The sequence below is a fragment of the Neorhizobium descurainiae genome (assembly GCF_051400715.1).
Lineage (GTDB): Bacteria > Pseudomonadota > Alphaproteobacteria > Rhizobiales > Rhizobiaceae > Neorhizobium.
Map to the genome: position 1 here is coordinate 508121 of NZ_JBLFFK010000001.1, position 54219 is coordinate 562339.

The 54219-nt window shown below is 62.8% G+C and carries 57 protein-coding genes (1 of these 57 running past the window's edge); 31 read left to right on the top strand and 26 right to left on the bottom strand.

The genetic code is table 11. The features are described from left to right. Nucleotides 1-162 precede the first annotated feature (162 nt). The 4 genes from ACMGE0_RS02365 to ACMGE0_RS02380 all read left to right on the top strand — a co-directional run bounded on the left by ACMGE0_RS02365 (nt 163) and on the right by ACMGE0_RS02380 (nt 4408). On the top strand, nt 163-1536 hold the full coding sequence (locus ACMGE0_RS02365) for a GH1 family beta-glucosidase (protein ID WP_436814248.1): 1374 nt from the start codon (nt 163-165) through the stop codon (nt 1534-1536). A gap of 264 nt (nt 1537-1800) precedes the next feature. Next, entirely contained in the window at nt 1801-2898 is a 1098-nt protein-coding gene (locus ACMGE0_RS02370; protein WP_436814249.1) for a methionine ABC transporter ATP-binding protein, read from the top strand. Then, nucleotides 2888-3556 carry a methionine ABC transporter permease gene (locus ACMGE0_RS02375; protein ID WP_289669430.1) on the top strand — a complete coding sequence of 223 codons (669 nt, stop codon included), beginning with the start codon at nt 2888-2890 and terminating at the stop codon, nt 3554-3556. Before ACMGE0_RS02370 ends, ACMGE0_RS02375 begins: the two co-directional genes overlap by 11 nt. Before the next feature lie 75 nt (nt 3557-3631). Then, the gene (locus ACMGE0_RS02380) at nt 3632-4408 is read left to right on the top strand and encodes a MetQ/NlpA family ABC transporter substrate-binding protein (RefSeq protein WP_436814250.1); all 777 of its coding nucleotides are present in this window, start codon (nt 3632-3634) and stop codon (nt 4406-4408) included. A 204-nt stretch (nt 4409-4612) separates the two neighbouring features. Here ACMGE0_RS02380 and trhO read toward each other — a convergent pair whose 3' ends face one another. The 3 genes from trhO to ACMGE0_RS02395 are packed head-to-tail and all read right to left on the bottom strand — an operon-like array spanning nt 4613 to nt 7036. Further along, the gene (gene trhO, locus ACMGE0_RS02385; protein ID WP_436814251.1) at nt 4613-5557 is read right to left on the bottom strand and encodes an oxygen-dependent tRNA uridine(34) hydroxylase TrhO; all 945 of its coding nucleotides are present in this window, start codon (nt 5555-5557) and stop codon (nt 4613-4615) included. Nucleotides 5558-5580: 23 nt separating this feature from the next. Continuing rightward, nucleotides 5581-6564 carry a CHAD domain-containing protein gene (locus ACMGE0_RS02390; protein WP_436814252.1) on the bottom strand — a complete coding sequence of 328 codons (984 nt, stop codon included), beginning with the start codon at nt 6562-6564 and terminating at the stop codon, nt 5581-5583. After that, the gene (locus ACMGE0_RS02395) at nt 6539-7036 is read right to left on the bottom strand and encodes a CYTH domain-containing protein (protein ID WP_436814253.1); all 498 of its coding nucleotides are present in this window, start codon (nt 7034-7036) and stop codon (nt 6539-6541) included. Before ACMGE0_RS02395 ends, ACMGE0_RS02390 begins: the two co-directional genes overlap by 26 nt. Nucleotides 7037-7202: 166 nt before the next feature. Between ACMGE0_RS02395 and ACMGE0_RS02400 the strand changes: the two genes are divergently transcribed. From ACMGE0_RS02400 to ACMGE0_RS02415, 4 genes are all read left to right on the top strand, one after another. Further along, nucleotides 7203-7841, top strand: a complete 639-nt coding sequence (locus ACMGE0_RS02400; protein ID WP_436814254.1) for a 2-dehydro-3-deoxy-phosphogluconate aldolase — start codon at nt 7203-7205, stop codon at nt 7839-7841. A gap of 90 nt (nt 7842-7931) precedes the next feature. Further along, nucleotides 7932-8645: a tellurite resistance TerB family protein gene (locus ACMGE0_RS02405; RefSeq protein WP_436814255.1), complete on the top strand. Its 714-nt coding sequence runs from the start codon at nt 7932-7934 to the stop codon at nt 8643-8645. 244 nt (nt 8646-8889) lie between these two features. After that, nucleotides 8890-9600 carry a GNAT family N-acetyltransferase gene (locus tag ACMGE0_RS02410; RefSeq protein WP_436814256.1) on the top strand — a complete coding sequence of 237 codons (711 nt, stop codon included), beginning with the start codon at nt 8890-8892 and terminating at the stop codon, nt 9598-9600. Next, a complete protein-coding gene (locus tag ACMGE0_RS02415) occupies nt 9597-9797 on the top strand; it encodes a hypothetical protein (RefSeq protein WP_436814257.1) in 201 nt (66 codons plus the stop codon). Before ACMGE0_RS02410 ends, ACMGE0_RS02415 begins: the two co-directional genes overlap by 4 nt. Before the next feature lie 4 nt (nt 9798-9801). Here the strand turns inward: ACMGE0_RS02415 and ACMGE0_RS02420 are convergent, their stop codons facing one another. The 5 genes from ACMGE0_RS02420 to ACMGE0_RS02440 form a co-directional block, all read right to left on the bottom strand. Then, nucleotides 9802-10872: a nickel/cobalt transporter gene (locus ACMGE0_RS02420; RefSeq protein ID WP_436814258.1), complete on the bottom strand. Its 1071-nt coding sequence runs from the start codon at nt 10870-10872 to the stop codon at nt 9802-9804. Continuing rightward, complete coding sequence (locus ACMGE0_RS02425) at nt 10866-11513, bottom strand: DUF1007 family protein (RefSeq protein ID WP_436814259.1); 648 nt, start codon at nt 11511-11513, stop codon at nt 10866-10868. Before ACMGE0_RS02425 ends, ACMGE0_RS02420 begins: the two co-directional genes overlap by 7 nt. A gap of 90 nt (nt 11514-11603) precedes the next feature. After that, nucleotides 11604-12500: a LysR family transcriptional regulator gene (locus tag ACMGE0_RS02430; RefSeq protein ID WP_436814260.1), complete on the bottom strand. Its 897-nt coding sequence runs from the start codon at nt 12498-12500 to the stop codon at nt 11604-11606. A 25-nt stretch (nt 12501-12525) separates the two neighbouring features. Continuing rightward, nucleotides 12526-12855, bottom strand: coding sequence for a type II toxin-antitoxin system PemK/MazF family toxin (locus ACMGE0_RS02435; RefSeq protein ID WP_436814261.1), 330 nt, complete (start codon nt 12853-12855; stop codon nt 12526-12528). Next, nucleotides 12852-13067 (bottom strand): hypothetical protein, encoded by a 216-nt coding sequence (locus tag ACMGE0_RS02440; RefSeq protein ID WP_085420262.1) that lies wholly within the window; start codon nt 13065-13067, stop codon nt 12852-12854. Before ACMGE0_RS02440 ends, ACMGE0_RS02435 begins: the two co-directional genes overlap by 4 nt. Nucleotides 13068-13640: 573 nt before the next feature. On the opposite strand from ACMGE0_RS02440, the gene odc2 reads away from it, so the two are divergent. The 3 genes from odc2 to ACMGE0_RS02455 all read left to right on the top strand — a co-directional run bounded on the left by odc2 (nt 13641) and on the right by ACMGE0_RS02455 (nt 16670). Further along, entirely contained in the window at nt 13641-14774 is a 1134-nt protein-coding gene (gene odc2, locus ACMGE0_RS02445) for an ornithine/lysine decarboxylase (RefSeq protein WP_436814262.1), read from the top strand. Nucleotides 14775-14861: 87 nt separating this feature from the next. Continuing rightward, a complete protein-coding gene (locus ACMGE0_RS02450) occupies nt 14862-15431 on the top strand; it encodes a GNAT family N-acetyltransferase (RefSeq protein ID WP_436814263.1) in 570 nt (189 codons plus the stop codon). Between the two features lie 165 nt (nt 15432-15596). After that, on the top strand, nt 15597-16670 hold the full coding sequence (locus ACMGE0_RS02455; protein WP_436814264.1) for an NAD(P)/FAD-dependent oxidoreductase: 1074 nt from the start codon (nt 15597-15599) through the stop codon (nt 16668-16670). A gap of 149 nt (nt 16671-16819) precedes the next feature. Here the strand turns inward: ACMGE0_RS02455 and ACMGE0_RS02460 are convergent, their stop codons facing one another. Further along, nucleotides 16820-17038 carry a tautomerase family protein gene (locus ACMGE0_RS02460; protein ID WP_436814265.1) on the bottom strand — a complete coding sequence of 73 codons (219 nt, stop codon included), beginning with the start codon at nt 17036-17038 and terminating at the stop codon, nt 16820-16822. A 26-nt stretch (nt 17039-17064) separates the two neighbouring features. Beyond that, complete coding sequence (locus ACMGE0_RS02465) at nt 17065-17805, bottom strand: SDR family oxidoreductase (protein ID WP_436814266.1); 741 nt, start codon at nt 17803-17805, stop codon at nt 17065-17067. 102 nt (nt 17806-17907) lie between these two features. Between ACMGE0_RS02465 and ACMGE0_RS02470 the strand changes: the two genes are divergently transcribed. The 3 genes from ACMGE0_RS02470 to ACMGE0_RS02480 all read left to right on the top strand — a co-directional run bounded on the left by ACMGE0_RS02470 (nt 17908) and on the right by ACMGE0_RS02480 (nt 21272). Continuing rightward, nucleotides 17908-18801, top strand: a complete 894-nt coding sequence (locus tag ACMGE0_RS02470; RefSeq protein WP_436814267.1) for a LysR family transcriptional regulator — start codon at nt 17908-17910, stop codon at nt 18799-18801. Nucleotides 18802-18974: 173 nt separating this feature from the next. Continuing rightward, entirely contained in the window at nt 18975-20021 is a 1047-nt protein-coding gene (locus tag ACMGE0_RS02475; protein ID WP_436814268.1) for a serine hydrolase domain-containing protein, read from the top strand. Between the two features lie 87 nt (nt 20022-20108). Continuing rightward, on the top strand, nt 20109-21272 hold the full coding sequence (locus ACMGE0_RS02480) for a GGDEF domain-containing protein (protein ID WP_436814269.1): 1164 nt from the start codon (nt 20109-20111) through the stop codon (nt 21270-21272). A 388-nt stretch (nt 21273-21660) separates the two neighbouring features. Here ACMGE0_RS02480 and ACMGE0_RS02485 read toward each other — a convergent pair whose 3' ends face one another. Beyond that, nucleotides 21661-22827 carry a hypothetical protein gene (locus ACMGE0_RS02485; protein WP_436814270.1) on the bottom strand — a complete coding sequence of 389 codons (1167 nt, stop codon included), beginning with the start codon at nt 22825-22827 and terminating at the stop codon, nt 21661-21663. A gap of 259 nt (nt 22828-23086) precedes the next feature. Here ACMGE0_RS02485 and ACMGE0_RS02490 point away from each other — a divergent pair, with 259 nt between their 5' ends. Then, a complete protein-coding gene (locus ACMGE0_RS02490; protein WP_436814271.1) occupies nt 23087-23404 on the top strand; it encodes a hypothetical protein in 318 nt (105 codons plus the stop codon). Between the two features lie 172 nt (nt 23405-23576). Here the strand turns inward: ACMGE0_RS02490 and ACMGE0_RS02495 are convergent, their stop codons facing one another. The 5 genes from ACMGE0_RS02495 to ACMGE0_RS02515 form a co-directional block, all read right to left on the bottom strand. Next, entirely contained in the window at nt 23577-24563 is a 987-nt protein-coding gene (locus ACMGE0_RS02495; RefSeq protein WP_436814272.1) for a WD40 repeat domain-containing protein, read from the bottom strand. 58 nt (nt 24564-24621) lie between these two features. Further along, complete coding sequence (locus ACMGE0_RS02500) at nt 24622-25725, bottom strand: CobW family GTP-binding protein (protein WP_436814273.1); 1104 nt, start codon at nt 25723-25725, stop codon at nt 24622-24624. A gap of 167 nt (nt 25726-25892) precedes the next feature. After that, on the bottom strand, nt 25893-26297 hold the full coding sequence (locus tag ACMGE0_RS02505) for a type II toxin-antitoxin system VapC family toxin (protein ID WP_436814274.1): 405 nt from the start codon (nt 26295-26297) through the stop codon (nt 25893-25895). Then, nucleotides 26297-26575 (bottom strand): type II toxin-antitoxin system VapB family antitoxin, encoded by a 279-nt coding sequence (locus ACMGE0_RS02510; RefSeq protein ID WP_436814275.1) that lies wholly within the window; start codon nt 26573-26575, stop codon nt 26297-26299. The genes ACMGE0_RS02505 and ACMGE0_RS02510 overlap by 1 nt, the downstream gene beginning before the upstream one ends. Before the next feature lie 24 nt (nt 26576-26599). Further along, entirely contained in the window at nt 26600-27391 is a 792-nt protein-coding gene (locus ACMGE0_RS02515) for a creatininase family protein (RefSeq protein WP_436814276.1), read from the bottom strand. Between the two features lie 83 nt (nt 27392-27474). Here ACMGE0_RS02515 and ACMGE0_RS02520 point away from each other — a divergent pair, with 83 nt between their 5' ends. Both ACMGE0_RS02520 and ACMGE0_RS02525 read left to right on the top strand, forming a co-directional pair. Beyond that, a complete protein-coding gene (locus ACMGE0_RS02520; protein WP_436814277.1) occupies nt 27475-27975 on the top strand; it encodes a MarR family winged helix-turn-helix transcriptional regulator in 501 nt (166 codons plus the stop codon). A 122-nt stretch (nt 27976-28097) separates the two neighbouring features. Next, nucleotides 28098-29120 carry a LacI family DNA-binding transcriptional regulator gene (locus ACMGE0_RS02525; RefSeq protein ID WP_436814278.1) on the top strand — a complete coding sequence of 341 codons (1023 nt, stop codon included), beginning with the start codon at nt 28098-28100 and terminating at the stop codon, nt 29118-29120. Between the two features lie 6 nt (nt 29121-29126). On the opposite strand, the gene ACMGE0_RS02530 is transcribed toward ACMGE0_RS02525, so the two are convergent. Next, nucleotides 29127-29900, bottom strand: a complete 774-nt coding sequence (locus ACMGE0_RS02530; RefSeq protein ID WP_436814279.1) for a gamma-glutamyl-gamma-aminobutyrate hydrolase family protein — start codon at nt 29898-29900, stop codon at nt 29127-29129. 309 nt (nt 29901-30209) lie between these two features. Here ACMGE0_RS02530 and ACMGE0_RS02535 point away from each other — a divergent pair, with 309 nt between their 5' ends. Next, nucleotides 30210-31316 (top strand): TRAP transporter substrate-binding protein, encoded by a 1107-nt coding sequence (locus tag ACMGE0_RS02535; RefSeq protein ID WP_436814280.1) that lies wholly within the window; start codon nt 30210-30212, stop codon nt 31314-31316. Between the two features lie 752 nt (nt 31317-32068). Here the strand turns inward: ACMGE0_RS02535 and ACMGE0_RS02540 are convergent. Both ACMGE0_RS02540 and ACMGE0_RS02545 read right to left on the bottom strand, forming a co-directional pair. After that, complete coding sequence (locus tag ACMGE0_RS02540) at nt 32069-33571, bottom strand: TRAP transporter large permease (protein WP_436814281.1); 1503 nt, start codon at nt 33569-33571, stop codon at nt 32069-32071. Between the two features lie 27 nt (nt 33572-33598). Next, nucleotides 33599-34138, bottom strand: coding sequence for a TRAP transporter small permease subunit (locus tag ACMGE0_RS02545; RefSeq protein WP_436814282.1), 540 nt, complete (start codon nt 34136-34138; stop codon nt 33599-33601). A 322-nt stretch (nt 34139-34460) separates the two neighbouring features. On the opposite strand from ACMGE0_RS02545, the gene ACMGE0_RS02550 reads away from it, so the two are divergent. The 8 genes from ACMGE0_RS02550 to ACMGE0_RS02585 all read left to right on the top strand — a co-directional run bounded on the left by ACMGE0_RS02550 (nt 34461) and on the right by ACMGE0_RS02585 (nt 42318). After that, nucleotides 34461-36776, top strand: a complete 2316-nt coding sequence (locus tag ACMGE0_RS02550) for a putative bifunctional diguanylate cyclase/phosphodiesterase (protein WP_436814283.1) — start codon at nt 34461-34463, stop codon at nt 36774-36776. Between the two features lie 168 nt (nt 36777-36944). Continuing rightward, on the top strand, nt 36945-37703 hold the full coding sequence (locus ACMGE0_RS02555; protein WP_436814284.1) for an N-acyl amino acid synthase FeeM domain-containing protein: 759 nt from the start codon (nt 36945-36947) through the stop codon (nt 37701-37703). 185 nt (nt 37704-37888) lie between these two features. Beyond that, entirely contained in the window at nt 37889-38113 is a 225-nt protein-coding gene (locus ACMGE0_RS02560) for an aa3-type cytochrome c oxidase subunit IV (RefSeq protein WP_436814285.1), read from the top strand. An 84-nt stretch (nt 38114-38197) separates the two neighbouring features. Then, nucleotides 38198-39586, top strand: a complete 1389-nt coding sequence (locus tag ACMGE0_RS02565; protein ID WP_436814286.1) for a Re/Si-specific NAD(P)(+) transhydrogenase subunit alpha — start codon at nt 38198-38200, stop codon at nt 39584-39586. Next, on the top strand, nt 39586-39996 hold the full coding sequence (locus ACMGE0_RS02570) for a proton-translocating transhydrogenase family protein (protein ID WP_436814287.1): 411 nt from the start codon (nt 39586-39588) through the stop codon (nt 39994-39996). The genes ACMGE0_RS02565 and ACMGE0_RS02570 overlap by 1 nt, the downstream gene beginning before the upstream one ends. A gap of 19 nt (nt 39997-40015) precedes the next feature. After that, the gene (locus tag ACMGE0_RS02575; RefSeq protein WP_436814288.1) at nt 40016-41416 is read left to right on the top strand and encodes an NAD(P)(+) transhydrogenase (Re/Si-specific) subunit beta; all 1401 of its coding nucleotides are present in this window, start codon (nt 40016-40018) and stop codon (nt 41414-41416) included. A 277-nt stretch (nt 41417-41693) separates the two neighbouring features. Next, a complete protein-coding gene (locus ACMGE0_RS02580) occupies nt 41694-41924 on the top strand; it encodes an AbrB/MazE/SpoVT family DNA-binding domain-containing protein (RefSeq protein ID WP_436814289.1) in 231 nt (76 codons plus the stop codon). After that, nucleotides 41914-42318, top strand: coding sequence for a PIN domain-containing protein (locus tag ACMGE0_RS02585; RefSeq protein ID WP_436814290.1), 405 nt, complete (start codon nt 41914-41916; stop codon nt 42316-42318). Before ACMGE0_RS02580 ends, ACMGE0_RS02585 begins: the two co-directional genes overlap by 11 nt. A 57-nt stretch (nt 42319-42375) precedes the next feature. On the opposite strand, the gene ACMGE0_RS02590 is transcribed toward ACMGE0_RS02585, so the two are convergent. The 3 genes from ACMGE0_RS02590 to rpsU all read right to left on the bottom strand — a co-directional run bounded on the left by ACMGE0_RS02590 (nt 42376) and on the right by rpsU (nt 45102). After that, the gene (locus ACMGE0_RS02590; protein ID WP_436814291.1) at nt 42376-43659 is read right to left on the bottom strand and encodes a TadE/TadG family type IV pilus assembly protein; all 1284 of its coding nucleotides are present in this window, start codon (nt 43657-43659) and stop codon (nt 42376-42378) included. Between the two features lie 151 nt (nt 43660-43810). Then, nucleotides 43811-44698 (bottom strand): tetratricopeptide repeat protein, encoded by an 888-nt coding sequence (locus tag ACMGE0_RS02595; protein WP_436814292.1) that lies wholly within the window; start codon nt 44696-44698, stop codon nt 43811-43813. Nucleotides 44699-44874: 176 nt separating this feature from the next. Further along, nucleotides 44875-45102, bottom strand: coding sequence for a 30S ribosomal protein S21 (gene rpsU / locus ACMGE0_RS02600; RefSeq protein WP_436814293.1), 228 nt, complete (start codon nt 45100-45102; stop codon nt 44875-44877). A 297-nt stretch (nt 45103-45399) separates the two neighbouring features. Here rpsU and ACMGE0_RS02605 point away from each other — a divergent pair, with 297 nt between their 5' ends. From ACMGE0_RS02605 to ACMGE0_RS02625, 5 genes are all read left to right on the top strand, one after another. Beyond that, on the top strand, nt 45400-46653 hold the full coding sequence (locus tag ACMGE0_RS02605) for a sarcosine oxidase subunit beta family protein (protein WP_436814294.1): 1254 nt from the start codon (nt 45400-45402) through the stop codon (nt 46651-46653). Nucleotides 46654-46974: 321 nt separating this feature from the next. Continuing rightward, on the top strand, nt 46975-47331 hold the full coding sequence (locus ACMGE0_RS02610; protein WP_436814295.1) for a sarcosine oxidase subunit delta: 357 nt from the start codon (nt 46975-46977) through the stop codon (nt 47329-47331). Then, on the top strand, nt 47328-50306 hold the full coding sequence (locus ACMGE0_RS02615) for a sarcosine oxidase subunit alpha (protein WP_436814296.1): 2979 nt from the start codon (nt 47328-47330) through the stop codon (nt 50304-50306). Before ACMGE0_RS02610 ends, ACMGE0_RS02615 begins: the two co-directional genes overlap by 4 nt. Then, the gene (locus tag ACMGE0_RS02620) at nt 50299-50868 is read left to right on the top strand and encodes a sarcosine oxidase subunit gamma (protein WP_436814297.1); all 570 of its coding nucleotides are present in this window, start codon (nt 50299-50301) and stop codon (nt 50866-50868) included. Before ACMGE0_RS02615 ends, ACMGE0_RS02620 begins: the two co-directional genes overlap by 8 nt. 66 nt (nt 50869-50934) lie before the next feature. Beyond that, entirely contained in the window at nt 50935-51243 is a 309-nt protein-coding gene (locus ACMGE0_RS02625) for a hypothetical protein (protein WP_436814298.1), read from the top strand. A 14-nt stretch (nt 51244-51257) separates the two neighbouring features. Here the strand turns inward: ACMGE0_RS02625 and ACMGE0_RS02630 are convergent, their stop codons facing one another. The 4 genes from ACMGE0_RS02630 to glgX all read right to left on the bottom strand — a co-directional run. Further along, nucleotides 51258-52499: a class I SAM-dependent methyltransferase gene (locus tag ACMGE0_RS02630; RefSeq protein ID WP_436814299.1), complete on the bottom strand. Its 1242-nt coding sequence runs from the start codon at nt 52497-52499 to the stop codon at nt 51258-51260. Nucleotides 52500-52576: 77 nt separating this feature from the next. Further along, a complete protein-coding gene (locus tag ACMGE0_RS02635; protein WP_436814300.1) occupies nt 52577-53635 on the bottom strand; it encodes a DUF2332 domain-containing protein in 1059 nt (352 codons plus the stop codon). A gap of 2 nt (nt 53636-53637) precedes the next feature. Further along, nucleotides 53638-54123 carry a MaoC family dehydratase gene (locus ACMGE0_RS02640; RefSeq protein WP_436814301.1) on the bottom strand — a complete coding sequence of 162 codons (486 nt, stop codon included), beginning with the start codon at nt 54121-54123 and terminating at the stop codon, nt 53638-53640. A gap of 76 nt (nt 54124-54199) precedes the next feature. Continuing rightward, nucleotides 54200-54219, bottom strand: partial view of a glycogen debranching protein GlgX gene (gene glgX, locus ACMGE0_RS02645; protein WP_436814302.1) — the 3' portion only. It continues 1933 nt past the right edge of the window; only the last 20 of its 1953 coding nucleotides appear in the window; its start codon lies beyond the right edge, outside the window; its stop codon occupies nt 54200-54202.

The window sequence follows — 54219 nt, forward strand, 5'->3', positions numbered from 1 at the left end:
ATAGCCTGTTCCCAAATTGGAAACAAGATGTAGCGATCAGGTAACCTTCCTATCTGCAACGTTGCAGAAATCTGGGCCGCAAGCCTGTACAACTGCGCCCGCCTTCGCTAAACCGCCCGCAAAACATCGGATTTCTGGCCGAAGAAGCAGGAGGCTGGCACCATGATCGACCCGAAGACGCTCTCTGCCCGCTTCCCCGGCGATTTCCTGTTCGGCGTCGCGACCGCCTCCTACCAGATCGAGGGCTCCGCCAAGGCGGACGGCCGCAAGCCTTCCATCTGGGATGCCTTTTCGAACATGCCGGGCCGGGTCTATCAGCGCCACAACGGCGATGTCGCCTGCGATCATTACAACCGCTGGGAAGAAGATCTCGACCTGATCAAGGACATGGGCGTCGGGGCCTATCGGTTCTCGATCGCCTGGCCGCGCATCATTCCGGAAGGCACCGGCCGCATCAACGAGAAGGGCCTGGATTTCTACGACCGGCTCATCGACGGCTGCAAGGCGCGCGGCATCAAGACCTATGCGACGCTCTACCATTGGGATCTGCCGCTTTCGCTGATGGGGGAGGGCGGCTGGGCCGCGCGTTCGACCGCCTATGCCTTCCAGCGCTATGCCAAGGTGGTGATGGCCCGGCTCGGCGACCGGCTCGATGCGGTCGCGACCTTCAACGAGCCCTGGTGCATCGTCTGGCTCAGCCACCTCTACGGCATCCATGCACCGGGCGAGCGGAACATGGAAGCCGCGCTTGCCGCCATGCATCATGTCAACCTCGCCCACGGCCTCGGCGTCGAGGCGATCCGCCATGTGACGCCGAACGTGCCGGTCGGCATCGTCATCAATGCGAGCTCGGTCATTCCGGGTTCCGACAGCCCGGCCGATCTCGCCGCCGGCGAACGCGCCCACCAGTTCCACAACGGCGCCTTCTTCGATCCGGTCTTCAAGGGCGAATACCCGAAGGAATTCATCGAGGCGCTCGGAGACCGCATGCCGGCGGTGGAGGAGGGCGACCTCAAGATCATCAACCAGAAGCTCGACTGGTGGGGTCTCAACTACTACACGCCGCTCCGCGTCCACGACGATCCGGAGCGCAACGGCGATTTTCCCTGGACGGCGGAAGCCAAGCGCGCCAGCGACGTCAGGACGGATATCGGCTGGGAAGTCTACGCGCCCGGCCTCAAGCTGCTCGTCGAGGATCTCTACCGCCGTTACGACCTGCCGGATTGCTACATCACCGAGAACGGCGCCTGCTACAATATGGAGCCGGAAAACGGAGAGGTGGATGACCAGCCGCGTCTGGATTATTATATCGAGCACCTCAATATCGTGGCAGACCTTATCGGGGACGGCTATCCGATGAAGGGTTACTTCGCCTGGAGCCTGATGGACAATTTCGAATGGGCCGAAGGCTACCGCATGCGGTTCGGCCTCGTGCACGTGAACTACGAGACCCAGGAGCGGACGATCAAGAGGAGCGGCAAGTGGTATCGCGAGCTTGTCTCGCTGTTTCCGAAAGGCAACCACAAGCCCGGGTGATTTAAACCGGGGTGATTTCGCAGATGCGAGAAAGATTTTCCTGTACTTCAGGATAATTGAAAAATCATCCCTGTTAAACGTCCGCGTGTCCGGGCATTTATGCGGCATCGAAAAGAGGCCGCCCGGTCTCAGACGAAAGCCGATCGCAATGCTCCGGAAAGTCACCTGTCATCGAATGTGCCGCGTAGTCCTGTAACTGGGCCGCATGAACGGAAACGGCGATCCTGTCGCCGGGATGACCTGACTGAACTCTGAGAGCCTGAAATGAAACTCGCACATGCCGCGGCCCGTTCCGCCCCGCTGCCTCAGGCAGAGGCCGCACCCATGGTCGCCTTCGAAGCGGTGACCAAGCGCTTCGGCAGCAACGGCCAGAACCAGTTCACCGCGCTCGACGGCATCGACCTTTCCGTCGCCCGCGGCGCCATCACCGGCATTATCGGCCGTTCCGGCGCCGGCAAGTCGACGCTGATCCGTCTCGTCAACGGCCTCGAAAAAGCGACGTCCGGCCGTGTCGTCGTGGACGGCGTCGAAGTCGGCGGACTTGCCGAAAGCGGGCTTCGGGATCTGCGCCGCCAGGTCGGCATGATCTTCCAGCATTTCAACCTGCTTTCCTCGCGCACGGCGTTCGAGAACGTCGCGCTGCCGCTCGAAATTGCCGGCCTCGGCAGACAGGCGATCAAGGACAAGGTCGGGCCGCTCCTCGATCTCGTCGGCCTCGGCGACAAGGCCGGACGTTATCCTTCGGAGCTTTCCGGCGGCCAGAAGCAGCGCGTCGGCATCGCCCGGGCGCTCGCCACCGCGCCGAAGCTGCTCTTGTCCGACGAGGCGACCTCGGCGCTCGATCCGGAAACCACCCAGTCCATCCTGGCGCTCCTCAAGCAGATCAATGCCGAACTCGGCCTTACCGTGCTCCTCATCACCCACGAGATGGAAGTGGTGAAGACCATCGCCTCCGACGTCGCGGTGATCGACCGCGGCAAGATCGTCGAGAAGGGCCGCACCTTCGACGTCTTCACGGACCCGAAGCAAGAGACGACCCGGGCGCTGCTGTCCGGGCTTGCCGGCGCCAAGCTGCCGGAAGCGATCGCCCGCAAGCTTGCCGCGACGCCGCAGGCCGTATCGCGCGCCGTGGTGCGCGTCACCTTCTTCGGCGAGACGGCGCAGCAGCCTTTGATCTCGAAGCTCATCCAGGAGCTCGGCTCGGAAGTGAACATCATCGCCGGCACGATCGACGAGATCGCCGGCGAGCCCTACGGTTCGCTGGTCATCTCCTATGCGGCGACGCCGGAGGTGCGGGCCCGCGCCGAGCGCTTCTACCGCGAAACCGGACTTCAAACGGAGGTGCTCGGTTATGTCGCCTGACATGCTCTTCAACCTGCTTCTCAAGGCGCTTTCGCAAACCCTTCAAATGGTTGCCGCCGCCGGTCTGATCGGTTCGCTGATCGGCCTGCCCATCGGCGTGTTCCTGGCGACCAGCGGCAAGGGCGAGCTCTTCCCGGCGCCGGTCAGCAACCGCATCATCGGCGCGATCGTCAATGCGGCGCGTTCGACGCCCTTCATCATCCTGGTCGTGGCGATCATTCCCTTCACGCGCCTCGTCACCGGCACGTCGATCGGCACCTATGCGGCGATCGTGCCGCTCACCGTCGCGACCATTCCCTTCGTCGCGCGGCTTGCGGAGGCGGCGATCCGCGAGGTGGACAAAGGGCTGATCGAGGCCGCACGCGCCATGGGCGCCACGCCGCTGCAGATCGTCTTCAAGGTGCTGCTCGCCGAGGCGAAGCCGGGGCTCACCCTGGCGCTCACCCTCACGCTCGTCAGCCTGGTCGGCTATTCGGCCATGGTCGGCGCGGTCGGCGGCGGAGGTCTCGGCGATCTCGGCATCCGCTACGGCTACCAGCGCTTCATGCCGGACGTGATGCTTGCCGTTGTCGTGGTGCTGATCGTGCTCGTGCAGGCGATCCAGAGTCTCGGCGATGCGCTCGCCCGCCGTTTCGACAAGCGCAGCCGCAAGACCTGATTCCAGCATCCCCGAAATCCAGCCTCCCAAGACTGGCCGCATGACAAACCGTTCAAACGATAAAAGGAGACATCCATGAAGAAGCTCATCCTGGCGGCCGCCTTCGCCGCCTTCTCCGTCGCCACGGCCTTCGCCGAAGACATCAAGATCGGCGTGACGCCCGGTCCGCATGCCCAGATCATGGAAAAGGTGAAGGAAATCGCGGCCGCCAAGGGCCTCAATATCGAAATCCTGGAATTCTCCGACTACGTCGTGCCGAACCAGGCGCTGGCGGACGGCGAACTCAACGCCAATTCCTTCCAGCACCAGCCCTATCTCGACAACCAGGTGGCCGACCGCAAGTTCGATCTCGTCAGCGTCGCCCAGACCGTCAACTTCCCGATGGGCGTCTATTCCAAGAAGGCGAAGAGCCTTTCCGAGCTGAAGGACGGCGCGACGATCGCCATCCCGAACGACCCGACGAACGGCGGCCGCGCGCTCCTGATCCTCGCCGATCAGGGCCTCATCAAGGTGGATGCCGCCAAGGGCCTGAAGATCGGCCCGGCCGACGTTACCGAGAACCCGAAGAAGATCGAGTTCGCCGAACTGGACGCCGCCCAGCTTCCACGCTCGCTGGACGATGTGGACGCTTCGGTGATCAACACCAACTATGCGCTGGAAGCCGGTCTCAACCCGAAGACCGATCCGATCGCCCGCGAAGGCGAAAAGGCTCCCTATATCAACATCATCGCCGTCAACGCCAAGGACAAGGACGCCGCCTGGGTCAAGACGCTGATCGAGGCCTATCACAGCGACGCGGTGAAGGAGTTCGTCAATACCGAGTTCAAGGGCGCGGTCATCGCCGCCTGGTAAGCGGTCAGTTCAAAACATATGAGGGCCGGCTTCCGATGGGAGGCCGGCCTTTGTCATAGCGCCCCTCATCCGGCTGCCGCCACCTTCTCCCCGCGGGCGGGGAGAAGGAAATATGCCGCGGCGTCTCCGTTTCCCCTCGCCCCGCTTGCGGGGAGAGGGTGCGCCGAGCGAAGCGGAGGCGGGGTGAGGGGCCGGTCTTCGCACCTACCCGCCGATATGCTTCCGGCCGCGCTTTTTGGCGAGCGCGATCTGGTGCTGGCGCTGGCGGTAGCGCTGCCGGTCCTCCTCGGTGCGCGTGTGATAGCAGTTCGAGCAGGAGACACCTTCCTCGTAATATTGCGAGGTGACTTCTTCGGCGGTGATCGGGTTGCGGCAGGCGTGGCAGAGCTTATGGTTTCCTTCCTTCAGGCCGTGCTCGACCGAAACGCGCTCGTCGAAGACGAAGCAGGCGCCTTCCCAGAAGCTTTCCTCTTGAGGCACTTCCTCCAGGTATTTCAGGATGCCGCCCTTCAGGTGATAGACGTCCTCGAAGCCCTGTTCCTTCATGAAGGCTGTCGCCTTCTCGCAGCGTATGCCGCCGGTGCAGTACATGGCGATCTTCGGCTTGTTGTGCAGGCCGGGATTGTTGCGCACCCAGTCCGGAAATTCGCGGAACGTCCTGGTCTTCGGATCGACGGCGCCCCTGAAGGTGCCGATCGCCGTCTCGTAGTCGTTGCGCGTGTCGATGACGATCGTCTCGGGATCGGAGATCAGCGCGTTCCAGTCCTTCGGATCGACATAGGTGCCGACGATGCGGTTGGGATCGATGTCCTCGACGCCCATCGTCACGATTTCCTTCTTCAGCCGCACCTTCATGCGCAGGAAGGGCATTTTCGATGCCCGGCTTTCCTTGTGCTCCAGATTGGCGAATTCCGGCTGGGCGCGCAGATAGGCGACGAGGCGGGCGATCGCCTCGTCCGAGCCGGCGACGGTGCCGTTGATGCCCTCGCGGGCGATCAGCAGCGTGCCCTTGATGCCGTTCCCGTCGCAGAACGTCTGCAGCGGTTCGCGGAACGCCTCGAAGCGTTCGAAGCGCGCGAAATGATAGAGCGCGGCCACGAGGAAGGCGCCGGTCGCCTCCGGGCGGGGCTGGGTCGGGTTGTCTGTCATGGCGCTGAAATACAGGCTGACGCCTATCCGCGCAACGCCGTTTCTTTCTCGGCCTTGCCGTTGGCTTTGTAGGCCCTGGCCTTTCGTTCCTTGCGGGACGCGGTCGCCGCCTTCTCCCAGAGCAGGGCGATGAAGCTGCTTTCGGCATCCGCGCCGTCGGCGAAGACTTCACGGGCCATTTCCAGCGCCTCGTGCCTCAGCGCCTGCTGGCGGGCGATGATCGCGCCGAGGATGAGCGCCAGCGTGTCGCTGTCGCCGAAAAGCTCCGGGTTCTCGTTGACGAGCCCCGTCAGCACGGAAAGGTCGTGCTCGTGGCCGAGAAGATCGACGAGTTCCTTCGCCTGCTTCTGTTTGGCGAGCATGGCGGAGGGCCAGCTCTCGCCGGCAAGCGACAGGTGCATCCAGTAGGTCTGGCCGCATTTGCGAAGCTCGTGATAGCCCTCGGCATCCGCATGCGCCTCGCAGGCGGCGAGTGCGTCATGAGCCTTAACCCGCTGCTTCTTCCAGGCCTTTGCCAGCCGCCTGGCGGTCTTGTGCGGATTGTCGTCGAGATCGAGGTCCTGCAGGGCCGCGATCGCCTCGCGGCAGGTCCTGGCGGCAGCGGCCATCTTGGCGGGCAGGTCGTGCTCTTCGGAGGCGATCCGGTCGCGCCGCTCGGTCAGCGCATTGGAGGCGACGGCGAGCGCGGCCGTCTCTTCCGGCGAACCCGCGTGGCCCGCCAGATAGTTCACGGTTTCGACCAGCGCGGTCGCGTCGCGCACGGCGGACAGCGTATGCGCCATGTCGCGGATGCGGTCATTTTCCCGCCGGCGGAATTCCCTGGCGTCCGGCTGGACCAGCCGGTAGAGGGCGCGCAGCCGCTTGAAGCGTTTCCGGGCGTCGTGCACGGCTTCGTGGGGGCCGTCCGGCTGCTCTTCGAGAAGCCGGATCGCATGCGAGAGCTGGCTTTCCGCCACCGAGCGGAACTCGGCGGTGAAGGGTTTAGCGGGCCGCAGACGATAGGCCATGACACAGCTCCCCGCTCAAATCCTCTGTCGCCATCACCACGTTCGAATATCGCCGGTCGCCGGTGATCTCCTCGCCCACCCAATCGGGCAGTTCCGGCTCCGCGTCCTCGTCTTCCATCTCGACCTCCGCCACAACAAGCCCCTTGTAGGTGCCCTCATAGACGTCGACCTCCCAGGTATAGCCCTCGTGCAGGACCTCATGGCGGGTCTTCTCGAGCACGATGCCGACGGCGTTTGCACTCATTTCCTCCGCATCCGCGAGAGGGATATCGTATTCGAATTCGTCGCGGGCGACGAGGTTCCTGCCGAGCTTGATGGTAAGCCTGGCGCGGGCGCCGTCCATGATCCTTATGCGGACCGAGCGGTCGTCGCCCGACGCCACATAGGCCTGCAGGAAAGCCGAGGACGAAGAGACCTCCGAGCGCCAGCCGTCGCCCTTCACCAGAAACTTGCGTTCAATTTCCTTGGCCATACGCAGTCCGCCACTCCGGGAACTTTTTACAACCCTAGCCGCAACCTAGTGCAAACTCGCTTCTTGGCAAACCCGTCATGCGATCCGCCCGGTTTTTTCTCGACAATGACGGGCCCGGGCGCTATCTCCACTTCGGTTTTCAATCGTTTTAGCGGAGTTATGCGCCATGTCCGGCAAGACCGAAAAGCTGCTTTCCATCCTGAAGCTGCAGCCCGTTGTGCCGGTGCTGATCGTCGAAGACGCGAAGTCGGCGGTGGGGCTTGCGAGGGCGCTTGTGGCCGGCGGCCTGAAGGCGATCGAGATCACCATGCGCACGCCGGCCGCGCTCGATGCGGTGAAGGCGGTGGCCGCCGAGGTGGAGGGCGCCAATGTCGGCGCCGGCACCATCCTCAACGCGAAGGACTTCGATGCGGCCGTCAGGGCGGGCTCCACCTTCATCGTCAGTCCCGGCGTGACGCCCGGCATCGCCGCAGCCGCCGAAGGCTCCGATGTGCCGCTGCTGCCGGGTGCGGCGACCGCGAGCGAGGTCATGGCGCTTCGCGAAGCCGGCTACGACGTGATGAAGTTCTTTCCAGCCGAGCAGGCCGGCGGCGCGGCCTATCTCAAGGCATTGTCCTCGCCGCTTTCCGGCACGCTCTTCTGCCCGACCGGCGGCGTTTCTTTGAAAAACGCCAACGATTACCTCTCGCTGCCGAACGTCGTCTGCGTCGGCGGTTCCTGGGTGGCGCCGAAGGAACTGGTCGCGGCGGGCGATTGGGCCGGCATCACAAAGCTCGCCGCGGAAGCGGCGGCGCTGAAGGCCTGAGCCCTCGGCAAAGCCGCTCGCAACCCTGTCTTTGTAAATTCACAATCGCATTCCTATCTTGTTCCCGAAGCGCAACAGGGAGATCGTGCGATGTTTGACGCCAAGAAGCTTCTCGACCAGTTCCTGGGTTCGCAGGTGCCGGGGCTTTCGGGAACGGTAAGGGACAGGGCAGGGCAGGCGGGCCAGCTCGCCAAGGGCAATCCGCTTGCCACCGGCGCGATCGTCGCGGCTCTCCTCGGCACCAAGACCGGCCGCAAGCTCGCCGGCAACGTGGCGACGGTCGGCGGGCTCGCCGCGATCGCCGGCCTCGGCTACCTCGCCTACAAGAACTACAAATCCGGCCAGTCGCCCGAGACCGCGCCGCAGCCGGCTCCGCAGGCCGAGACGCCGCTCCTGCCGCCGCCGGCCGATTCGCCCTTCCATCCGCAGTCGCCGCAGCTTTCCAACGATTTCGCTCTGACGCTGCTGCGCGCCATGATCGCCGCCGCCAAGGCCGACGGGCATATCGACGCTTCCGAGCGCGCCAATATCATGGACAAGGTCCATGCGGTCGATCTCGGCGCGGAAGCGGAAGCCTTCATCGAGAACGAGCTGGCGAACCCCGTCGACATGGACGATCTCGTCGCCGCCGCCCGCACGGAAGAGCAGAAGGTGGAGCTCTATACCGCGACCCGCATGACGATCGACCCCGATACGCGGGCCGAACGCGGCTATCTCGACCTGCTCGCCGGCCGCCTCAGCCTGCCGGACGCGCTGATCGACCATATCGACGCCACTGTTTCGGCGGCGAAGGTGAAGGCATAGGCATAGGCGTAAGGGTCATATCGGTTGCCCCTCATCCGCCCTGCCGGGCACCTTCTCCCCGCAAGCGGGGAGAAGGGATATGCCGCTCGGTTTTCCTCCTCATGAACGTGGCTTGTGGCACGTCCCCTCTCCCCGCGTGCGGGGAGAGGGTTAGGGTGAGGGGCATAGATATCTACGCCGATCTCTCCCGTTGCCTTTCGCCTTTCGCTGGCTTAAGCCTCTTGCCTTCAATCCAGAGGCAGACATGCGCGATCTCAAGAACTACAAAGTGGCCACTCCGGCTCCGGTCACGCTCAGGGGCCGGTTCGTGACGCTCGAACCCTATGAGAAGGAAAAGCATCTTCAGGCGCTGTGGGACGCGCTGGGCGGCAAGGCAGGCATCAACGAACTGCTGAAATATTTCCCCAACGACGCGTTCGCAGAGCCAGAAGAGCTGGGCGCCTGGATCGAAAACGCGCGTTCCGCCTCGAACTGGGTGACGCTGGTCTTCCGCGAAAACGCCACCGGCAGGGTGGTCGGCATGGCGAGCTACATGCGTCCCGACCCGAAGAACGGCGTGGTGGAAGTCGGCTCCGTCGCCCATGGGCCTGCCATGAAGCGCTCGCCCCTTTCGACCGAGGCGCATTACCTGATGGCGAGGCACGTCTTCGAGGATCTCGACTACCGCCGCTACGAATGGAAGTGCCACAACGAGAACGAGGCGAGCAAGACGACGGCGTGGCGCTACGGCTTCACCTTCGAGGGCGTCTTCCGCCAGCATGTCATCTCCAAGGGCGCCAATCGCGACACAGCCTGGTTCTCGATGATCGATGCCGAATGGCCGGTGCTGAAGGCCGCTTTCGAGGCCTGGCTTGCGCCGGAAAATTTCGATGCCGAGGGTAGGCAGACGCGGCGCCTTGAGGATATCCGCGCCGCGATCACAGAAGGAGCGGCAGCTCAGGAGGCGGTGCAATGACGCCGGAGGCGAAATCCCAGGCGACCGCGGCGGCCGTCATCCTCGTCTGCGCCATCCTCGTGATCTATTTCCTGCCGACGATCGTGCTTGCGATCGGCAATTATTCGCCGGCGCTCGCCGTCGTGGTGGGCGCGGCGCTGCTGCTCTGCTTCTTCGCGGTCTTCTGGCTGAGGGCGCGTTACCAGCGGCGGAAATAGCCGCTCAGCCGCCGATCAGGCGCGATGCCTGCAGGGAGGCGCCGAGCAGCGACAGCCCGATCAGCAGCACGAAAAGCGCGCCGCCGATCTCGATCGCATGGGTGATGCGCCGCCCCGTCCGCGAGCCGGGACCGGCGAAGCGCACCGCCAGGTCCTTGGCGGCGACGGCGAGGATGGCGAGGATCGTCACGGTGATCGCCGTGCCGAGCGACATGGCCAGCACCGAAAGCACGCCGCCGAGATAGAGGCTGTTCAGAAGCGCGAAGCTCATCACCAGGATCGCGCCGGAACAGGGCCTGAGTCCCACGGCGATGATCGCCGACCAGGCTTCCTGCAGGCTGAAATCCTTCTCCTTCAGCATGGCCGGATCGGGCATGTGGCTGACGCCGCAAGTCTCGCAATATTCGCCGGCACCCCGGTGCTCGTGGTCGTCGATCTCGACCGCCTGGAAATTGAGCCCGGTGGAGCCGCGGCCCCCGTGGGCGCCGACGCCGGCGGGTGCGGCCATGGGAAGGGAAACGACGCGCATCCGGAGCGCGCGGATCTTCTTGACGAGCAGCCAGGCGCCGAAGAGCGCCACCAGCGCGAAGCTCGCGATCTCCATCGCCTGCGTCGCCTGCGTCATGGTGATGCCCGAGCCGCGCAGCACGAGAAAGGCCGCGCCGACGAGCAGGATGGCAACGAGGCCCTGCAGCAGCGCGGAGACGAAGGAGATGACGATGCCGCGTTTCAGCGCGATCTCGTTGGCGATCATGTAGGAGGAGATCACCGCCTTGCCGTGGCCGGGACCTGCGGCATGGAAGACGCCATAGGCGAAGGAAAGGCCGATCAGGCCGGAAAGCGCCCAAGGATCCTCCCGCATCGCTTTCAACGCGCCGGTCAGCGCGCGGTAGAATGCCTGCTGGTAGGAATTGATCCAGGCGAAGAAGGGGCCGAGCGGACCGCCGATCGAGAACGAGGGTTCGGCCGAGCCGACGCCGAGCGGCGACTGCGCATGGGCCGCGCCCGTCACGACGAAGGCGATCGCCAGCGCCGCGACGACGGCGGGCGCCAGGGCTCGATGGTTTCTCAGCATGTCACTTCCAGTCTGGTGGCGAAAAGCTTCGTCATGTCGGTGCCGGTCGGATCGTTGAAGAAGGCGTCCGTCAGCGTCGAGCTGTTCTGGGCGATCACCTCGTCGGGATCGGGCCGCACGACCTTGTGCTGGCATTTGGAAAAGCCCGCGCCCTGGGCGACGAGGTCGCCATCGGTCGGGAAGTCGATCGCGGTGTACATGGAGGGATCGTAGATGCCGAAGGTGAGCTTTCCCTTGAGCGGCACCGGCTTTTCGGGCTTGACCGCGAAGATGACGAGAAGCTGGTTGGAATCGTCGATCGAGACGTGGATGGCGTCGGGCTTCTGCACGCCGACGACGGCGCCGTTCAGTGTGATCGTCGTGAAATAGTGGAAGTCGGCGAGTGAGGTGCGCATCACCTCGCCGAGCTCGGCGAGTTCCTTCTCGTCGAGCTTCAGGTCGGTGTTCTTGTCGAAATCGAGCAGCACGCTGGAGGAGAAGACTTCGTCGAAGCGCCAGACGTTGCGCAGTTCGGCGAGATTGCCGTCATTGCCGGCCACCACTTCCAGCCGGGCCTCGGCGAAGATATGCGGGTGGGCGAGCGCCGGGAGCGGCAGGCCGGCCGCCGCGAGCGTCGCAATGGTGAGGATTCTATATCGCATTCGCCCGCAAGGCTCCCCGCTTCGTCCCCGTGCTGTGCCGCGCAAATGAGACGGAATTTCGACTCAAGCTCCATGCGCGAACCTAGCGGTTCAGTGCTGCCGGCGGAACCAGGTGGAGAGGAAGTCGACGAAGCTCCTTACCTTGGCTGGCAGGTAACGGCGGTGCGGATAGACCGCATAGATGCCCCGGTCCTTGGTGATGTAGTCGTCGAAGAGCGTCACCAGCTCGCCCGACTGGATCGAGGCATTGGCGATGAAATCCGGAATGATCGCGACGCCGAGGCCGGCGCGCGCGGCGCGCAGCGTCGCCTGCGGACTGTTCACCTCGATCGGTCCGCTGACAGCGACGGAGATCATCGAGCCGTTCGTCGTGTCGGTGAAGCGGACGTTGTTGTGCCAGCGGGAATTGGTGTCGATGATGAAGGGGACGCGGTTCAAATCTTGCGGGTGTTCGAGCGGTCCGTATTTCGCGACGAAATCGGCGGTTGCACAGGCATAGACCCGGAAATCGGAGAGCTTTCGGGCGATCAGGCCGGAATCCTCCAGCTTGGTGATGCGGATCGCAAGGTCGAAATTCTCCTCGATCAGGTCGACGAACCGGTCTTCCGCGACGATTTCCAGCGAAACCTCCGGATGCCCCTTGGCGAAATCGATCAGCGACTGGCCGACATCCGCATCGACGAAAGTGCGCGGCACGGAGACGCGCAGGCGGCCCTTGAGATCGGCATTGTTCTCGCGCACCAGGTCGGCGAGGTTGTCGATCTCCTTCAGGATGTCGGCTGCGGTGCGGTAATAGGTATGCCCCGCCTCGGTCAGCGAGAACTGGCGGGTGGTGCGGTTGAGGAGCAGCGCGCCGAGATCGTCCTCGAGCTCGCGCACGTATTTCGACAGCAGCGCCTTCGATCGGCCGGTGCGTCTGGCGGCGGCCGAAAAGCCCTCCGCTTCGACCACATCGATGAAGGCCCGCATGCGCGTCAGTGTATCCATGTATGCTCTTTTCTGTTGCCGCAGCTTAGTCGGTCAATCCCAAGACAAACAGAAGAGCCGCATTTAACTGGCGCAACTCTGTTTCTTCGAGATTTCCAATGCGCTGCCCGATTCGTCGTTGGTTAACTGCGATGATTTTATCGGTCATGATTTGCGATCGTGCCCGCAAGCCGTTCCGCTCACTTGGTTCGACAATGATGCGGAAATCGGTAACGGCTTCAATTGTGGACGTGATCTGGCAAACGATGATGGATGGATAATTTTCCGGGATACCGTTGGTCTGTACGACGACTGCCGGACGAGGTTTTCCGTAGTCGCCGGGTGCAGAGACAATGACTATCTCGCCGCGTTTCATTCGGTCCACGTATCGGGATCGTCAAACTCGGAGACAGCTTCAATCCAGCGGATGGACTCGGCTTCGTGTTCGGGATCAAGCGCGGCGACCTGTTCGGCAATCCGCTTTCTGACTTCCGGATCACGCGCGTCGAGCGCCAGCAAGCGTACCTCCCGCATCGGCAGGCCGGTGCGCTCGTCCCTCACAACCCTCTTCTTCCTTGCCGTGGGCATGCCAAATATTCCTTCCGGCTTGCATTCGCCCCAATGTAGGAGGCACACCGGCTTTGTGCAAATACGCCTCTCCCGTTGTGCAATGCGAATTTTCGATGACGGGCAAAAAATCTCTTGATTATGACGGCGAATATTCTTATCTCCCGGGCTGCCCAAAGTCGCACGTGCCTGTGGGTGTCCGCCGACCCTCGAACTGGGAAATATCCCTAAGGTGAGGTCATCGGTAAGGTACCTGGAACTAACCGCTCCAGTCGCTATTCCGGCCAACCGGGAAATGCGAGGACATCTTGAAGCAACGACGGTGCGGGCCTTTCTGGTCTCTGCAGGCTTTCCATCAGCCTGCAATACTGAAGAGGCACACCATCATTGCCGGAAGTGCGGTTGGGTAATCCCCTCCAATCCAAGGCAGACAAAGCCGGATCAATGCTCGTGGCAGGGCGTTGGTCCACATATCGCGCGGTAGAGCGTGTTCACGGTACCGGTGTCTCCACCAACCGGGCCCGAGCGCATTCTCATCCGTCCTTTGTCCTCCGGTTCGCAGCCGGAGCCTTACGATTTCGAAGGGACTGACCGATGACCACTGCTCGTATCCTCGACTTCATCAAGACCCGACGTCCGGAAGGACCGTGCCTTGTCGTCGATCTCGATGTCGTGCGCGACAATTTCCACGCCTTCCGTCACGCCCTGCCGGACAGCGCGATCTATTACGCGGTCAAGGCCAATCCGGAACCCGCAATCCTCAAGCTGCTCGCCTCTCTCGGCTCGAGCTTCGACTGCGCTTCGGTCGCCGAAATCCAGATGGCCCTCGATGCAGGTGCTACCGCCGACCGCATCTCCTTCGGCAACACGATCAAGAAGGAGCGCGACGTCGCGCGCGCCTTTGCGCTCGGCGTCAATCTCTTCGCCGTCGACAGCCATGAGGAAGTCGAGAAGATCTCCCGCGCCGCTCCGGGTGCGAAGGTGTTCTGCCGCGTGCTGACCGACGGGGAAGGCGCCGAATGGCCGCTTTCGCGCAAGTTCGGCTGCGTGCCGCAGATGGCCGTCGACGTGCTCGTCTACGCCCACCAGCTGGGCCTCGAATCCTACGGCGTGTCCTTCCATGTCGGCTCGCAGATGACCAAGGTCGATGCCTGGGATTCGGCGCTCGCCGATGCCAAGCGCGTCTTCGCGCAGCTCGCAAAGCAGGGCATCTTCCTGCAGATGGTCAATATGGGCGGTGGGTTCCCGACCAAGTACCTGCGCGACGTTCCGAAGGCGGAAGAGTACGGCCAGGCGATCTTCGCTTCGCTGCGCAAGCATTTCGGCAACAACCTGCCGAAGACGATCATCGAGCCGGGCCGCGGCATGGTCGGCAATGCAGGCGTCATCAAGGCGGAAGTCGTCCTCGTGTCGAAGAAGTCGGATAACGACAACCATCGCTGGGTCTTCCTCGACATCGGCAAGTTCGGCGGTCTCGCCGAGACCATGGACGAGGCGATCCGCTATCCGATCCGCACCGAGCGCGATGCCGACGAGATGGAACCCTGCGTGCTCGCCGGCCCGACCTGCGACAGCGCGGACGTGCTCTACGAGAAGAACATGTATCCGCTGCCGGTGACGCTCACCATCGGCGACGAGGTTCTGATCGAAGGCACCGGCGCCTATACGACGACCTATTCGGCCGTCGCCTTCAACGGCTTCGACCCCTTGAAGGCCTACGTGATCTGATCCCGCCGGCCCCGTAACCAGCCGGGGCGGCAAATCCACAATTCTCCGCAGTACCGCCTTGAACGGTTTTGGGTTCGGGAGGCCGCGATGGCCACTGTTCTTGATTCTGTCCGCGCACTCTTTGCGCCGAACACCACCTTCACCATCGACGCCGAAACGCCGGCGGACGTGGTGGCTCGCGAAAACCTGCTCGACCGCGCCATGGGGCCGGATCGACGCAAAAAGTCGTCGGAAAAGATCCGCCGCGGCCGCGTGCCGGCGGAGGGGCTGGCGCTCGTCGCCCGCGACGCGCATGGCCACGTCATCGGAACGGTGCGGCTCTGGAACATCGAGGCCGGCATTGCGCCGGACGGCCAGGCGGTCGAAGCGCTTCTGCTCGGGCCGCTCGCGGTCGACGGCGCCCACGAGGGCAAGGGGATCGGCGGCGCGCTGATGCGGGCGGCGATCGCCGAGGCTCACAAGCGCGCCCACGGCGCGATCCTGCTCGTCGGCGACGCGCCCTATTACGAGCGGTTCGGCTTCTTTGCCGAAAAGACCCGGCATCTGGTCATGCCCGGCCCCTTCGAGCGCGCCCGTTTCCTGGCGCTCGAACTAAAGGCCGGCTGGCTGGAAGGTGCCGCGGGCATGATCGTGCCGAGCGGACGCAAGCTGGCCTGACGTTTGGCGACCTATCCTGACAGCCACGATAGGTCGTAACGTTCCCTTCCGGCCCTAAGCGGACGTTTAACCGGTCGTGCGCGTGATCGTCGCCATTTGCTTCACACTATTGTCACCTCAAGAGCTTAGCCATCGGCCAATGCTTTTCATTGAGCGAGGCTATACGTGGCACAGCATCGACCGCGCATCGTAGTTGTCGGTGCAGGGATCATCGGTTCGGCGATCACATACAACCTGGCCATCCAGGGTGCGGACGTCCTGCTCTTGGACAGAGGTCCGACAGCTGGTTCTGGCGTAACGGGACGGGCTTTCGGTTGGATCAATGTGATAAACGGAACCCCCAGCGACCAGAGCTATGCCCTTTGGCGCGAAGCAGTTGCAGAGTACAGGGGGTTACAAATTGCTCTCCCGACAGCCTTTGCCCATGCCCGCTCTGGGTCATTGTTGTGGAAAGGTACGACAGAGGAGACGGAGGCGTTCGCCGACCTTCATCGTCAAGCAGGGGAACGTGTCGAGCTAGTGTCACGACAGACATTGCAGGGATTGGAGCCCCGTCTTCGCCGAGCACCAGAACTCGCTGTCTTTTCGCCAGATGATCTGGCTCTTGATCCAGGGCAGCTTGCCAGAGACCTCGTCGCTGCCGCAGTTACCGCTGGCGGCTCGACTCTCTTTGGCGCGACCGCCTATACAGTCGAAACCGTAAACGGCAGGGTCTCTGGGGTAAAAGTTGGGCATGAGACCATCCCAGCCGACATCGTGGTTATGTCGGCTGGTTCTGGTATCCAAGAGCTAGCTGATGGGCTTGGCATTCAAACAGGTTTGACGACATCTCCGGCCCTGCTACTTCGCTACACATGTAATAATCGCACTGTTGTAAGCCATATCTTGCGGGGCCCTCGTTTGGAAATCAGACAAGCCATCGACGGCAGTCTGCTTGTTGCTAAATCCTACGTGGCAAACGGAGAGGAGAACGGCCCCAAGCTGATCGGGGAGACGCTGCTTAGCGTAATGCACGACGAACTGGACTTACCCGATCAGGTTAAGCTGCAGAGCGCGGAGATTGGCGAACGTCCGATTTTTCTCGACGGCTTGCCGCGTACTGGATTTCTGCCCGAAGTCGAGAATTTGTACCTGGCAGTCGGCCATCCAGGCGTAATTCTTGCCCCGTTGATAGGTCGCGTGACCGCACAAGAGATTATGAAAATCAGGAGCAAGAGCGCCGCGCTTACTTCTTGCTAGGGTACCGACTTTAGATATCGCGCCTATGTCTCCTGTTGGCGCGATGCGGCCGGGATTACCGGGCCGCAATCGGTCCTCCCCCGCCATTGATCCCGATCGCCGGTAGCCGGGACGGCGCGGTGATAAGCCGCCCCGTTTCCGTTGAGAGGCTAAGCGCCATCCTTCGCCCGATAGGCGTCCGGGATGACGAAGACTTCGTCGGCGCGGCCGTATCCGCCGTCCTTGACCTCCTCGATGAGCACCATGGTGTGCGGCCGCGCCGCCTCGCTGAAATACTCCACGAGCATGTCCGTCGTGCGGTGCACGATCTCTTCCTTCTGGGCGCGGCTGAGCGCGCCTTCGGGCGTCTTGATGTTCACGAATGGCATGGATTTTCTCCCTGGTTTTGGATGTGTCAGATCATGCCGCCATTGGCGCGGAGCACCTGGCCGTTCACCCAGCCGCCTTCCGGGCTTGCGAGGAACGCGACGACAGAGGCGATCTCGTCGGGCTGGCCGAGGCGGCTGAGAGGGATCGTTCCGACGATCCTCTGGACCAGTTCGTCGGACTTGCCGGTCATGAACATGTCCGTTTCCACCGGCCCGGGCGCGACCGTGTTGACGGTGATCCCGCGCCGACCGAGCTCCCTGGAGGCGACATGGGTCATCGCTTCGACACCGGCCTTGCTGGCGGCATAGGCGCCGTAGGTTGGCCCGTAGACGCCGACCACGCTGGAGGAGAAGTTGATGATGCGGCCGCCGTCGCGGAGCCGGCGGCCCGCTTCGCGAATGCCGCGGAACGTGCCGGTCAGGTTGACCGCGATATGCTGCTCGAAGGTCGCGTCGTCCATGTCGGCAAGCGGCGCGAGCTTCATCATGCCGGCATTGTTGACGAGGATGTCGACGCCGCCGAAGCTTTTCTCCGCAGCGTCGAACAGGTCGGCGGCGGCGCCCGGGAGGCCGACATCCGCCTGCACGGCGACCGCCCTGCCGCCGCCCGCCTCGATGTCGGCGACGACCGCCTCGGCCGCCTCGCGGCTTGTCGCGTAATTCACCACGAGGGCGATGCCGTCCTTTGCCAGCCGAAGCGCAATCGCCCTTCCGATGCTTTTTGAAGCGCCGGTGACGATCGCAACGCGTTGTCCGTTTGTGGTCATGGCTCATCTTTCCTTCGTTGATGAGCCGTAGATATTCCTGACACCGACAAGGAACAATTATAGGTGAATTGACATGAGAATTCGCCTGTGGTGAACAAAGCCATGGATCGGCTCGACCGCATGCAGCTCTTCACCCGGATCGTCGAACGAGGCAGCTTTGCCGCCGCGGCGTCCGATCTCGGTCTCGCCCGTTCGACCGTCACGGAAGCGGTCAAGCAATTGGAGGACGATGTCGGGGCGCGCCTCCTGGAGCGGACGACCCGCCACGTCGCGCCGACGCTCGACGGTCAGGCCTTCTATCAGCGCTGTCTGGCGATCCTTGCGGAGGTGGACGAGGCGGAGAGCATCTTTCGCGACGCGCAGCCGCGCGGACTGCTGCGGGTCGATGCGCACGGCTTCCTGACCCGCACCTTCCTTCTACCACGGCTCGACGAGTTCCTCGACCGCTACCCCCTGCTCGACCTGCAGATCGGCCAGGGCGACCGGCTGGTGGACCTGGTGCGGGAAGGCGTCGATTGCGTCATCCGCGCCGGCGAGATAACCGACAGCGGGCTGATCATGCGGCGGCTCGGGACCATCACCGAGCTCACCTGCGCCAGCCCGGCCTACATCGAAAAATACGGCATGCCGCAATCGCCCGATGCGCTGGACGGGCATGTCGCCATCGGCTTCATCTCGTCGCGCACCGGCCAGATCATGCCGCTCGAATTCACGGTAGGGGGCGAGGTGCGCTACGTCACGCTGCCGAGCCGGCTGACGGTCAACAATTCCGACACGATGGTCGATCTCGCAAGGCGAGGCTACGGCCTCGTGCAGGCGCCGCGCCATCGTCTGCAGCCGGATATAGATCGTGGCGTCCTCGTCCAGGTTCTCGCCGATTTCCCGCCATCCCCGACGCCGCTTTCGGCGCTTTATCCGCAGAACCGCCAGCTTTCGCCGCGAGTGCGCGTCTTCATCGACTGGGTCGTCAAGGTGTTTGCGGAAGCGGGTCTCTGAGGAAGAGGCTGTTCAGGTCTACGGCAGCGGCACTGTTTTGCGACATCCGGCAGGGCGTGAGACGGCGGGAGCCGATCGATCCGGCTCCAACCGTCGTCACACACCATCACCTTGGCGTGAATCCACGGTTTTCGCCATATTCCCATGCGGTCCGATGTTCTAGCTTGCCACGCATGATCACACGCCGCGCAACGCTCATTTCCCTTCCGTTCGTGCTTTCCGCCGCCCGCGGCTTCGCTCAGGGCTCACCGCAGCCCGCCGCGCCGCAACTGCCCGTGCCGCAGCCGCAGGTGACGCTCGACACCGTGTTCGACGGCGCCGCAGAGCTGGAGCCGCTGAAGGTCGTGCTCGTCAGCCGCAATGGCGAGACGCTCGCCGAGCGGGCCTTCAACGGTCGTCCCCTCAACGCTTCGACCAATATCAAATCGGCCTCGAAATCGATCGTCTCCTGCCTCACCGGCATCGCCATCGACAAAAAGCTGCTCGAAGGGCCGGACCAGAAGATCGCGCCGATCCTGAAGGCGGACCTTCCCGCCGATCCGGATCCGCGCATCCACGACATCACCATCGGCAATCTGCTCTCCATGCAGGCGGGGCTTTCGCGCATGTCGGGGCCGAACTACGGGCGCTGGGTCGCGAGCCGCAACTGGGTGCGTTTCGCGCTCTCGGAACCCTTCGACGGCGAGCCGGGCGGCTCGATGCTCTATTCCACCGCCTCGACGCATCTGCTTTCGGCGATCCTGACAAGGGTCGGGCGAAAATCGACGCTGGCGCTCGCCCGCGAATGGCTGGAGCCGGTGGAAGGCTTCCGCATCGGATCCTGGGACCGCGATCCCCAGGGCATCTATCTCGGCGGCAACAACATGGCGATGACGGCCCGCTCGCTTCTTGCCTTCGGCGAGCTCTACCGCAACGGCGGCCGGACGAAGGACGGCGTGCAGGTCGTCTCCAGAAGCTGGATCGACCAGTCCTGGACGCCGCGCACCAATTCGCGCTTCTCCGGCGATGGATACGGCTACGGCTGGTTCCTCAGGCGTATCGGCGGCGAGGACGTCAAGTTCGGCTGGGGGTACGGCGGCCAGATGGTCTATATCGTCCCGTCGCTGGGACTGACCGTCGTCATGACCTCGGACGACAGCGGTCCGTCCGCCCGCAGCGGCTATCGCGACGACCTGCACAACCTGCTCGCCGAGATCATCGGCGCGGTGAAGCAGGTCTAAGCCACGATCGATAAAATTGTAACCACCCCGCCCACGATCTCGAAAGGGAGTCTCTATTATATTTCCCCGAGTGAGGCGGGGAAGCACATGGCGTTCGATCTCCGGACAATATATGCGATGACAGCGGTCGCTTGCGTGGTGCTGGGCATGCTCCAGTGCGCCGCCTATTTTACCGGCCGTTTCGAACGTTGGCTCGCTTGGTGGAGCGCCAGCAACATTCTCGTCGGGATCGGCTCCTTCTGCATCGCCCTTCGCGGCATGGCGCCGGATTTCATCACCGTTCACCTCGGCAATGTCCTGACCGTCGCCGGTTGCGTGCTCCTGCCGGCGGCGATGCGCATCTTCGCAGGACGCACGGTCAACCTCTTCCATTGCGGCCTTCTGATCGCCGTCCTCAGCCTGCCGTTCGTGCTCGCTTTCGATGCAGCCGATGCATCGCTCGGGCGGATCGCCTACGGCTCGGCGCTCTTTTGCCTGCTCGATCTCGCGGTGGCGTGGGAAAGCTTCCGTCTTTCGCGGAACGAAGGACTTCATTCGGCAAAGCTCGCTGCTGGTCTGTTCGTCACGACCGCAGGAATTTACGCGATACGCGCCTCATTTGCAGTGGCAGGTGTTCTCGGCGACAGGAATCTCTTCACGGGTAGCAACCAGGTGCATGTCTGGATGGCGCTTTCGGCGCTGGTGTTCCTGATGCTTCGCAGCATGGTTCTCATGCTGATGGCGGCGGAACGGACGAGCACGCAGCTTCGGGATGCGGCCCATCGCGATCCGCTGACAGGCGCATTGAACCGCGGCGGCCTGGCGCAAGCCTTCGACAGCCTCTCCGCAAAGCCGCTGGCGGCGCTGGTGGTCGATATCGATTACTTCAAGCAGCTCAACGATACGCACGGCCATGCCGCGGGAGACGAGGTGCTGCGGGCATTCGCCTCTTCGGCGGCGGGGGAGCTCCATACCGGCGATCTTATCGCCCGCTACGGCGGCGACGAGTTCGTGATCGTGCTGAAGGAGCGATCGCTGGAACAGGCGGTGGCGACCGCCGAAGATATCCGCCTTGCCTTCACCGCCTCGCTCGGCCGCCTGAACCGGCCACTCTCGGTCCTGCCGACGCTCAGCATCGGGGCGGCCGCCAAGACGTCCGGCCCTTCCGATCTGGAAGCCCTGCTTCACAAGGCGGACCAGGCGCTCTATGCGCGCAAGCGGCAAGGGCGCGACGGCGTCGATGTCTTCCGCGACAACGTTTTGGCGGCCTGAACGCGGGGACGATGCCGGCGGGCGGGAAAGAAATCCTCGTTCCGTTTCAACGGGAGGACCGGAAAGATATCCCCGCTTCGTCCGCGCCCGGTTTGTGAGGCCTATGCTGATCGCGTCATCGGGCAGGGAGCCGGGTCGCGAACCGGTCTGCCCACGGGGAGAAATCCGGCGTCCGGTGATGGTCGTTGAAGGCAGGGGACGCGCCGTCAGGGCGCCAACCGTCGGAAGGAAGGGTTTCCTGGCGCGGAAACCCTGTCTTGCGGAAAAGCCGAAGCGATCGGGCAGGCGGACAAGCCTGACATCCATATCACCCGATACCCACTGCCTGCCCATCCCGATGGATCAGGCCGTGGCGGAGCCCTCTCCGCCGCGGGCATTCGTGCTGCCGTCAGAAAGTGCCGCTCATGCCGGCGAAATATTCGTGCCCGTCATAGTTCTCGGCCGGGTCCTTTTCCTTGCGGTCCACATGGCGGTAGCCGATTTCCAGCTTGTGATCCTTGCCGATATCGAAGGTGAGCGTTCCCGCAAACCTCCGCGTCTCGCCGTCGTAGAGATAGTAGATCCATTCGCTGGAGGCGATTTCATAGGTTACCTTCGCCGCCACCTTCGGCAGCAGTTTCGCACTTGCGGCGAGTTTCCAGGTCTGGATGAACTCGGCCTGCGGATCGTCGATGTCGGCAATCGCGTAGTCCTGGTCGTAGCCGATGCCGAAGCCGAGGCTTTCCGTAGGCTTCCATTCCAGCGACGACCGGAGATAGGGCCGCAGCCTTTTGACATCGTCGCCCAAATCGTCGGCCATGATCGTCGCCCCGCCGAGCTCGGCGATCATCGTCACGGTCTCGCCGATCTTGCGGCCATAGGCGACCGAGCCGCGCAGCGTCGAGGCGGGAAAGCGCAGGAGCGTCTCCTGCTCGGAATCGGGAATGAAGGTGGAGCGATAGGCGAGGGTGAAGCCGATCTCGCCGGCAAGCCCCGGCCGGATATGGGACGCCGTCAGGTCCATCGCCGTCACGTCGGCTTCCAGCTTCGTCGGCAGCAGGAGGTCGGTGGTGAACCTCGCCTTGCCGCGGTCGAGATGGCTGACGCCCGCCTTCAGCGTGTTCTGCCCGCCGAAGAATTGCGCGGCAAGGCTCGAGGCCATCTCGTAGGTCATATCGGTCATGCGGTAGCCGATGACGGTGCCGGGCACGGCCAGGAAAACGTCGCCTGCCGCCTTGCGCTGGATGCCTGCCTCCAACGTCCACTCGACCGTATCGGCCAGCTTCATCCTATGGCCGAGGGTCATGCCCGTCACATGTTCGTTGCCGAAGTCGTAACGCTCCACCCGCTTTTCCCGGTGCCAGAGCGCGTAGGTGGTGCCCGATCCTTCGATGTCGAAGCTGCCGCGCAGCTTCACCTCCGCCTCGGCAAAACCGCCTCCGAGGCCGTTGGTGTCCTCGAAGAAATTGCTGTTGTGGCCCGCACGCAGCGAATAGTCGAAAAACGTGTCCGCCGCGGCCGACAGTGGCAGGGCGGCGAGACAGGTCGCAAAGGGCAGGAACAGCAGCTTGGGCATCGCACCCCCAGTAGGTCGAGCTAATTGAGGAAAATCTTATATATAGATGCTTAACGAAGGATTTATTCGAGTTGGTCTTGTCGGGTTGGCAATGCGAATTGCTGCAGAAGCAACGCCGGCCGGGATGAGAACAGTTTTAATAAAACTCGCAGTATTATGGTTAATGGTTTATTATAAGACACTTATATTATTGCTTTATAATGTACTAATAATAAGTTGGATGTCGCGCAATGTCGCGCAATCAACTTGGGAGACTAACATGACTATCAAGGTAATTTGCTTAGCTGCAGCTCTCTCTGTCGCTGCCTTTTCTCAGGCGTCCGCAGGCGGCCTTCTGGGCGGCGGCGGCCACAAGGGAGGCCTCAACCTCGGGCTCGGCATTAGCCTTGGCAACGGCTCGATCGTCGTGGCGCCGAATGTCGGCGTGCTCAACGGCAGTAATGTCAATGTCCTCAACGGCATCCTGTCCGGCAACAGCATCCTGAACGGAAACGCTATCCTGTCGGGCAACAACGGGCTGCTGGGCCTCGGCATTCTCGGCAACGGCAACGTTTCCAAGAAGTTCGTGCGCCGTTGATTTGAAGAAGAGCGGGGCCGCATGGCGGCCCCCTCCTCGAGGGCATTCAGGCGGTCATGCCGATCACACCGCTATCGTTCGCGAAAAGCGGGATTGTCTTTCTGAACCCCCCTCAGGAAGGGCCGCCTGAATGTCTGCGCAATCAGCCGACGAAGACAGGCCTGACCGCCGCTTACGCGGATATGTCGATCACGCCGCAATCGCCCGCCTCGGACGAGAAGGCGAGCAGCTTGCCGCCGGCGCTCCAGCTCAGTCCCGTAATGGCACCCTTGCCGGGACGGCGCAGAAGCGCTTCCTTGGCGTCGGCGATCCTGACGCCCAGGATCATGCCGTCGACGAAGCCGATAGCCAGCACCTCCTCGGCCGGATGGAAGGCCACCTGCGTGACCATGATGTTGGCGCGCGTGCCGAGTTCCAGCGGCGCCTTGCCCATCGGGCCGTCTTTCGACGAAAAAGGCCAGACGATCGCCGCCGGCGCGCCGGAGGAGGCGAGCCACTTGCCCTTCGGCGACCAGGAGAGCGACTTCACCTTGGCCGGATAGCCGGTCATCCGCATGTGCCGGTTCTCGCCCGACTTGCCGTCCAGCTTCCAGCCGTGCAGCGCGTTTTCCTGCATGGCCGTCACCAGGAAACGCCCGTCGGGGGAGAAGGTGACGCCGGTATGGGCGCCCTTCCATTCGAGATCGACCGGCGGCGCGTTGGTGCCGATCCAGTGCAGCGATACGCCGTTGTAGCGGGCGGCGGCGATGCGGAGCCCTTTGCCCGCGAACGCGAGGCCTTCCACGCTGCGCTCTTCGGGAAACTCCTTCACCGTGCCGTCGTTCTGGCGCACGAAACTCGATTTTCCATAGGCATAGGCGACCGCGTTCTGCGGGCCTCCCGCCACGACGCTGATCCACTTACGCGGCGCCTCGGCCATGAGGGCGGCAACCCCATCCTTGCCGATGCGGAAGACCTTGCCGTCTTCGCCGCCGGTGATGAGGGTAGGGCTGAAAGGATCGCGGATACAGGTCAGGAGACCCTGATGGGCCTCGGTGACCTTCTCGCCGCCGTCCAGGCGATGGATCGTGCCGGCGGCGGCGGCGAAGAACGGAATGTCGCCAAGGAAATGGGCCGCGACGACATGGCCTTGCAAATCAAGCGGAGCAACAGTCGGCATTATGCTGTAATTCTTTCAGGCATGACGTTTTCCGAAAACCGCTTCGCACTTTTCGGCGTCATGCCGCTGCCTCGCAGGCTTTGAAGCTCTTCTCGATCTTTTCGACGTCGAGGTCGCGGCCGATGAAGACGAGGCGGGATTCGCGCTTCTCGCCGTCCTTCCACGGACGCTGGTGATCGCCTTCGACGATCATGTGGACGCCCTGGACGACATAGCGTTCCTCGTCGCCCTTGAAGGCGATGATGCCCTTGAGGCGCAGGATATTCGGGCCGTCCGTCTGGGTGATCCTCTGGATCCAGGGGAAGAAGCGTTCCGGGTTCATCTCGCCGCCGCGCAGCGAAATGGACTTCACCGTCACGTCATGGATCGGCGACATCTCGCCGTGGTGATGATGGTGGTGGTGATCATGATCGTGGTCATGATGATGATGGTCGTGATCGTGGTGATGGTCGTGATCGCAATCCGGGCCGCAGACATGGTCCTCGTGGCCGTGCTCCAGAAAATGCGGATCGTTTTCCAGCGCGCGTTCCAGATTGAAGGCGCCCTGGTCCAGCACGCGGGCGAGATCGACGCCGGAACGGCTCGTCTTGTAGACGCGGGCGGTCGGATTGATGGCGCGCACCACGTCTTCCACCCGGGCCAGTTCTTCCGGGCTCACGAGGTCGGTCTTGTTGACGATCACGACGTCGGCAAAGGCGATCTGGTCTTCGGCCTCGCGGCTGTCCTTCAGCCGCAGCGGCAGGTGCTTGGCGTCGACCAGCGCGACGACGGCGTCGAGCTCGGTCTTGGAACGGACGTCGTCGTCCATGAAGAAGGTTTGGGCGACCGGCACGGGATCGGCCAGGCCGGTGGTCTCGACGATGATGCCGTCGAAGCGGCCCGGGCGGCGCATCAGGCCTTCCACGACGCGGATCAGATCGCCGCGCACCGTGCAGCAGACGCAGCCGTTGTTCATCTCGTAGATTTCCTCGTCCGATTCGACGATCAGGTCGTTGTCGATGCCGATCTCGCCGAACTCGTTGACGATCACCGCGTATTTCTTGCCATGGCTTTCGGAAAGGATGCGGTTCAACAGCGTCGTCTTGCCGGCGCCGAGATAACCGGTAAGCACGGTGACGGGAACGGGCTTCTGGGTGGCTGTTTCGGTCTTTGTTTCGGTCATGGGGAAACCTCGATGGGCCTTTGAAGCGCCCGGGGGCGCGGAACGCGGAAGCTGGTCCGCCTCATATAAGGGCAAGCCGGGACGAGTTCAAAGGGTTTTGAATGTTATAAGATCACATCAGGCGGCCAGGCATGCAAGTGGCCGCCGAAACGCAGAAGTTATAGCTATCAGGGCAGCGTTTCGGCATCCGTCTGCTGCAGAAGCTGGTCGAGCGTCAGCAGCGGCTGCCGCGCGATCTTCGCATAAGCATAATGAAAGCAGTCGAAATTGCTGAGATAACGTCGGCCGATACCATGTCTTTCGGCTGCGGCAACGGCATAGCGGAGGACCTCGCGTGGTGATCCGGCTTCCCGAATATCGATCCTGCGGGCATCCAACCATTCGACGACTGCGCCTTCCGCCTCGCTATAGCGGCAATCGAGCTGGTCGGGTCGTGACAAAACGATAATGGCTTCCCAAGCGGCCAGCGGTGAGGTGAAGGGCGCGTCTGCACCTGCGAGCGCCTGTTCATAGGTCTCGGCGGTCCTTTCGCCGGCCATCATCGAGACGATTGCGCAGGCGTCCACGAACATTAGACACCGCCGAAATCATGATCGAGGTCGTGATAGGCATCGGGCGGGACGGGGCTGCGGTGAGGTTTGAAGGCGAGGCCGCGTTTTTCCAGAATGCGCCGGGCCGTTTCGCTCGGAGTTTCCTGCCGAACCCGCTTGTCGATCGTTTCCTTCAACGCGGAAATCACCGCGTCGGTGATGGTTGTGCCATCGATCTTCGCGAGCTCCCGCGCAAGTGCATCCGCTTCTTCGTTCCGGATATTCAACGTCATCGGCGCCATCTCAAGTGTGTAGCTCATTATTGCAGATTGTGTAGCTTTCCGCTACTTGAATGTAGCCACATCAAATTGCGCCACATCCTCCAGCAGCTCGACGATGCCTTTGACCGCGTGGGCGATGAGCTCCTCACCCCGTTCTCCCGTCGCGGCAGCGGCATTGCCCGCGACGCCCTTTTCGTTGATATCCGACATCTTCCAGCCGAAGGCGTGCCGGCCATAGGCGCGAAGATGCTTGAAATCGCGGGCGAAACCGGATTGCCGCGAGCCGAAGTTTTCCGCCTTCGCCATGTCGACCCTGTCGGGATGAAGCGCCAGCATCATGGAGGTCTCTATGTCGCCGCCATGGATGTCGATCGCCCTTTCCTCGGGCGTGATCCAGCCTTCCGGCTCGCCGAAACGCGTCCAGCTCGTCGCCACCGCCAGCATGTTGAACCGCACCCGCGCCTCGGTCGCGACGATGGTCAGAAGCGGGGAATTGCCGCCGTGGGCATTGAGCAGCACCAGCTTGCGGATGCCTTTCGCATGGAGGTCTTCGGCAATGCCGAGCCAGCGGTAGACCGCCTCGTCGAAGCGAAGCGTCCTGGTGCCGGCGACATCCACGTGCTCGATGGAGTAGCCGACCGGCTCGACCGGCAGAAAGGTCACCGGCAGATCGGCGGGCAGGGCAGGGACGAGCCGCGCCACGAGGCCTTCGGCGATCAGCGTATCCGTCTCGAACGGCAGGTGCGGCCCGTGCTGCTCGTGGGCGCCGAGCGGCAGGACGGCGATCCAGTCGTGTCTTTCTGTGGATGCAAGTGTTAGATCATTGTCATGATAGCGCGGCGAGGGGTGCGGCATCTGGCGATCACTTCCCGGTTTCGATATGGATTGCGCGGCACACATATAGCGCCTACTTCATTGAGGCAAAACGGGCGGAGCCTATGAGCAAGAAGAAGGGTGACAAGAAAGCCAAGTCGGGCAAGAAGAAGGATCTGGAGGGTCTCTCGGCCGCCGATCTGGCGCCGGCGATCACGCAGGCCGCCCGTTCCATGCGGACGATGCTCAGCCGCAGCCTCGGCGAGAGCGGGCTTTATGCCGGCCAGGACGGCGTCATCCTGATGCTCGCGGAGGAGGACGGTCTGACGCCCGGCCAGCTCGCGCTGAGGCTCGGCGTGAAGGCGCCGACCATGACCCGCACGATCGGCCGCATGGAGGCCCAGGGTTTCCTGGAGCGCCGCCCCGACGGCACGGACGGGCGGCTGACCAAGGTGCACCTGACGGAAGCCGGCCTGAAAGGCGTCGAGCAGATCGGCCGCACCGTCGCCGACTGCGGCTCGCTGGCCGCCAAGGGCCTTTCCGACAAGGAGGTGCGCACGCTCCTCAAGCTGCTCAGGACGATCGAGCACAATCTCCAGCCGGCACTCGCCGACGACCGAGCTTGAATCTCTGCCGAATCCCTTGGGAAATTTTCTGTCACAGGATTGTCGCATGGAATTAAATTGTTTATTTAAACTTTAATTCCGGCATCCAGAACGTGATAATCCGCCGGGCGCGAGTGGGGGAGATGGCGCAAAAGATCAAGTTGTCGACGATTGCCGAGAGCCTCGGTCTTTCCACCGCCACCATTTCGCTCGCACTCCGCGACAGCCCGCTGGTCGCGATCGACACGCGTGAAAAGATCAAGGAACAGGCCCGCGCGCTCGGCTATATCTACAACCGCCGCGCGGCCAGCTTGAGGACGTCCCGTTCGGGCATCATCGGCGTCGTGGTGCACGACATCATGAACCCGTTCTACGGGGAAATCCTCAAAGCCATCGAAAGCGAGCTCGACCGCAGCCGCCATACCTTCATCCTCTCCAACCACTACGATTCCGTCGACAAGCAGCGGACCTTCATCGAGACCCTGCTGCAGCTCGGCGGCGACGGCGTCATCATGTCGCCGGCGATCGGCACGCCCGTCGAGGACGTGAAGCTCACGGAGCAGAACGGCATGCCGGCCATTCTCGTGGCGCGCTCGATCGAGGGGGTGGATCTGCCGACCTATCGCGGCGACGACAGTTACGGCATTTCGCTCGCCACCAACCACCTGATCGGGCTAGGGCACCGGGTGATCGCGATGATCGGGGGCACGGATCAGACCTCGACCGGCCGCGACCGGTACCAGGGCTACGTCAACGCGCTGCGCAAGGCGGGCATCGAGGTGGACCTCAACCTGCGCATTCCGGGGCCCCGCTCCATGCAGGGCGGGTTCGAGGCGGCGGTCAACTTCCTGTCCCTGCCGCAGAAGCCGACGGCGGCGGTCTGCTGGAACGATCTGGTGGCGATCGGCCTGATGAACGGCATCGCGCGGGCCGGGCTCGTGCCGGGCCGGGACATTTCCGTCACCGGTTACGACGACCTGGAGCAGGCCTCGATCGCCACGCCGGCGCTGACGACCGTCTGGAACGGCCAGACGGAAGTGGGAAGGCTTGCGGCGCGCGCGCTGCTCGACAGGCTCGCCGGCAGCCACGAGCCGGACGGTCTTCACCTGATCAAACCGGAAATGCGCATTCGTCAATCGACGGGACTCCACAAGCCGCGGGCTTGACGGTTCTCACGCCGCGGCATTGGTGAGCGTCTTGCGGGCGGCATAGGCGCGCACCGCATCGCCGAACGCTTCGAAAAGCGCCCGTGACGGGGCATCGGTTTCGGCCCAATATTCCGGATGCCATTGCACGCCGACGGCGAAGTTCTTCGCATCGATCACCGAAACGGCCTCGATCGTGCCGTCCGCCGCCGTCGCCTCGACCTTCAGTCGCGGCGCGGTTTCGGCGATCGCCTGACGATGCAGGGAGTTCACCTGCACCTCGCCGGAAAGGCCGAGATAGTTCGCGATGCAGGAACCCTCAGACACGAAGACCGGCTGGCGGATCGCATACATGCCGTCACGCTCCGGCACGTCGGGCTTGCGGTGATCCCAGATGCCCGGCTGATCCTGGATTTCGCTGGCGAGCGTGCCGCCCAGGGCCACATTCAGCTCCTGGATGCCGCGGCAGATGGCGAGCAGCGGAATGCCCCGGTCGATCGCCCGGCGGATGAGCGGCAGCGATGTCGCGTCGCGGGCAGGATCGAACGGACCGTCGCTGTCCTGTGCCTGCCTGCCATAAAGCGACGGATGGACATTGGTCGCGGAGCCGGAGACCAGCACGCCGTCCACTCGGTCGAGAATTTCGTCGATCTCGTTGCCGTCTTCGAAAGCCGGGATGATGAAGGTCATCACCTCCGCTACCTTCAGCGCCGCCTGCACATATTGGTTCGGCGTTGCGTGCCAGACCGCTCCGTCGAGCTGGCGGATATCGGCGGGTAGGGCGACGATCGGCTTCGGCATGGGATTCTCCGGTCTGGGCGGCAAGCAGATTACTCATCTGATGTGGGGCCGCAAGCCGTAACAAGTCAAGTTCGCCACGCACGCCGCAGGTGAGGGATTGCACAAAGAATAAGCATTTCCTCCTTGAAATTCTTCGTGAATCTCGTCGAGAGCGAAGTGATACGAAAGTCTAAGATCAAAAGGTCTTCCCGCATTAAGGAATATTAGCTGCGCCGCTTGCAACCCATTGAGCAAAATGGTTACCTCGCCGCAGAACCGGGGGAATGGGAACGGATAACCCTGCGGTTTCATCTTACTGGGAGGTATTTCATGGATCGTCGTTCATTCTTTAAAAAGGCTGCCGTGACCGGCGCCGGTGCCGCCGCCGCGACCGCGCTCGCCGCACCGGCCATCGCGCAGTCGAACCCGAAGATCACCTGGCGTCTGACGTCTTCTTTCCCGAAGTCGCTCGACACCATCTATGGCGGCGCGGAAGACATCTCCAAGCATGTCGCCGCCGCGACCGACGGCAATTTCACCATTCAGCCGTTCGCCGCCGCCGAAATCGTGCCCGGCATGCAGGCCGCCGACGCCGTCAGCAACTCGACCGTCGAGATGTGCCACACCTGCTCCTATTATTTCGTCGGCAAGAATCCGACCTTCGCCATCGGCACGGCGATCCCCTTCGGTCTCAATGCACGGCTTTCCAATGCCTGGTTCTATCAGGGCAACGGCAATACACTGCTGAACGAATTCTACGCCAAGCATAACATCTACGGCCTGCCGGCCGGCAATACCGGCGCGCAGATGGGCGGCTGGTTCCGCAAGGAAATCAACACGGTCGACGACTTCAAGGGCGTCAAGATGCGCATCGCCGGCATCGCCGGCAAGGTGCTCGAAAAGCTCGGCGCGGTGCCGCAGCAGATCGCCGGCGGCGACATCTATCCTGCGCTCGAGAAGGGTACGATCGACGCGGCCGAATGGGTCGGCCCCTATGACGACTACAAGCTCGGCTTCGCCAAGGTGGCGAAATACTACTACTACCCGGCCTTCTGGGAAGGCGGCCCGACGATCCACGCTTTCATCAATCTGGAAAAATGGAACAGCCTGCCGAAAGCCTATCAGGCCGTTCTGACGGATGCCTGCGCTTACGCCAACACCAACATGATGGCGAAGTATGATTTGAAGAACCCGACGGCGATCAAGCAGATCGTTTCGCAGGGCACGACATTGCGTCCGTTCAGCCAGGACATCCTGGAAGCCTGCTACAACGCGACGCTCGAAGTCTACAAGGAAATCTCGGCCACCAACGCGGACTTCAAGAAGATCTACGAGGATCAGGTCGCCTTCAAGAAGGAAGGTTACCTCTGGATGCAGCTTTCGGAATACACGTTCGATACGTTCATGATGATCCAGCAGCGTAACGGCAAGCTCTGATCCGTCATCGAAGTAAAAGTGAAAGAACCCCGGTCGAAAGCCCGGGGTTTTTCTTTGTGAGAATTTCACTGGTGCGGAAGGTTGTGCTGTCTCGACAAGTGCACGTGCGTATCTATGATCAAGATGTGCGGGAGCAGAAGCAGCACGCTCCGAGGCCAGCCGGAGCATCAGCGGGGACGGGCCACGCTGACCTTGGCAAAGGCCTTGCTCTCGAACGGAGGTGATGCGATGTGGCGACCACTGAGCATTACGCTGCTGTTTAGGAAAAACCGGACAAGCTGGTCAATAGCTGTCCGGTTCATCATCCTAAAGAGATAGGCAAACGGAGGGCAGAACGCGAACTCTGCCCTCCACTCCGAAATATACTCTCCCATCGGCACACTGACAAGAGAAGCAGCTTAGCGGCTTAAAGCTTGGTTGGTTGCGGCAGGTTGTGCCGGCTCGACAACCGCACGCGCTTATCTATGATCGAAATTGTTCAAGAGCAGAAGCAGCATGCTCCGAGGCCAGCCGGAGCATCGGTGAAGATAGGCTTCACCGACTTAGGCAAAAGCCTTGCTCTCGAACCGGAGGTGATGCGATGTGGCGACCACTGAGCATTACGGTATCAGTTAGGAAAAACCGGATGGGCTGGTCCATAGCAATCCGGTTTATCTTCTTAGCTAGATAGCAAAGGAGGGCAGAGCGTCAACTCTGCCCTCCACTCCGGAAATATACTCTCCCATCAGCGAAGTGACAAGAGAAACGCGCCCTTACGGGTTGATCTTCGGCGGCTCGCCGAAGTTCGGCATGGCGGGCGGAGCCGGCTGGCCCGGCTGGGCCGGCGCGCCGTCGATCGGCGGAAGGCCGAAGTTCGGCATCTGGCTGCCTCCGCCATTGCCGAAGCCAGGTATCTCTATCTTGATCGAATTCAAGTCCACATCGGGGCCCTTGTCCAGCCAGTAGGTGACGGACTCGGGCCAGAAGATGATGATCGCGACCAGGATGAGCTGCATGCAGAGCCATGGAATGGCGCCGATGTAGATGTCCTTCGTCTTGACGCTCTTCGGCGCGATCGAGCGGAGATAGAACAGCGCGAAGCCGAAGGGCGGGTGCATGAAGCTGGTCTGCATGTTGACGCAGAGCAGCACGCCGAACCAGATCAGGTCGATCCCAAGCGATTGTGCGACGGGCGCCAGCATCGGCAGGACGATGAAGGCGATCTCGAAGAAATCGAGGAAGAAGGCCAGGAAGAAGATAAAGATGTTGACGAAGATGAGGAAGCCGACCGCGCCGCCCGGGACGTGGCTGAGCAGGTATTCGATCCATAGGCCGCCGTCCATGCCCTGGAAGACGAGGCTGAAGCAGGTGGCGCCGACCAGGATGAAGACCACCATGGAGGTGATCGTCATGGTCGAATGCATGCCCTGACGGATGAGATCCCAGGTGAGGCGGCGATGCAGGGCCGCAAGCGCCATCGCGCCGACGACCCCGAGGGCGCCGGCTTCCGTCGGGGTCGCCAGGCCCATGAAGATGGTGCCGAGCACGAGGAAGATCAGCACGATCGAAGGGATCATGCCCCAGAGGACCTTGATGATCAGCGCGGCGTTCAGCTCGCCGCGGGCTTCCGGCGGCAGCGGCGGTACGTCCTTCGGCCGGAGGATCGACAGGCCGAGGATGAAGAGCATGAAGATGGTGACCTGGAGGATCGAGGGGCCGATCGCGCCGAGATACATGTCGCCGACGGAGCGGCCGAGCTGGTCGGCGAGCACGATCAGCACGAGGGAGGGCGGAATGACCTGGGTGATCGTGCCGGAGGCGGCGATGACGCCGGTGGCGAGCCGCGGATTATAACCGTATTTCAACATGATCGGCAGCGAGATCACGCCCATGGTGATGACCGAGGCCGCGACCGTGCCGGTGATGGCGCCGAGGATCGCGCCGACCAGGATGACCGCATAGGCAAGGCCGCCGGGAATGGCGCCGAACAGCTTGCCGGTCCCCTCCAGCAGGTCCTCCGCCAGGCCGCAGCGCTCCAGCACCGCGCCCATGAAGGTGAAGAAGGGAATGGCGAGCAGGAGATCGTTCGAGACGATCCCGAAGATGCGAAACGGCAGCGCCTGCAGGAAGGCGAATTCGAAATGCCCCGTGGCGATGCCGAGAAGGCCGAAGAAGAGGCCGACGGCGGAAAGCGAGAACGCGACCGGGAACCCGTAGAGCATGAAGATGATCATGCCCAGGAACATTGCCGGCGGCATTATACCGTATTCGAACATGAGCTGTGTATCCCCCAGGAATTATTGTTATTGCAGCGGCTTTTCATAGGTCGTATCGACCCGGAGGATGCCCATGAGGCCGGCGATGCGCTTCACGAGTTCGGAGAAGCCCTGCAGTGCCAGGAGAGCGAAGCCTGCGACGATGACGAGCTTGACCGGCCAGCGGATGAGGCCGCCGGCGTTCGACGACACTTCGCCCTGCGCATAGGAGAGCGTGAAGAAGGGCCAGGACAGCCAGGCGAGATAGAGGCAGGCCGGGATAAGGAAGACGATCAGGCCGATCGCGTCGATCCAGAGGCGGGTCTTATCCGAAACCGCGCCGTAGATCAGGTCGACGCGCACATGTTCGTTGAGCCTCAACGTGTGCGAGGCGCCGAGCAGCACGATGAAGGCGAAGAGGTACCACTGGATTTCAAGCCACCCGTTCGAGCTGTAGTTGAAAAGATAGCGGATGCAGGCGTTGCCGGCGCTGATGAGGCAACAGGCGAGAACGAGATATCCCGAAAATTTGCCAATGATTTCACTGACACGGTCGATAAGACCGCTTAACTTCAATAATACAGCCATAGTTTCCCCGATTCAAAACGGGTCTCCTTATCTCCCGCCCGTTCTGGAAAGGCGGTGTAAACCAAGGTCTGAGAAAAGGAAAGTCCTAATAAACCGGGTTTTCACCCGTAAAAAGCCGGGTTCGCAGGGGATCTGCCGAGGCCGGCGAATAGCTCTCGCCAAGGGCAATCGGAGAGGCTCCTGAAAAATTTTCATTATGCCGTTTGGAATTTATTGAGCAAATTCTCAACTACCCCCCTATGTCGGGGGGTAGGGCAAATTGGAACAAGCAATTCTTAAAGGGTTTTCCTCACTGTCGGCCGGAACCAAAGGGATGAACCCGATGAAAGAGATCGAAGCGAGGACGTTGCCGACGGATGTCTATCTGTCGTTCGTCACGTCGCTGTTTGGCAATCGCGGCACGCTTTTCACGGGAATGGTCGTCCATATCCTGTCGTGCCTGCTGATTTCCAGCAATACGGGTTCTCTTTTCTATCTCCTGCTGGTTGCGGTTTTCATCTCCGTCTTCGGTTATCGGCTCTACTGGTTTCACCGGTTCGACAAGGCCAGCAAGGCCTCGCTGACGCGCGCGGAGATCGAAGTCTGGGAAGTCCGCTATGTCTACGGCGCAGCGACCACCGCCCTGATCCTCGGTGTGGCGAGCGGCTACGCCGTGCTGGTCCTGCAGAACATGTTTGCGGCCTTCCTCTGGATCGCGGTCACCATGGCTTCCATGGTTTCGATCGTCGGCCGCAATTACGGCTCGCGGCTCGCGGTGGAGCTGCAGACGCTCGGCTGTTGCGTTCCCATTATCCTCGGCTGTCTCTTCACCGGCGATATCTACCTGATAATCATGTCGCTGTTCCTCATCCCCTTCGGCCTGACGACGCAGTCCATGGCCGCCGGCGTGCGGGAATTCTTTTACGAGAATGTCAAGGCTTCGCAGGAAGTGGCCCTGCTTGCGGGTCGTCTCGACACGGCGCTGGCGACGATGGCGCACGGGCTCGTCATGCTGGACGGCGAGGGGAGGGTTCAGGTCGCCAACCGCCGCGCCTATGAGCTCCTGGGGCTCGATTCGGGGAAGGATATCAAGGACAGCGCATTCGTCTCCGTCCTGGAGGAAAGCGCGCGTTTGCCGTCGGCCGCCATCCTGGCGAAGATCGGCCAGCTCGCGGACGGCAGGCTCGACCGGGCACTCTTGAGCTTCGGTGACCGGCTGCACATGGAATTCTCCGCCAGCCCGCGCGCCGACGGCGGCGTCGTGCTGATCTTCGAGGACGTCAGCGCCCGCGTCGCGGCCGAGGAGAAGGTTCTGCACATGGTGCGGTTCGACGACCTGACCGGGCTGCCGAACCGCGGGCATTTCGCCACGCTGGCGGCGGAGAAGGTGCGCGGCCGCGGTGAAGCGCTGGCCGCACTTGCCGTCTTCGACGTCGACGGTTTCAAGCATGTCAACGACATGCGCGGCCATGTGGTGGGCGACCGGCTGCTTGCGGCGATCGCGGCCAGGTTCTCCGCGCTCACGACGGAGACTATGCTGACCGGGCGCCTGATCGGCGACGAGTTCGTCCTGCTGCTTCTCGGCGACAGAGACGGTTTCGAACTGGAGCGGCAGGTTCGCGATGTCCATGCGAAAATCCAGGGCGACTATCAGATCGAAGGCATCCGTCTTGCCGTTTCGATGAACAGCGGCTGCGTCATCCTGCCCTCGCAGGATTTCGACATGCAGAACTGGCAGATCAAGGCGGACCTCGCCCTCAACGACGCGAAATCGAAAGGCAACGGCACGCTGACCGTCTTCCGCCCGGAAATGGACGCCCAGTATATCGAGGAGCAGAGGCTACGCGCCGACCTTCGCCTGGCGGTCGAGAACCACGGCCTGCATGTCCTCTACCAGCCCATGTACCGTCCGGACGGTTCCGCCATCGAATGCAGCGAGGCCCTGGTACGCTGGCGCCATTCCGAGCGCGGCGTGGTCGGCCCGAACATCTTCATCCCGATGGCGGAAGATATGGGCCTCGTCTCCCATATCACGCGTTTCGTCATCGACCAGGCCTGCCGCGATTGCGCCGCATGGCCCGAACCGATGGCGGTCTCCGTCAATCTCTCGATCCAGGACCTGCGCAACGACGAGATCGTCGGCTATGTGGCGGATGTGCTGAAGCGCCATTCGCTCGATCCTTCCAGGCTGCATCTGGAGGTGACGGAGAGCTGTTTCATGGACGAGCCGGTGGCGGTGAGCGCCATTCTCAACCAGTTCCGGGCGACCGGCGTCACGATCGCCATTGACGATTTCGGCACAGGGTTCTCGAGCCTCAGCTATCTCGATTCCCTGCCGCTCGACGTGGTCAAGATCGACCGGGCGTTCATCCGCAATATCGGCGAGGACCAGCGCAAGCTGAAGCTCCTGCGCGGCACCGTCCACCTGTCGCGGGAACTCGGCCTGAAGATCGTCGTGGAAGGCGTGGAGACCAGGGAGCAGCTCGCGCTCATCAATCGCCACCGGCTCGCCGACCTCGTTCAGGGTTACGTGTTTTCCACGCCGGTCGGTGCCGACAGGATCACCGAGCTCGCGGCCGAGAGCGCCGGCAAGCTTTCCGCGGCGCGGCGCGGCGCGAAGAACCCTCCGAACCCGCCCCTCACCGCGGTCGTCCGCTGAGAAAATCTGCCCATTTTTCAATCAGAGGCCAACCGAATCTGCATATGAAAAAGCATCGTTAACCATTTGTTAACCATAATATTTAGAAGTTTATTAATTTTATTCATGTCTGTTGCGGGGTCCCCGCTTTGTAGGGTTAATCCTTGGTTAAAGCCATGGAACAACCCGATGCCAAACGATAAGACCTTTTCAGACGAAGACTTTTCCAGCAGGCTCCTGGCAACCTTGGATCGCGTCGAATACCGGCGGATCGAGAGCCACGAGGATTTCGAGGATATCGCCCGCCTCCGCTTCAGGGCCTACAAGGCACGCGGCGTCCTTCCCGTCGCCGCCAGCAGCATGCTCGACAAGATCGATTTCGACGACCACGCCTATGTTTTCGGCGTCTACTATTACGAAGAGCTGGTAAGCACGATACGTGTCCACCACGTCACCGCGAACCATCGCGTATGCCAGTCGAGCGGAATCTTTCCGGACGCCGTCGACGCGTTTCTCGATGCCGGCATGACGCTCGTGGATCCGGCACGCTTCGCCGCCGATCCCGGCATCATCGACGAACTGCCCGCCATTCCCTATCTGACGCTGAGACCAACCGTCATGGCGGCCATCCATTTCGATGCCGACAGGGTCCTGCAGCATATCCGTCCCGCTCATGCCGCCTTCTACCGGCGGGTGTTCGCCGCCGACATCGTCGTTGCGCGGAGAATGGCGGATGTGTACGGGTTCGATCTGACCCTGCTCGCGTCGCGGGCGCGCGACGTGCGTCCGGTCTTGATGAGGCGGTTTCCGATTTTTCGTTCCGAAGCCTTCGAGCGGCGGCTGATGTTCGAGCGCTCTTCGCGCTTCGATATGCCGCCGCTCACCATTCTGCCGACGGCCAGGCTCGCCGGCCGCCCCACGTCAGCCGAAATGGCCTATGTAACGTGATAGAGCTGGCGTACCGGAGGGGGGCTCTGCCGGCATTGCGCTTTCCCACCGCTTTGTGTAAGGCCTGAAGAGACGTTCGTCGTGCTGCTCCAGGCATGATTCCGGATGTCGGCAAGGGGTTTTCCCGCGCGCGGATGCCGCAGATCCTGCGGGTTGCGCGCGGCTGTTTCAAGGAGACGGGACTGATGGACAATCACCATAGCGGGCCGGTGGAAACGGGCGCTTCCATGGACTATGCGGAACATGAAAAGACCTACAACATGTTCCTCGCCGGCGCAAAATGGGGCACGATGATCATCGTCGTGCTGATGATCGCGATGGCCGCCGGCTTCTTCGGAGGCGTGGGCTTCATCGGCAGCTTCATCCTCTTCATCATTCTCACCGTCGCCGGCGCTTTCCTGCTGCGCTGATCCCGGCACGCCAGTTCCATCACTGGCATGAGGCGGGGCGAACCTTTTCGCCCTCCTGCGATATCGACTGGGAGGAGGCAACCTTTGGCGAAAATCGTTTTCATAAGCCGCGAAGGTTCGGAAGAACCGCGCGTATCCGCATCTCCCGAGACAGTCAAGCGGCTCGCCGCGCTCGGCTTTTCGGTGCTCGTCGAGAGCGGGGCCGGGCTGGCGTCCGGCATCCCGGACGGCGACTTCCAGGCAGCCGGCGCACGGATCGGCAAGGCCGCCGATGCCGGCACGGCGGATATCGTGCTCAGGGTCAACCGGCCGACGGCGGCGGAAATCGCCTCGTACAAATCCGGCGCGGTTATCTTTGCGGTGATGGACCCCTATGGCAACGAAGCGGCACTGGCCGCCATGGCCACGGCCGGGCTGACGACCTTCGCCATGGAGCTTATGCCGCGCATCACCCGCGCCCAGTCCATGGACGTGCTTTCCAGCCAGGCGAACCTCGCCGGCTACCGCGCCGTCATCGACGCCTCCCATGAATACGGCCGGGCGCTGCCGATGATGATGACGGCGGCCGGCACGGTTCCCGCCGCCAAGGTCTTCGTCATGGGCGCCGGCGTGGCCGGCCTGCAGGCGATCGCCACCGCCCGCCGCCTCGGCGCCGTCGTCTCCGCGACCGACGTGCGTCCTGCCGCCAAGGAGCAGGTCGCCTCGCTCGGCGCAAAATTCATCGCCGTCGAAGACGAGGAGTTCAAGGCGGCCGAAACCGCGGCGGGTTACGCCAAGCCGATGTCGGAAGCCTATCAGGCCAAGCAGGCGGCGCTGGTTGCCGAGCATATCGCCAAGCAGGACATCGTCATCACCACCGCGCTGATCCCCGGCCGGCCGGCGCCGCGGCTCGTTTCGCGCGCCATGCTCGCCTCGATGAAGCCGGGTTCGGTGGCGGTCGATCTCGCCGTCGAGCGCGGCGGCAATATCGAGGGCTCGGAAAAGGGCAAGGTGGCAACGGTCGAGGGCGTCGCCGTCATCGGTTACGCCAATGTCGCTGGCCGCATCGCCGCGTCCGCGTCGGCGCTCTATGCCCGCAACCTCTACGCCTTCATCGAGACCATGGTGGACAAGGGCACCAAGGAATTTTCCGTCAATGCCGAGGACGAGCTGGTCAAGGCGACGATGCTGACCCACGGCGGCGCTGTCGTGCATCCGTCCTTTGCCGCGGCTGCAGCCGCCCCGCCGGCAGAAACAGCGGCGGGAAGACCGGCCGCCAAGGCCAAACCGGTCAAGCCCGTCAAGACGGCGGCCGAGCCCGCCAGGACCGTCAAGGCTGCCGCCAAGCCGCGCAGGAAATCTGCAGCAGATGGTGCCGCAGCGAGCGCAAGCGCCGCGGCGGATGATACGCCCGCAACGAGCGCAAGCGCCGGCAAAACGAGCGCAGGCGCCGTCAAAACGAGCGCAGGCGCCGTCAAGAAGGAGGAGCTTTGATGGCCAGTGAAGCTATGGACAAGGCGCTGGAACAGCTCGACCAGGCCGTCAACGCGGTCATTGCCGCAGCCGCCCAGGCGCCCGAGGCCGCGAGCGCCGCGGCCCATGGGGTTTCCGGCGGGGCGATCGATCCTTTCGTCTTCCGGTTCGCGATCTTCGTTCTGTCGATCTTCGTCGGCTATTACGTCGTCTGGTCGGTGACGCCGGCGCTGCATACGCCGCTGATGGCGGTCACCAACGCCATCTCGTCGGTCATCGTCGTCGGCGCGCTGCTTGCTGTCGGCGTTTCGGCGGCCGGCTTTGCGACCGGCTTCGGCTTCATCGCGCTGGTGCTCGTGTCGGTGAACATCTTCGGCGGGTTCCTGGTGACCAGCCGGATGCTCGCCATGTACAAGAAAAAAGACCGCTGAGGGGGTTCTGGGGGGAATTATGTCGCAGAATCTCGCAGCTTTTCTCTATCTCGTCTCCGGCGTGCTGTTCATCATGGCGCTCAGGGGGCTTTCGCATCCGACCACCAGCCGCAAGGGCAATGTCTACGGCATGGTCGGCATGGGCATCGCCATCGGCACGACGCTCCTGCTCGCCACGCCGAATTTCGGCGGCTTCGTCCTGATCGTGCTGGCGCTCGCGATCGGCGGCGGAGCGGGGGCCTATATCGCCCGCACCATTCCGATGACGGCGATGCCGCAGCTCGTCGCCGCCTTCCACTCGCTGGTCGGCCTGGCCGCCGTCATGGTGGCGGCCGCGGCGCTCTACGCGCCGCATTCCTTCGGCATCGGCGAGATCGGCGAAATCCACGGCCAGGCGCTCGTGGAAATGGCGCTCGGCGCGGCGATCGGCGCGATCACCTTCACCGGTTCGGTCATCGCCTTCCTGAAACTCGACGGGCGCATGTCCGGCAAGCCGATCATGCTGCCCTACCGGCATGCCATCAATATCGGCCTGCTGGTGCTGACGGTGGTTTTTGTCGTCGGCCTGGTGCAGACCGAAAGCCACATGGATTTCTGGCTGATCGTCGCGCTGGCGTTGGCGCTCGGCGTGCTGATCATCATCCCGATCGGCGGCGCCGACATGCCGGTCGTCGTGTCGATGCTGAATTCCTATTCCGGCTGGGCAGCCGCCGGCATCGGGTTCACGCTCGGCAACTTGGCGCTGATCATCACCGGCGCTCTGGTCGGCTCGTCCGGTGCGATCCTGTCCTACATCATGTGCAAGGGCATGAACCGCTCCTTCATCTCCGTCATCCTCGGCGGCTTCGGCGGCGAGACGGCCTCGGCCGGCGCCGACGACGGCGTACAGCGGACGGTCAAGCAGGGCTCGGCCGACGACGCGGCCTTCCTGATGGCCAATGCGGAAAAGGTCATCATCGTGCCGGGCTACGGCATGGCGGTCGCGCAGGCGCAGCATGCGCTGCGAGAGCTTGCCGATACGCTCAAGGAAAAGGGCGTCGAGGTGAAATACGCGATCCATCCGGTCGCGGGTCGCATGCCGGGCCATATGAACGTGCTGCTCGCCGAAGCGAACGTGCCCTATGACGAGGTCTTCGAGCTGGAAGACATCAACGCCGAGTTCGCCCAGGCCGACGTCGCCTACGTCATCGGCGCCAACGACGTCACCAATCCGGCGGCGCGCGACGACAAGTCCTCGCCGATCTACGGCATGCCGATCCTCGACGTGGACAAGGCCAAGACCTGCCTCTTCGTCAAGCGCTCGCTCGGCTCCGGCTATGCCGGCATCGACAACACGCTCTTCTACAAGGACGGCACGATGATGCTGCTCGGCGACGCCAAGAAGATGACGGAAGACATCGTCAAGGCCATGAAGCACTGAGTTCGGCGACGTAGCGAATAGCGAGTGGCGAGTAGAGGCCCGGCGATGCCGGGCTCAGACTGCGGACAAAGGTTCGAAAAACTCTGATCGTCATGCTCGGGCTTGTCCCGAGCATCTGCAAACCGTTGACGTTTATAGATCCTCGGCACAAGGCCGAGGATGACGCCGAGCAAGAAGCGAGGTTTGTCATCAAGCTGAGCCCGGCGATGCCGGGCTTTTTTCGTGGAAGGGGACATGTTAGATATACATCCTGGAAATGTTTATCCAGGATGGTTCCATGCGGGTTTCCAAATGGGGCAACAGTCTCGCGGTCCGGTTGCCGGCCGCCGTCGTCGAGGCGCTTGAACTCAAGGAAGGTGACGAGATCCAGATACGGGCAGTCGATGCGCGTGAGTTCGAAGTGGCGCGCAAACCGGACCGGCAGGAACTTCTCGAACGGTTGAGAAAATTCCGCGGCCGCCTTCCCGAGGACTTCGTGTTCGATCGGGACGAGGCGAATGCCCGGTAATTTTTACGATACGAACATCCTCCTCTATCTGGCCTCCGGCGAGGCAGGCAAGGCGGACGCGGCCGAACGCGCCGTCGGCCTGGGCGGTACGATAAGCGTCCAGGTCCTCAACAAATTCGCTCATGTCGCCCGGCGGAAACTGGGCTTTTCATCGGATGAGGTCCATTCGTTCCTTGCTGTTGTCCGCTCGCTCCTGAAGGTCGTGCCTGTGACCTTGGAAATTCATGACAAGGGTCTGGAATTGGCGGAGCGTTTCAACCTCCAGGCCTATGATGCGATGATCGCTGCCGCGGCGCTCTCCGCCGGCTGCGACATATTGTTTTCCGAAGACCTTCAGCACGGAACGCGGATCGAGAGCCTTTCGATCGTCAATCCCTTGCGAAATGTTTTGTGAGGCCGGCTTTGTCGCCGGGCAGGCACCCGGCGCGAGGCAGGCGGTTCCGCAAGCTGTTCAGCTTGCGAGCCTAGGCATGCTGACGATCTTCAGGAAAAGCGTGTTCATCGCTTCCGTGATGCCCTGCGACGGGCTGACTTCGAAGAAATAGCCGGGCGTGGCGCATTCCTGCATGCGCGGGCCGATCTCGTCCTGGAAGGGGCTGATCCACCGCTTCCACCACTTGTCCGTCGGCAGCGGCAGATAGGTCGTGTAAAGCACCGCAATCTTGTAGCCTTTGTCCTTCAGAGCCTTGCAGGCCCTGGTATCGATCGGCTCCTGGCAACGGCTACCCTTCAGTTCCTTGGTGCAGCCATAGGGTTTGGCGCTGTCACCCACGCCATCGGAAACGAAGAAGACGATCTTTTCGGGGCTGGCGGCCGAGAGGCCGGTTCCGGGCGCTCCCATCTTCTCGCCGATATCCTTCAGGGCGCGGTCGAAATTCGTCTGCTGATCGTCGTCGTAGTTCTGGTAGGGAATGGACATCAGGTCGATCAGCGACGCCTTGCTTTTCGCGGCGGCGAGATTGTCGGTCAGGGACGAGACTTCCAGAAGCCTGGTGTCCTCCGCCTTCTCGCCGAATGTATAGACCGCCATGCGGAACTGGTTGGGGCTCTTGCGGGTCTTCACGGCCGTGTCCATCAATGCCGCCGTTGCCTGGGCCACGACGTTGATGCGGATCGTCACGCCAAGCTTCTTGGCGAGATTGTAGTAGCTGTTGGCGCCGTCCTTTATACTATGACAGGCAAAGGCGCATTGGTCCGGCGTGTTGGCGACCATCTTGTCGATGTCGGCGGTCGTGGCGCCCACGCCCATGGACGGCGTGTTGTCGAGGAGCAGGTAGAAGTCCCGGAACGTCTCCGTCTGGAATACCGCCGTCGCCTGGCCGGCCACGGTCATCTCCTGCTTGCCGAGCACCTTCAGCAATGTGGTGGGCACGGTGGCGGAATAGGTGAACACGGCTTTCAGCTGGTTGTCTTGCCGAACGACGCTGGCCTTGCTGCTTTTGAGCGAATAGCCGGTCGCCGCGGCAAGCTGCGCGCTGAAGACCTTTTCGGCATCTTCGATAGCGGCGGCGATCTCGCCGTTGTCAGTCATCTTCATGGCTTCCGCCGCGCCGATCGAACTTTCCGCGACGGCCGCCAGCGCGGCCGCATCGGCGGCGCCCTGAAGCTGGCTCTTGACCGACAAGGCGTCGGTGACGTCGATGGCCAGTCCCGCGACACCAATCAGCGGCACGAGCACGATGGCACTCATGATGCCGAAGTTACCGGATCTGTCGCTCAGGAGTTTCAGAAGCATTCTGCGCCCTTACCTTGGATGGGAGCAGAATAGTTGGAAACAGTAACGCCTTTGTTAGGCGATATAGTTTACGGGCTTTAGTCAAAGCTGCGAGAAATGCATTCCATCACGCTCGCGGGCTGCCGAGAACCCGACATTTCCTTGGTCGCCGTCAGCTCGTCGGCCGGGTGCGGGCTGCGCCGTCGACGGCCGGTTTGTAGTTCGGGTCGAGGCGCACGGCGTGCGAATAGGACCGGTAGGCGCGGGTCTTGTCGCCGCGGCGCTCGTAGACCAGCGCCTGGTTCGCCCAGGATTCGGCGAGCTTGTCGTTGAGCTCGATGGCGTGGTTGAAGTCGGCGAAGGCGTTGTCGTCGTCGTTCAGCGCCACGTAGGAGATGCCGCGGCCGTTATAGGGTTCGGCCGAATTGGGCGAGAGCGAGATCGCCTTGGAGAAATCCTCGATCGCCTGCGCATGCTGGCCGCGCTGCTGATAGATCAGGCCGCGGTTGTGCCAGGCGCGGCCATCGGTCGTTTCAAGCTCGATCGCCTTGGAGAAGTCGTTGAAGGCCTCATCGGTGCGGCCCGCCTGACGGTAGATATTGCCGCGGCCTATATACGCGACGTCGTAGTTCGGGTCGATCTGCAGCGCGCGATTGTAGTCGTTCGCGGCTTCGACCGGCTTGCCCATGTTGCGGTAGACGAGCGCCCGGTTGGCATAGGCCTGGTAGAACTGCGGATTGATCTGGATGGCGCGGTTGAAGTCGTCCAGCGCACGGCGGAATTCGCCGGCGCGGCCGTAAGCCGAACCGCGCACGTTATAGCCTTCCGGATCCTGCGGATTGGCATTGATGACGGAGGAAAGCGAAGCGATGTTTTCTTCCGACCCCTGGGCGCGATCGACCGTGATCGTATCTATGGACGTGGTCGTCGAACAGCCCGCAAGCGCCGTGATCGCGATCAGCGCCGCGGAAAGGACGGCTTTGCCGCGTGTGGGAGAAACGATAGTCGAGAGGCCGGAAATTTGGGTTCCACGAATCAGAACGGCAGTTTTTGCGGCCATCAGGCACTGTTCCTCGTATCGGGCAAAAGCGTTTTTCGTTCTTCCGCATGCCGTTACCCTGAACCGGTTCCCTTTTTCGGGCGGCATGCAGTCGATTCAGGACCAAATCAAAAGAGCGGCGGCGCCCATGTCGCCACCGCCCTGAAAGCACAGGAAAACGTCGAAAAAGCGGCCGATCAACGGCCGGTGCGGGGGCCGGCGATGAGACCTTCGCGCTGAGCGCGCTTGCGGGCCAGCTTGCGGACGCGACGAACAGCTTCTGCTTTTTCGCGCGCGCGCTTCTGCGACGGCTTCTCATAGTAGTCGCGCATCTTCATTTCGCGGAAAATGCCTTCGCGCTGCATCTTCTTCTTGAGAGCGCGGAGCGCCTGATCGACGTTGTTGTCGCGAACTAGTACCTGCACGTGAATCCCGTTCCTTTGGTTGTTTGTCCGCCTGGATCGGTACGATTCGAGGCGAAAAGAATAACGTCCGCCCGGCCTGAAGCCGTGCGATTGGGGAACGCAGATAACAGAAGCGATGGAGGAAGTCCAGACGTTTCCCGCTCAAACTCTCGCGAAATTCGCACCGGGAGCCGCCGTTTCGCCGCGTGTCGAAACAATCGCCTCCTGCGTCGCAAAACAGCCATTGCGGCGCATATTGATTTGCGATGGGTATGGCTCTACCCACGATACCGTCGGACAGGGAGTTTGAAGGGCGAGATGCGCAAGTATTCGGTTTTCGCCATAGCCCGCGAGGCTATGCGTGCCCACAAGGGCTGGGAGGCGCAATGGACCTCGCCGGAGCCGCGCAGCGCCTATGACGTGGTCATCGTCGGGGCGGGCGGGCACGGGCTGGGTGCCGCCTATTATCTCGCCAAGGAGCACGGCATCACCAATATCGCGGTGATCGAGAAGGGCTGGCTCGGCGGCGGCAATACCGGCCGCAACACCACCATCATCCGCTCCAACTATCTCTATGAAGAGAGCATGGACATCTACGAGCACTCGCTGAAGCTCTGGGAGGGCTTGAGCCAGGAGCTCAATTACAACGTCATGTATTCGCCGCGCGGCGTGATGATGCTGTCGCACAACGTGCACGACCAGCAGTCGTTCAAGCGCCATATCAATGCGAACCGGCTCTATGGCATCGATAACGAATGGCTGACGCCGGAGCAGGCGAAGGCATATTGTCCGCCGCTCGATATCTCCAAGACGGCGCGCTACCCGATCAATGGTGCTGCACTGCAGCGTCGCGGCGGCACGGCCCGTCATGATGCGGTCGCCTGGGGCTATGCGCGCGCGGCCGCCGATCGCGGCGTCCACATCATCCAGAACTGCGAGGTGACCGGCATCCGCCGCGGGCCTAACGGCGAGGTGCAGGGCGTCGAGACGACGCGCGGCTTCATCGGCGCCAAGAAGGTGGGCGTTTCGGCCGCCGGCCATTCCTCGGTCGTCATGGAAATGGCGGGCGTGCGCGTGCCGCTTCATTCCAATCCGCTGCAGGCGCTGGTTTCAGAGCCGCTGAAGCCGATCTTTCCCTGCGTCGTCATGTCGAACACGGTGCATGCCTATATCTCGCAATCCGACAAGGGCGAGCTGGTGATCGGCGCGGGCACGGACCAGTACAATTCCTATTCGCAGACCGGCGGGTTGCAGATCATCACACATACGCTGGACGCGATCTGCGAACTTTTCCCGATCTTCCGCCGGGTGAAGATGATGCGCCAGTGGGGCGGCATCACCGACAACACGCCGGACCGTTCGCCCATCCAGGGCGTGACGCCGGTTCCGGGCCTCTTCGTCAATTGCGGCTGGGGAACCGGCGGGTTCAAGGCGACGCCGGGCTCGGCGAACCTCTTCGCGCATCTCATCGCCAGGGGCGAGCCACACCGCCTGGCCGCGGGCCTCAATCTCGATCGCTTCCGCACCGGGCGGCTGATCGACGAGGCGGCGGCTGCGGCGGTTGCGCATTGAGGGGTGAGAGATGGCTTCCGTTTCTGCTCATCGCCCGCGTTTGCCCCTCACCATAACCCTCTTCCCGCCTGCGGGGAGAGGAGACTTGCTCCATTCGAACGTGGAGAGGTCTGAAGACGTTGCGGCATATCGATCTCCCCCCTTGAGGGGGAGATACCCGGCAGGGCAGAGGGGGGTATCCCACTCTCTGCATTTTTCGACTGCTGTTGCCGCACCGTTGCTACCCCCCTCTGTCAGCTTCGCTGACATCTCCCCCTCAAGGGGGGAGATTAGAGGGAGCCAGCCTCGTTTACCTGCCTCTTTCCAACGCCGGAGTTCCGCATGCTTCTGATCCACTGCCCCTATTGCGAGGAAGCGCGCTCGGAGCTCGAATTCCGCTGGGCGGGCGAGGCCCATATCGCGCGTCCTGAAAACATCGCGGCGATCACCGACGAGGAGTTCGCCGAGTATTTCTTCCTGCGCAACAACGAGAAGGGCCTCACCTATGAGCGCTGGCGGCACATCCATGGCTGCGGCCGCTTCTTCAATGCGGCGCGCGACACGGTGAGCGACAGGTTCCTGATGACCTACAAGGCAGGTCTTCCCAAGCAGCCGGTTCCGGCGGCGGAAGAAGCAACGGCGATCGCCGAGGAAAAGACCGTCGAGACCTGGGAAGCGACGGAAGGAGACGCCCGATGAGCGCTTCCTCCAAGAATACCGGTGCGTTCCGCATCAAGGGCGCAGGCCGTCTGACGCCCGCCCGCACGGCGCGTTTCACCTTCGACGGCAAGAGCTACACGGCGATGGAAGGCGATACGGTCGCCTCTGCGCTGCTTGCACACGGGGTGCATCTCGTCGGGCGTTCGTTCAAATATCACCGGCCGCGCGGCATTCTTTCCGCAGGCGCCGAGGAGCCGAACGCGCTGATCGACGTTTCTCGCGATGCCGCCCGCCGGCAGCCGAACGTGCGGGCGACCGTGCAGGAAGTGTTCGACGGTGCGAAGATCTCCTCGCAGAACCGCTGGCCGTCGCTGAAATACGATGTCGGAGCCTTCAACGACCTGCTCTCGCCCTTCTTCGCCGCGGGCTTCTACTACAAGACCTTCATGTGGCCGAAGGAAGCCTGGATGAAGGTCTACGAGCCCTTCATCCGCCGCGCGGCCGGTCTCGGCGTCGCGCCGACGGAAGAGGACCCGGACCACTACGCCAACCGCTATGCCCATTGCGACGTGTTGATCGCCGGCGCGGGCGTGGCGGGCCTGACGGCCGCCCTTTCGGCCGCGGCGACTGGAGCCTCGGTCATCCTGGTCGACGAGCAGCCGGAAGTCGGTGGCGCGCTGCATGCGGATGGCGCGACCACGATCGACGGCCAGAACGGCTATGAATGGGCGCAGGCCGCGGCCGCGAAGCTCAAGACCATGCCGAACGTGACGGTGCTGACCCGCACGACGGTGTTCGGCTACTACAATCACGGCTTTCTCGGTTTGGTGGAACGCGTCACGGATCATCTGGCGCGGCCGGGCAAGAGCAGCCCGCGCGAGCGGCTGTGGCAGGTGCGCGCAAGCCGCGTCATCCTCGCCACCGGCTCGATCGAGCGGCATATGGTGTTTTCCAACAACGACCGGCCGGGCATCATGCTGGCGTCGGCCGCACGCACCTTCCTCAACCACCACGGCGTGGCCGTGGGCCGCAATGTGGGCGTCTACACGGCCCACGATTCGGCCTACGAGGCGGCCTTCGACCTGAAGCGCGCCGGCATTTCGATCGCGGCCATCGTCGATTGCCGCGCGCAGCCAGGCGAGGCCGTGCTGGCGGAGGCGCGTTCGCTCGGCATCGACGTGCTGACTGGTCATTCGGTGACGGATACTTTCGGCCGGCTGCGCATCTCCTCGATGACGGTGGTGCGCAACGGCGGCTCGAATGCCCGCAAGATCAAGGTGGACGCGCTGATCGTTTCGGCCGGCTGGACGCCTTCGGTCCACCTGTTCTCCCAGTCGCGCGGCAAGCTGCGCTTCGACGAGAAAGGGCAGCGTTTCCTGCCTGACATCTATGCGCAGGATTGCGTTTCGATCGGCGGCTGCAACGGCACGGACGATCTTGCCGAACTGATCGACGAGGCCATCGCGGCCGGTCGCGGCTCCGTTGCGCTTTCCGGCGAGAACCGGTTCGAATGGACGGGCGGCATGATCGGTGCTGCGGAAGGCGCCGGGCCGGATACGGTCGTGAAGGCCTTCATCGACTTCCAGCACGACGTGACGGCCAAGGACATCCGCCTTGCGGTGCGCGAGGGCATGCACTCGATCGAGCACATCAAGCGCTTCACGACGAACGGCATGGCCTCTGACCAGGGCAAGCTTTCCAACATGCACGGCCTGGCGATCGCGGCGGAAGTGCTCGACCGGCCGATCCCGCAGGTGGGGCTCACCACCTTCCGCGCGCCCTATACGCCGGTCACCTACGGCACGCTCATCAACCACTCGCGCGGCGATCTCTTCGACCCCGCCCGCAAAACGCCGATGCACGCGCTGGAGGCGGCCGAGGGGGCGGAGTTCGAGGATGTCGGCAACTGGAAGCGCGCATGGTATTTCCCGAAGCGCGGCGAGGACATGGCGGCTGCCGTCAACCGCGAGTGCCGCACGGTGCGCGAGGCGGCGGGCGTGTTCGACGCTTCCACGCTCGGCAAGATCGAGGTGGTGGGGCCTGATGCGGCGCAATTCCTCAACCTTCTCTACACGAACGCCTGGGATACGCTGAAGCCGGGCAAATGCCGCTACGGCATCATGACCCGCGAGGACGGCTTCGTCTATGACGACGGCGTCGTGGGCAGGCTTGCCGAAGACCGCTTCCACGTGACGACCACGACCGGCGGCGCGCCGCGCGTGCTGCACCATATGGAAGACTATCTCCAGACGGAATTCCCGCACTTGAAGGTCTGGTTGACGTCCACGACCGAACAATGGGCGGTGATCGCGGTGCAGGGTCCGAAGGCGCGCGAGATCATCCAGCCTTTCGTGGACGGCGTGGATATCTCCAACGAAGCCTTCCCGCATATGAGCGTGGCGGAATGCACGGTTATGGGCGTTCCCTCACGGCTCTTCCGCGTTTCCTTCACCGGCGAGCTCGGCTTCGAGGTCAACGTGCCGGCCGATTACGGTCCGGCGGTCTGGAAGGCGATCTGGGAGCGCGCGGAAGCCATGGGCGCCTGCCTTTACGGCACGGAGACCATGCACGTGCTGCGCGCCGAGAAGGGCTATATCATCGTCGGCCAGGATACGGACGGAACGGTGACGCCGGACGATGCCGGGCTCTCCTGGGCGGTTTCCAAGAAGAAGACGGATTTCGTCGGCATTCGCGGCTTGAAGCGCCCGGACCTCGTGCGGGACGGCCGCAAGCAGCTCGTCGGGCTCTTGACCAACAAGCCGAGCGACGTGCTGGAGGAGGGGGCGCAGATCGTCGCCGACCCGAACCAGCCGAAGCCGATGACCATGCTCGGGCATGTCACCTCCGCCTACTGGTCGGAGAATTGCGGCCGCTCGATCGCCATCGCGCTGGTGGCCGGCGGCAGGGCGCGCATCGGCCAGACGCTCTACGTGCCGATGAAGGATAGGACGATCGCGGTGGAAGTCACCGACATGGTGTTCTTCGACAAGGAAGGAGGCCGCATCAATGCGTAATTCCGGGGCTAAACTCAGGGCCGATGCGGGCCGCGCTCTCCCGCTCGCAGGCTTTCATGGCGGTTCCTCGGTGGTCCGGCTGGAGGCCGCACCACCGGCCGAGCGTATCTCGTTGCGGGCCGGCGCCGACGACGTGGCCGCTCTTTCCCGCGCGCTCGGGCTCGATCTGCCTGTGAAGCCGAAGACGTCCGCCGTGGCCAAGGGGCGCACGGCGCTCTGGCTCGGCCCGGACGAGTGGCTGGTGATCGACGAGGGCAAGGGAGAACTGATGGAGGCCGCAGCCTCTTCCGGCGCCCCGCATTCGGCGGTCGATATTTCCCATCGCAATACGGCGATCCTGGTTTCCGGTCCGGGTGCTGCGGGAGCCATCAATGCCGGCTGCCCGCAGGACCTTTCGCTTGCAGCCTTTCCCGTCGGAGCCTGCTCGCGGACCGTTCTCGCCAAGGTGGAGATCGTGCTGCTCCGGACTGCGGAGGATGCCTTCCGGGTGGAAGTGTGGCGGTCCTTCTCCGATTATGCCTTCGGCCTGCTTGCCGAAGGCGCGCAGGATGCGGCGTTGTAAGACGATAGCCTGACTTGACTTGCCGTTCAGGAACAGCACTCTCGCGTTGAAACGGGGAGGGCATTCATGGACCATATTCAACTGATGGGGCTCGGCTTTGCCGTGGCGGTCATTGGCGGTGCGATCGCGGCGAAGCTTACCAAGATAGAGCTCTGGAAGGGCGTTCTCGTCGCGGCGGTGGCGGCGCTGGCGGCGATTGCCGCCTATTTTGTTCCAGGCTTCGACCGAAGCCTCGCCATGCCGCTCGCAGCCCTTGTCGGAGCGGGTGTCTCCGGTGCCGTGCTCGGGCTTTCCGCCCCCATGACCGCCAATATCCTGATCGGCGCGGCGGTGCCGCCGATGCTGGGCTTCGTGCTGATGGAGATGGGCGTCTAGGCAGCGCGGGCGCTTCACAGGGAGAGGTTTAAAGCTGCTTCCCGGTCGATATAGGCGCGTTGCTTGTCGGTGATGTAGTCGCGAACGATCGGTGCTGCATCACGCGAGCGCGAGAGCTGCATGTGGAAGACCAGTTGACTGCCGGTGCGGAACATCATCTCGGCGCTGATGAGGTAGAATTCCCACATGCGGGCGAAACGCTCGTCATAAAGGGCGATGACGGCATCCCGGTTCTTTTCGAACCGTTCTGCCCAGTGGGCGAGTGTCGTGGCGTAATGCAGGCGCAGGAATTCGAGATCGGTCACCCACAGGCTGTTGCGCTCCACCACCTCGAAGACTTCCGACAGGGCCGGCGAATAGGCGCCCGGAAAAATGTATTTGCGCAGCCACGGGCTTGCCATGCCGGGCGGGCTCATGTGGCCGATCGAATGCAGCAATGCCAGCCCGTCGTCCGGCATCAGGCTGTTCAGCTTGGCGAAGAACTCGTCGTAGTGATGCACGCCGACATGCTCAAACATGCCGACCGAAACGATGCGGTCGAATTTTTCCGTCACATCCCGGTAATCCTTGAGCTCGAAGCGGACACGGTCGCCGAGTCCCGCCGCTTCCGCGCGTGCGGAGGCCAGCGCCTGCTGTTCCTTCGACAGGGTGACGCCGACGACCGCGACGTCTTCCAGCTTGGCGAGGTAAAGCGCGAGATCGCCCCAGCCGCAGCCGATATCGAGCACCTTCATGCCGGGCCTGAGGCAGAGCTTGCTCGCCAGCAGCCGCAGCTTGTTGCGTTGCGCCTGTTCCAGCGTCTCGGTCGGCTCGCGAAAATAGGCGCAGGAATAGAGCATGTTCTCATCGAGAAACAGTTTGTAGAAGTCGTTGCCGAGATCGTAATGGTGCGCAACGTTCCGCTGTGCCTGGCCCTTGCGGTTGGATTGCTGCCGCTTGCGGAAGCGCATTTTGATGCTGCGCAGGATCTTCTGCAGCGGATAGGAGCCGAGCGACAGCCGGTTGACGGAAAACAGCGTCAGGAAATCGCGCAGCGTCGAGCCTTCCTCGAACCGCATCGTGCCATCCATATAGGCTTCGCCTGCCGCCAGTTCGGGATTGAACACCAGTGTCCGGTAGAGCCGTTTGTCCGTCAGCCGCATGGTCACCGACGGGCCGGGCGTCCCGGCAAATACATGGCGGTTGCCCTCCGCATCGATGACCGTCAGGCGACCACGGCGGATGAAGGACTTCATCATATGCGACAGCGGAAACATTAGCTTCTCCCCGACCACTGGGGGAGAAGCTAGCATCAAGCTTCGAGATTTGCGATCAACACTTCGCGTGCGGCGCCCTACCTCTCCCAGCCCTTCCACTTGACCCACCGGCCGTGCGGATCGGTGCGGCCGAGTTCCCGGGTCTCGCCGGTCGGCCAGACCTCAAGGCTGAGCGTCACGCCGTCCGGATTGCCGTCGGCCTCCATCTGCAGGCGGGCCAGCGGTGCCTCTTCCGTCGCTCGGGCGCCGGCCTCGGCGACGATAGCTTCGCCCTTGGCGCGGGCCTCCGGCGGCAGGTACTGCCAGGCGATCGAATGGTAGACGACGTGCACCGTGCCGGGCGTGAGGGCCGCGAGGCGCTTCTCCTTCAGCCAGGCGAGCGCATCGCCCTTTTCGACGAGAACACGGTTGGCGCGGGCGATTTCCAGTGCTGCCCGGGTGCGCTCCACGCGGTCGGCCTGATCGGCCCAGAGATAGGAGAGGAGGCGCAAAGTATCTTCCGGCGAATTCGGGTCGAGCGGGTTGAGGTCGCAGCCGGCGCGGTCCTGCACGGCGATTTCGGCGCGCGGGGGCGACGGGCCGTGCCAATCCGGCTTGAGCCTGACCGGCGAGGCGGGATCGCCCCAGAGGAGGCCGCCGAGATCGTGATGGTAGCGATCCCAGTTGAGATTGAGGCCCATGCTGGCGCCGAATTCCGACAGGATCAGCGGTTTTCCGAACAGGTCGGAGATCGTGAGGAAGCCGGCAAGCAGCGCACTCGACCGGCGGACCTCGTTGGTCTGCGGCGCGAAGCGAAGGCGCTCAAGGATGAAGCCTTCGTGCTCCCTGAAGGCGCGGAGGATTTCCGGCCACAGCGTGTCGTCGCCGGCCGCGTTCGGCGGATAGACCGATTTCAGCGCGTCGTCCTTGCCGTCGAGGATCAACGCGTGCAGAGCGCCGGCAAGGCGCGCGGGCAGCAGGTCGCCCCTGACGCCCGGATCGCCTTCCCAGTTGAGTATCCTTTCGCCCACCTTCGTCGAGCGGTCGAGGCGTTCGACCACCAGCGTGCAGAGCCTTGCGGTGAAGGGCGAGCCGAGCGTGTTGCCCGCGACCGCCTGATCGCGGAAAGCCTGCAGGATTTCAGCTTCGGAGGCCATGGTCAAGCGCCTTCCGGCCGGTCCTTCGGGTCGAACTGGACGATGGTGATCCAGGTGGCCGTCAGCGCCGGTTTCTTCTCGTTCTCGATCTCGACCGCGACCTCGTAGGTGGTCATCAGCATGCCGGCGCCGCGGAAGCGCGTCTCGGCGAGCGTGAAGCGGCCGCGGATGCGGCTGCCGCTTTTCACCGGCGACATGAAGCGAACCCGGTCGAAACCGTAATTGATGCCCATGGTCTGCTCGCGGATCTTCGGCACGCAATCGAAGTTCATCGCGGAAAGCAGCGACAGCGTCAGGAAGCCGTGGGCGATCGTGCCGCCGAAGGGGCTTTCGGCCAGGGCGCGCTCGGGATCGACATGGATGAACTGGTGATCGTGGGTCGCGTCGGCAAACATGTCGATCGTCGGCTGATCGACGGTGATCCATTCCGAAACGCCAACCTCCGTCCCGACCAGGCTCTCCACTTCGGCGAGCGAAATTTCACGCATGCGACCTCACTGATCTCGTAACAGATGCCGGACTTTACAGGACTTGGGGAGGTTGGCGAGCGTTTTTTGCACCGCATCATTCCTCAATGCAGAAGC

Excerpts from the sequence above, each read along its gene's own strand:
- ACMGE0_RS02365 (WP_436814248.1), top strand. The coding sequence starts at position 163 with ATGATCGACCCGAAGACGCTCTCTGCCCGCTTCCCCGGCGATTTCCTG.
- ACMGE0_RS02370 (WP_436814249.1), top strand. The coding sequence starts at position 1,801 with ATGAAACTCGCACATGCCGCGGCCCGTTCCGCCCCGCTGCCTCAGGCA.
- ACMGE0_RS02375 (WP_289669430.1), top strand. The coding sequence starts at position 2,888 with ATGTCGCCTGACATGCTCTTCAACCTGCTTCTCAAGGCGCTTTCGCAA.
- ACMGE0_RS02380 (WP_436814250.1), top strand. The coding sequence starts at position 3,632 with ATGAAGAAGCTCATCCTGGCGGCCGCCTTCGCCGCCTTCTCCGTCGCC.
- trhO (WP_436814251.1), bottom strand. The coding sequence starts at position 5,557 with ATGACAGACAACCCGACCCAGCCCCGCCCGGAGGCGACCGGCGCCTTC.
- ACMGE0_RS02390 (WP_436814252.1), bottom strand. The coding sequence starts at position 6,564 with ATGGCCTATCGTCTGCGGCCCGCTAAACCCTTCACCGCCGAGTTCCGC.
- ACMGE0_RS02395 (WP_436814253.1), bottom strand. The coding sequence starts at position 7,036 with ATGGCCAAGGAAATTGAACGCAAGTTTCTGGTGAAGGGCGACGGCTGG.
- ACMGE0_RS02400 (WP_436814254.1), top strand. The coding sequence starts at position 7,203 with ATGTCCGGCAAGACCGAAAAGCTGCTTTCCATCCTGAAGCTGCAGCCC.
- ACMGE0_RS02405 (WP_436814255.1), top strand. The coding sequence starts at position 7,932 with ATGTTTGACGCCAAGAAGCTTCTCGACCAGTTCCTGGGTTCGCAGGTG.
- ACMGE0_RS02410 (WP_436814256.1), top strand. The coding sequence starts at position 8,890 with ATGCGCGATCTCAAGAACTACAAAGTGGCCACTCCGGCTCCGGTCACG.
- ACMGE0_RS02415 (WP_436814257.1), top strand. The coding sequence starts at position 9,597 with ATGACGCCGGAGGCGAAATCCCAGGCGACCGCGGCGGCCGTCATCCTC.
- ACMGE0_RS02420 (WP_436814258.1), bottom strand. The coding sequence starts at position 10,872 with ATGCTGAGAAACCATCGAGCCCTGGCGCCCGCCGTCGTCGCGGCGCTG.
- ACMGE0_RS02425 (WP_436814259.1), bottom strand. The coding sequence starts at position 11,513 with ATGCGATATAGAATCCTCACCATTGCGACGCTCGCGGCGGCCGGCCTG.
- ACMGE0_RS02430 (WP_436814260.1), bottom strand. The coding sequence starts at position 12,500 with ATGGATACACTGACGCGCATGCGGGCCTTCATCGATGTGGTCGAAGCG.
- ACMGE0_RS02435 (WP_436814261.1), bottom strand. The coding sequence starts at position 12,855 with ATGAAACGCGGCGAGATAGTCATTGTCTCTGCACCCGGCGACTACGGA.
- ACMGE0_RS02440 (WP_085420262.1), bottom strand. The coding sequence starts at position 13,067 with ATGCCCACGGCAAGGAAGAAGAGGGTTGTGAGGGACGAGCGCACCGGC.
- odc2 (WP_436814262.1), top strand. The coding sequence starts at position 13,641 with ATGACCACTGCTCGTATCCTCGACTTCATCAAGACCCGACGTCCGGAA.
- ACMGE0_RS02450 (WP_436814263.1), top strand. The coding sequence starts at position 14,862 with ATGGCCACTGTTCTTGATTCTGTCCGCGCACTCTTTGCGCCGAACACC.
- ACMGE0_RS02460 (WP_436814265.1), bottom strand. The coding sequence starts at position 17,038 with ATGCCATTCGTGAACATCAAGACGCCCGAAGGCGCGCTCAGCCGCGCC.
- ACMGE0_RS02465 (WP_436814266.1), bottom strand. The coding sequence starts at position 17,805 with ATGACCACAAACGGACAACGCGTTGCGATCGTCACCGGCGCTTCAAAA.
- ACMGE0_RS02470 (WP_436814267.1), top strand. The coding sequence starts at position 17,908 with ATGGATCGGCTCGACCGCATGCAGCTCTTCACCCGGATCGTCGAACGA.
- ACMGE0_RS02475 (WP_436814268.1), top strand. The coding sequence starts at position 18,975 with ATGATCACACGCCGCGCAACGCTCATTTCCCTTCCGTTCGTGCTTTCC.
- ACMGE0_RS02480 (WP_436814269.1), top strand. The coding sequence starts at position 20,109 with ATGGCGTTCGATCTCCGGACAATATATGCGATGACAGCGGTCGCTTGC.
- ACMGE0_RS02485 (WP_436814270.1), bottom strand. The coding sequence starts at position 22,827 with ATGCCCAAGCTGCTGTTCCTGCCCTTTGCGACCTGTCTCGCCGCCCTG.
- ACMGE0_RS02490 (WP_436814271.1), top strand. The coding sequence starts at position 23,087 with ATGACTATCAAGGTAATTTGCTTAGCTGCAGCTCTCTCTGTCGCTGCC.
- ACMGE0_RS02495 (WP_436814272.1), bottom strand. The coding sequence starts at position 24,563 with ATGCCGACTGTTGCTCCGCTTGATTTGCAAGGCCATGTCGTCGCGGCC.
- ACMGE0_RS02500 (WP_436814273.1), bottom strand. The coding sequence starts at position 25,725 with ATGACCGAAACAAAGACCGAAACAGCCACCCAGAAGCCCGTTCCCGTC.
- ACMGE0_RS02505 (WP_436814274.1), bottom strand. The coding sequence starts at position 26,297 with ATGTTCGTGGACGCCTGCGCAATCGTCTCGATGATGGCCGGCGAAAGG.
- ACMGE0_RS02510 (WP_436814275.1), bottom strand. The coding sequence starts at position 26,575 with ATGAGCTACACACTTGAGATGGCGCCGATGACGTTGAATATCCGGAAC.
- ACMGE0_RS02515 (WP_436814276.1), bottom strand. The coding sequence starts at position 27,391 with ATGCCGCACCCCTCGCCGCGCTATCATGACAATGATCTAACACTTGCA.
- ACMGE0_RS02520 (WP_436814277.1), top strand. The coding sequence starts at position 27,475 with ATGAGCAAGAAGAAGGGTGACAAGAAAGCCAAGTCGGGCAAGAAGAAG.
- ACMGE0_RS02525 (WP_436814278.1), top strand. The coding sequence starts at position 28,098 with ATGGCGCAAAAGATCAAGTTGTCGACGATTGCCGAGAGCCTCGGTCTT.
- ACMGE0_RS02530 (WP_436814279.1), bottom strand. The coding sequence starts at position 29,900 with ATGCCGAAGCCGATCGTCGCCCTACCCGCCGATATCCGCCAGCTCGAC.
- ACMGE0_RS02535 (WP_436814280.1), top strand. The coding sequence starts at position 30,210 with ATGGATCGTCGTTCATTCTTTAAAAAGGCTGCCGTGACCGGCGCCGGT.
- ACMGE0_RS02540 (WP_436814281.1), bottom strand. The coding sequence starts at position 33,571 with ATGTTCGAATACGGTATAATGCCGCCGGCAATGTTCCTGGGCATGATC.
- ACMGE0_RS02545 (WP_436814282.1), bottom strand. The coding sequence starts at position 34,138 with ATGGCTGTATTATTGAAGTTAAGCGGTCTTATCGACCGTGTCAGTGAA.
- ACMGE0_RS02550 (WP_436814283.1), top strand. The coding sequence starts at position 34,461 with ATGAAAGAGATCGAAGCGAGGACGTTGCCGACGGATGTCTATCTGTCG.
- ACMGE0_RS02555 (WP_436814284.1), top strand. The coding sequence starts at position 36,945 with ATGCCAAACGATAAGACCTTTTCAGACGAAGACTTTTCCAGCAGGCTC.
- ACMGE0_RS02560 (WP_436814285.1), top strand. The coding sequence starts at position 37,889 with ATGGACAATCACCATAGCGGGCCGGTGGAAACGGGCGCTTCCATGGAC.
- ACMGE0_RS02570 (WP_436814287.1), top strand. The coding sequence starts at position 39,586 with ATGGCCAGTGAAGCTATGGACAAGGCGCTGGAACAGCTCGACCAGGCC.
- ACMGE0_RS02575 (WP_436814288.1), top strand. The coding sequence starts at position 40,016 with ATGTCGCAGAATCTCGCAGCTTTTCTCTATCTCGTCTCCGGCGTGCTG.
- ACMGE0_RS02580 (WP_436814289.1), top strand. The coding sequence starts at position 41,694 with ATGCGGGTTTCCAAATGGGGCAACAGTCTCGCGGTCCGGTTGCCGGCC.
- ACMGE0_RS02585 (WP_436814290.1), top strand. The coding sequence starts at position 41,914 with ATGCCCGGTAATTTTTACGATACGAACATCCTCCTCTATCTGGCCTCC.
- ACMGE0_RS02590 (WP_436814291.1), bottom strand. The coding sequence starts at position 43,659 with ATGCTTCTGAAACTCCTGAGCGACAGATCCGGTAACTTCGGCATCATG.
- ACMGE0_RS02595 (WP_436814292.1), bottom strand. The coding sequence starts at position 44,698 with ATGGCCGCAAAAACTGCCGTTCTGATTCGTGGAACCCAAATTTCCGGC.
- ACMGE0_RS02605 (WP_436814294.1), top strand. The coding sequence starts at position 45,400 with ATGCGCAAGTATTCGGTTTTCGCCATAGCCCGCGAGGCTATGCGTGCC.
- ACMGE0_RS02610 (WP_436814295.1), top strand. The coding sequence starts at position 46,975 with ATGCTTCTGATCCACTGCCCCTATTGCGAGGAAGCGCGCTCGGAGCTC.
- ACMGE0_RS02615 (WP_436814296.1), top strand. The coding sequence starts at position 47,328 with ATGAGCGCTTCCTCCAAGAATACCGGTGCGTTCCGCATCAAGGGCGCA.
- ACMGE0_RS02620 (WP_436814297.1), top strand. The coding sequence starts at position 50,299 with ATGCGTAATTCCGGGGCTAAACTCAGGGCCGATGCGGGCCGCGCTCTC.
- ACMGE0_RS02625 (WP_436814298.1), top strand. The coding sequence starts at position 50,935 with ATGGACCATATTCAACTGATGGGGCTCGGCTTTGCCGTGGCGGTCATT.
- ACMGE0_RS02630 (WP_436814299.1), bottom strand. The coding sequence starts at position 52,499 with ATGTTTCCGCTGTCGCATATGATGAAGTCCTTCATCCGCCGTGGTCGC.
- ACMGE0_RS02635 (WP_436814300.1), bottom strand. The coding sequence starts at position 53,635 with ATGGCCTCCGAAGCTGAAATCCTGCAGGCTTTCCGCGATCAGGCGGTC.
- ACMGE0_RS02640 (WP_436814301.1), bottom strand. The coding sequence starts at position 54,123 with ATGCGTGAAATTTCGCTCGCCGAAGTGGAGAGCCTGGTCGGGACGGAG.